The sequence below is a fragment of the Pseudomonas sp. CFBP2511 genome, from assembly GCF_030209255.1.
Taxonomy (GTDB): domain Bacteria; phylum Pseudomonadota; class Gammaproteobacteria; order Pseudomonadales; family Pseudomonadaceae; genus Aquipseudomonas; species Aquipseudomonas avellanae.
Genome location: NZ_JARVSI010000015.1, coordinates 115,344 through 173,014, shown reverse-complemented (window position 1 = coordinate 173,014; position 57,671 = coordinate 115,344). Strand labels below are relative to the sequence as shown.

42 protein-coding genes and 1 pseudogene (2 of these 43 cut by a window edge) are annotated in these 57,671 nt (G+C 59.9%); 21 read left to right on the top strand and 22 right to left on the bottom strand.

The annotated features are described in order from the left end of the window. Together QRN38_RS12705 and QRN38_RS12700 are read right to left on the bottom strand one after the other, a co-directional pair. Positions 1–1,397: the 5' portion of a response regulator gene (locus tag QRN38_RS12705; protein ID WP_057419306.1), read on the bottom strand. It extends 634 nt beyond the left edge of the window; only the first 1,397 of its 2,031 coding nucleotides appear in the window; its start codon is at positions 1,395–1,397; its stop codon lies off the left edge, out of view. Continuing rightward, a complete protein-coding gene (locus QRN38_RS12700; RefSeq protein WP_007244012.1) occupies positions 1,394–2,878 on the bottom strand; it encodes an ATPase domain-containing protein in 1,485 nt (494 codons plus the stop codon). The genes QRN38_RS12705 and QRN38_RS12700 overlap by 4 nt, the downstream gene beginning before the upstream one ends. A gap of 219 nt (positions 2,879–3,097) precedes the next feature. On the opposite strand from QRN38_RS12700, the gene QRN38_RS12695 reads away from it, so the two are divergent. Both QRN38_RS12695 and nudC read left to right on the top strand, forming a co-directional pair. Next, the gene (locus QRN38_RS12695; protein ID WP_044389783.1) at positions 3,098–3,910 is read left to right on the top strand and encodes a crotonase/enoyl-CoA hydratase family protein; all 813 of its coding nucleotides are present in this window, start codon (positions 3,098–3,100) and stop codon (positions 3,908–3,910) included. 52 nt (positions 3,911–3,962) lie between these two features. Further along, positions 3,963–4,799 (top strand): NAD(+) diphosphatase, encoded by an 837-nt coding sequence (gene nudC, locus QRN38_RS12690; RefSeq protein ID WP_005762586.1) that lies wholly within the window; start codon positions 3,963–3,965, stop codon positions 4,797–4,799. On the opposite strand, the gene QRN38_RS12685 is transcribed toward nudC, so the two are convergent. From QRN38_RS12685 to QRN38_RS12660, 6 genes are all read right to left on the bottom strand, one after another. Continuing rightward, positions 4,767–5,546, bottom strand: coding sequence for a TSUP family transporter (locus tag QRN38_RS12685; RefSeq protein WP_024667505.1), 780 nt, complete (start codon positions 5,544–5,546; stop codon positions 4,767–4,769). The genes nudC and QRN38_RS12685 overlap by 33 nt on opposite strands. Positions 5,547–5,651: 105 nt before the next feature. Next, a complete protein-coding gene (locus QRN38_RS12680) occupies positions 5,652–6,800 on the bottom strand; it encodes a Gfo/Idh/MocA family protein (protein WP_285362421.1) in 1,149 nt (382 codons plus the stop codon). A gap of 100 nt (positions 6,801–6,900) precedes the next feature. Further along, a complete protein-coding gene (locus QRN38_RS12675; RefSeq protein WP_057419333.1) occupies positions 6,901–7,668 on the bottom strand; it encodes an SDR family oxidoreductase in 768 nt (255 codons plus the stop codon). Between the two features lie 27 nt (positions 7,669–7,695). Beyond that, entirely contained in the window at positions 7,696–8,763 is a 1,068-nt protein-coding gene (locus QRN38_RS12670) for a phosphotransferase family protein (protein ID WP_044389775.1), read from the bottom strand. A gap of 202 nt (positions 8,764–8,965) precedes the next feature. Further along, positions 8,966–9,283 (bottom strand): SCP2 sterol-binding domain-containing protein, encoded by a 318-nt coding sequence (locus QRN38_RS12665; protein ID WP_003382829.1) that lies wholly within the window; start codon positions 9,281–9,283, stop codon positions 8,966–8,968. A gap of 55 nt (positions 9,284–9,338) precedes the next feature. Beyond that, a complete protein-coding gene (locus tag QRN38_RS12660) occupies positions 9,339–10,049 on the bottom strand; it encodes a histidine phosphatase family protein (RefSeq protein WP_024667502.1) in 711 nt (236 codons plus the stop codon). Between the two features lie 205 nt (positions 10,050–10,254). On the opposite strand from QRN38_RS12660, the gene sohB reads away from it, so the two are divergent. Continuing rightward, on the top strand, positions 10,255–11,277 hold the full coding sequence (gene sohB / locus QRN38_RS12655; RefSeq protein WP_005762574.1) for a protease SohB: 1,023 nt from the start codon (positions 10,255–10,257) through the stop codon (positions 11,275–11,277). Between the two features lie 257 nt (positions 11,278–11,534). On the opposite strand, the gene QRN38_RS12650 is transcribed toward sohB, so the two are convergent. Then, entirely contained in the window at positions 11,535–12,029 is a 495-nt protein-coding gene (locus QRN38_RS12650; protein ID WP_057419334.1) for a DUF934 domain-containing protein, read from the bottom strand. Beyond that, positions 12,013–13,671, bottom strand: a complete 1,659-nt coding sequence (locus tag QRN38_RS12645) for a nitrite/sulfite reductase (RefSeq protein ID WP_004396332.1) — start codon at positions 13,669–13,671, stop codon at positions 12,013–12,015. The genes QRN38_RS12650 and QRN38_RS12645 overlap by 17 nt, the downstream gene beginning before the upstream one ends. Before the next feature lie 549 nt (positions 13,672–14,220). Between QRN38_RS12645 and QRN38_RS12640 the strand changes: the two genes are divergently transcribed. Further along, positions 14,221–15,321, top strand: coding sequence for an ABC transporter substrate-binding protein (locus tag QRN38_RS12640; protein ID WP_057419335.1), 1,101 nt, complete (start codon positions 14,221–14,223; stop codon positions 15,319–15,321). A 9-nt stretch (positions 15,322–15,330) separates the two neighbouring features. Here the strand turns inward: QRN38_RS12640 and metH are convergent, their stop codons facing one another. Further along, the gene (gene metH / locus QRN38_RS12635; RefSeq protein ID WP_054091099.1) at positions 15,331–19,050 is read right to left on the bottom strand and encodes a methionine synthase; all 3,720 of its coding nucleotides are present in this window, start codon (positions 19,048–19,050) and stop codon (positions 15,331–15,333) included. A 337-nt stretch (positions 19,051–19,387) separates the two neighbouring features. On the opposite strand from metH, the pseudogene QRN38_RS12630 reads away from it, so the two are divergent. From QRN38_RS12630 to nfuA, 3 genes and pseudogenes are all read left to right on the top strand, one after another. Then, a pseudogene (locus QRN38_RS12630) lies at positions 19,388–21,522 on the top strand (fatty acid cis/trans isomerase). Positions 21,523–21,595: 73 nt separating this feature from the next. Next, positions 21,596–22,720: an acyltransferase family protein gene (locus tag QRN38_RS12625; RefSeq protein ID WP_057419336.1), complete on the top strand. Its 1,125-nt coding sequence runs from the start codon at positions 21,596–21,598 to the stop codon at positions 22,718–22,720. Between the two features lie 70 nt (positions 22,721–22,790). After that, positions 22,791–23,384, top strand: coding sequence for a Fe-S biogenesis protein NfuA (nfuA, locus tag QRN38_RS12620; RefSeq protein WP_002553665.1), 594 nt, complete (start codon positions 22,791–22,793; stop codon positions 23,382–23,384). 265 nt (positions 23,385–23,649) lie between these two features. Here nfuA and QRN38_RS12615 read toward each other — a convergent pair whose 3' ends face one another. The 4 genes from QRN38_RS12615 to QRN38_RS12600 are packed head-to-tail and all read right to left on the bottom strand — an operon-like array spanning position 23,650 to position 29,243. Further along, the gene (locus QRN38_RS12615) at positions 23,650–25,599 is read right to left on the bottom strand and encodes an acetyl/propionyl/methylcrotonyl-CoA carboxylase subunit alpha (RefSeq protein WP_057419337.1); all 1,950 of its coding nucleotides are present in this window, start codon (positions 25,597–25,599) and stop codon (positions 23,650–23,652) included. After that, entirely contained in the window at positions 25,596–26,444 is an 849-nt protein-coding gene (locus tag QRN38_RS12610) for a gamma-carboxygeranoyl-CoA hydratase (RefSeq protein WP_054091103.1), read from the bottom strand. Before QRN38_RS12610 ends, QRN38_RS12615 begins: the two co-directional genes overlap by 4 nt. A 14-nt stretch (positions 26,445–26,458) precedes the next feature. Beyond that, positions 26,459–28,066 carry a carboxyl transferase domain-containing protein gene (locus QRN38_RS12605; RefSeq protein WP_024666054.1) on the bottom strand — a complete coding sequence of 536 codons (1,608 nt, stop codon included), beginning with the start codon at positions 28,064–28,066 and terminating at the stop codon, positions 26,459–26,461. A gap of 13 nt (positions 28,067–28,079) precedes the next feature. After that, on the bottom strand, positions 28,080–29,243 hold the full coding sequence (locus QRN38_RS12600) for an isovaleryl-CoA dehydrogenase (protein WP_057419338.1): 1,164 nt from the start codon (positions 29,241–29,243) through the stop codon (positions 28,080–28,082). A 183-nt stretch (positions 29,244–29,426) separates the two neighbouring features. Between QRN38_RS12600 and QRN38_RS12595 the strand changes: the two genes are divergently transcribed. Further along, a complete protein-coding gene (locus QRN38_RS12595) occupies positions 29,427–29,696 on the top strand; it encodes a hypothetical protein (protein WP_024666056.1) in 270 nt (89 codons plus the stop codon). Positions 29,697–29,979: 283 nt separating this feature from the next. Here the strand turns inward: QRN38_RS12595 and QRN38_RS12590 are convergent, their stop codons facing one another. From QRN38_RS12590 to QRN38_RS12580, 3 genes are all read right to left on the bottom strand, one after another. Then, positions 29,980–30,879, bottom strand: coding sequence for a hydroxymethylglutaryl-CoA lyase (locus QRN38_RS12590; RefSeq protein WP_011104166.1), 900 nt, complete (start codon positions 30,877–30,879; stop codon positions 29,980–29,982). Between the two features lie 30 nt (positions 30,880–30,909). Further along, a complete protein-coding gene (locus QRN38_RS12585; RefSeq protein WP_004396282.1) occupies positions 30,910–31,302 on the bottom strand; it encodes a MerR family transcriptional regulator in 393 nt (130 codons plus the stop codon). A 167-nt stretch (positions 31,303–31,469) separates the two neighbouring features. Continuing rightward, positions 31,470–32,399, bottom strand: a complete 930-nt coding sequence (locus tag QRN38_RS12580) for a LysR family transcriptional regulator (RefSeq protein ID WP_005762543.1) — start codon at positions 32,397–32,399, stop codon at positions 31,470–31,472. 185 nt (positions 32,400–32,584) lie between these two features. On the opposite strand from QRN38_RS12580, the gene QRN38_RS12575 reads away from it, so the two are divergent. Beyond that, positions 32,585–33,814 carry an acyl-CoA dehydrogenase gene (locus QRN38_RS12575; protein WP_007243994.1) on the top strand — a complete coding sequence of 410 codons (1,230 nt, stop codon included), beginning with the start codon at positions 32,585–32,587 and terminating at the stop codon, positions 33,812–33,814. Between the two features lie 29 nt (positions 33,815–33,843). Here QRN38_RS12575 and QRN38_RS12570 read toward each other — a convergent pair whose 3' ends face one another. Further along, the gene (locus QRN38_RS12570) at positions 33,844–35,187 is read right to left on the bottom strand and encodes a substrate-binding domain-containing protein (RefSeq protein ID WP_057419339.1); all 1,344 of its coding nucleotides are present in this window, start codon (positions 35,185–35,187) and stop codon (positions 33,844–33,846) included. Positions 35,188–35,317: 130 nt separating this feature from the next. Continuing rightward, positions 35,318–36,130: an exodeoxyribonuclease III gene (xthA, locus tag QRN38_RS12565; protein WP_007243992.1), complete on the bottom strand. Its 813-nt coding sequence runs from the start codon at positions 36,128–36,130 to the stop codon at positions 35,318–35,320. Between the two features lie 190 nt (positions 36,131–36,320). Here xthA and QRN38_RS12560 point away from each other — a divergent pair, with 190 nt between their 5' ends. The 11 genes from QRN38_RS12560 to QRN38_RS12510 all read left to right on the top strand — a co-directional run bounded on the left by QRN38_RS12560 (position 36,321) and on the right by QRN38_RS12510 (position 56,347). Beyond that, the gene (locus QRN38_RS12560; RefSeq protein ID WP_007243991.1) at positions 36,321–36,992 is read left to right on the top strand and encodes a GNAT family N-acetyltransferase; all 672 of its coding nucleotides are present in this window, start codon (positions 36,321–36,323) and stop codon (positions 36,990–36,992) included. Between the two features lie 59 nt (positions 36,993–37,051). Further along, a complete protein-coding gene (locus QRN38_RS12555) occupies positions 37,052–38,776 on the top strand; it encodes an autotransporter assembly complex protein TamA (protein ID WP_057419340.1) in 1,725 nt (574 codons plus the stop codon). A 5-nt stretch (positions 38,777–38,781) separates the two neighbouring features. After that, on the top strand, positions 38,782–42,462 hold the full coding sequence (locus QRN38_RS12550; RefSeq protein ID WP_057419341.1) for a translocation/assembly module TamB domain-containing protein: 3,681 nt from the start codon (positions 38,782–38,784) through the stop codon (positions 42,460–42,462). Between the two features lie 105 nt (positions 42,463–42,567). Then, positions 42,568–43,485: a LysR family transcriptional regulator gene (locus QRN38_RS12545; protein ID WP_057419342.1), complete on the top strand. Its 918-nt coding sequence runs from the start codon at positions 42,568–42,570 to the stop codon at positions 43,483–43,485. 90 nt (positions 43,486–43,575) lie between these two features. After that, entirely contained in the window at positions 43,576–44,076 is a 501-nt protein-coding gene (gene tpx / locus QRN38_RS12540) for a thiol peroxidase (protein WP_004396268.1), read from the top strand. Between the two features lie 151 nt (positions 44,077–44,227). After that, positions 44,228–45,529 (top strand): MdtA/MuxA family multidrug efflux RND transporter periplasmic adaptor subunit, encoded by a 1,302-nt coding sequence (locus tag QRN38_RS12535; RefSeq protein ID WP_005762525.1) that lies wholly within the window; start codon positions 44,228–44,230, stop codon positions 45,527–45,529. Beyond that, on the top strand, positions 45,526–48,636 hold the full coding sequence (locus QRN38_RS12530; RefSeq protein ID WP_057416797.1) for an MdtB/MuxB family multidrug efflux RND transporter permease subunit: 3,111 nt from the start codon (positions 45,526–45,528) through the stop codon (positions 48,634–48,636). Before QRN38_RS12535 ends, QRN38_RS12530 begins: the two co-directional genes overlap by 4 nt. Then, positions 48,633–51,740 (top strand): efflux RND transporter permease subunit, encoded by a 3,108-nt coding sequence (locus tag QRN38_RS12525; protein WP_057419343.1) that lies wholly within the window; start codon positions 48,633–48,635, stop codon positions 51,738–51,740. Before QRN38_RS12530 ends, QRN38_RS12525 begins: the two co-directional genes overlap by 4 nt. Next, positions 51,737–53,209, top strand: coding sequence for an efflux transporter outer membrane subunit (locus QRN38_RS12520; RefSeq protein WP_057419344.1), 1,473 nt, complete (start codon positions 51,737–51,739; stop codon positions 53,207–53,209). The genes QRN38_RS12525 and QRN38_RS12520 overlap by 4 nt, the downstream gene beginning before the upstream one ends. Positions 53,210–53,376: 167 nt before the next feature. Continuing rightward, positions 53,377–55,488 carry a putative bifunctional diguanylate cyclase/phosphodiesterase gene (locus tag QRN38_RS12515; RefSeq protein ID WP_057419345.1) on the top strand — a complete coding sequence of 704 codons (2,112 nt, stop codon included), beginning with the start codon at positions 53,377–53,379 and terminating at the stop codon, positions 55,486–55,488. A 112-nt stretch (positions 55,489–55,600) separates the two neighbouring features. Continuing rightward, complete coding sequence (locus QRN38_RS12510; protein WP_024666067.1) at positions 55,601–56,347, top strand: SDR family oxidoreductase; 747 nt, start codon at positions 55,601–55,603, stop codon at positions 56,345–56,347. A gap of 46 nt (positions 56,348–56,393) precedes the next feature. On the opposite strand, the gene QRN38_RS12505 is transcribed toward QRN38_RS12510, so the two are convergent. Further along, the gene (locus tag QRN38_RS12505; protein WP_004396261.1) at positions 56,394–56,549 is read right to left on the bottom strand and encodes a hypothetical protein; all 156 of its coding nucleotides are present in this window, start codon (positions 56,547–56,549) and stop codon (positions 56,394–56,396) included. Between the two features lie 69 nt (positions 56,550–56,618). After that, complete coding sequence (locus QRN38_RS12500) at positions 56,619–56,804, bottom strand: hypothetical protein (protein WP_024676933.1); 186 nt, start codon at positions 56,802–56,804, stop codon at positions 56,619–56,621. A 330-nt stretch (positions 56,805–57,134) separates the two neighbouring features. Here QRN38_RS12500 and QRN38_RS12495 point away from each other — a divergent pair, with 330 nt between their 5' ends. Continuing rightward, on the top strand, positions 57,135–57,671 hold the 5' portion of the coding sequence (locus tag QRN38_RS12495) for an alpha-1,4-glucan--maltose-1-phosphate maltosyltransferase (RefSeq protein WP_007243982.1). The gene runs 1,482 nt beyond the window's last position; only the first 537 of its 2,019 coding nucleotides appear in the window; its start codon is at positions 57,135–57,137; its stop codon lies off the right edge, out of view.

The window sequence follows — 57,671 nt, the reverse complement described above, 5'->3', positions numbered from 1 at the left end:
ACGTAGTCACCCGGCAGCAGGTTTTCGTGGGCGTTGGTGAAGGACGTGTCCAGTTGCTGATTGGAGGTCTCGACCACCAGCGTGCCGCCGTCAGGCATGGCATCGCGGGCGTTGAGCACCAGGTTGAGCAGGGCGTTTTCCAGCTGGTTGGGGTCGGCTTCAGCGGTCCACAGATCACCGGCAAGACGCAGCTGCAAGTGAATGCTCTCGTTGACGCTGCGCTGGAGAAGTTCGTCCATCGCGTCGACCAGGTGGTTTATTTCGACCGGCTTGGAGTCCAGCGACTGGCGCCGTGAAAAAGCCAGCAGGCGATGAGTCAGGGCTGCGGCACGGTTCGCCGATGTCACACCGAGGTCGACCAGGCTGTTCAGGTCTTCGGTATGGCCGCGCGATACGCGTCTTCTGATCAATTCCAGGCTGCCGATGATGCCGGTCAGCATATTGTTGAAGTCATGGGCAATCCCGCCGGTCAACTGGCCGACGGCTTCCATTTTCTGCGACTGGCGGAGAATGTCTTCCTTGTGCCGCAATTGAGCGGTGCGCTCTTCGACCTGATGTTCCAGCGTTTCGTTGAGGCGTCGTAATTGCGATTCAGCCTGCTTGCGCTCGGTGATGTCCGAGGTCACGCCTGCCAGGGAACTGACCGTGCCGTTCTTGCCGCGGATGGCACGAGCGCGCACATCGACCCAACTGAGCGAGCCATCCGGCCAGACGTTGCGGTATTCGATGATGAAATCGACGCCGGTATCCAGGCTGCGCTGGAGCGCAGACTGCATTCGCGGCTGGTCTTCAGAATAAACGGCGGCAAGCCAGTCGCGATAATCAAAACTGTCCCCATCGTCGCGACCGTAGTGAGCTTTGGTGATGGTCGAGGAAGTCAGCCGCAGATGTTCTGCTTCGAGCACCCATGACCCCAGCCTGCCGGCTTTCAGCGCGTTTTGCAGGCGTCCCTCGCTTTCGTGCAGGTCTTCCATGCGTGCGCGGGCTTCGTACTGGCGCCGTCTGCCACGTACCGCTGTGGTCACCAGGCTGACCAGCGTCACCGGATGAAAAGGGCGCTCCAGAAAGGTCACGTTGCCCAGCATGTTGCCCAGCCGCGCAGACGGGTTGTGATCAGGGCCGCCGTGATGGGTCAGCAAGACAATCGGCAGGTCGGACCAGGCGGGCTGCTGGCCGAGCAGCGCCAGCAACGGGCTGATATCGCCGTTGCGCAGCGCTTCGTCGGCAATAATCGCCAAACCGGCCCCGGCGGTCAGCTCTTTGACCAGCTCGAACAGGTCAGCCGCCGCCGTCGCCGGGTAGCCGGCTTCGTTCAAAATGCGCAGGGCAATCTGACTGTCGCGGCCTCTGGGGGCCAGAATGATCGCGCGTTCCGACAGTAATCCGTTAGCGCTCACTGGTCGTCGTCCGCCAACAAGGGTTTCATGTCACCAAGGTACGAAGGAACACCGCGCAAAACGCCCTGGAACGCTTCGAGCGGCTCACCTATTTTCAGTCCGCTGGAATTGATGCGGTATTCGCGAATGGTGGATTCGTGGGTGCCGGTACGCTTCTTGATGATCGAAATGGCACGGCGCACCTGGCCCAGTGCCTCAAAGTAGCGCAACAGAATCACACTGTCAGCAAGGTACGTGATGTCGACCGGCGAGCGCATGTCGCCGACTAGCCCGTGCTGCGCGACAGTCATGAAGGTCGCAGCCCCCTGACGGTTGAGATAGAGCAACAGTTCGTGCATGTGCAGCACCAGTGCGCTCTCCTCGGGCATTGCTGCCTGATAACCGTTGATACTGTCGATGATCACGGTCTTTATCTGCTTACGGTCCACTGCGCTTCGTACCCGGTGCGCGAACTCGCCGGGAGACAGTTCTGCTGCGTCGATCTGCTCGACGACCAGATTGCCGGTTTCTTGCAGCGCGCGCAGGTCAATCCCGAGTTTGAGCATGCGCTCGAACAGCAGTCCCATCTCTTCATCGAATATGAACAACCCGACGCGTTCGCCACGGGCCACTGCCTGCACGGCGAAGACCAGCGAGATGAGCGACTTGCCAGTACCGGCGGGGCCGAGAATCAGGGTGCTGGAGCCGCTTTCAATGCCGCCACCCAACAGGTTGTCCAGTTCTCGAATGCCACTGCTCAACTGGGCGCGTGAATAATTCGAGCGGTGCTCGGCGGCCACAAGGCGCGGGAATACATGGATGCCGTCCTCGGCAATCGTGAAGTCGTGAAAACCACCACGGTACTTCTGGCCACGGTATTTGACGATTTTCAAACGCCTGCGCTCGGCACCGTAAGTGGGCGTCAGTGCCTCAAGGCGAATGACGCCGTGGGCAACACTGTGCACGGTTTTATCGAGCGCTTCGGTGGTCAGGTCGTCCAGCAGCAATACGGTCGCGTTATAACGCGTAAAGTAATGTTTGATCGCCAGAATCTGCCGCCTGTAGCGCAACGAGCTTTGCGCCAGCAGGCGGATTTCCGAAAGACTGTCGATCACCACCCTTGACGGTTTGATGCGTTCGACCACTTCAAATATCTGCCGTGTGGCTTCGCCCAGCTCCAGGTCCGACGAGTAGAGCAGGCTCTGGTGGTGTTCCGCATCGAGCAGGCTTTCAGGCGGCGTCAGCTCGTATATATGGATCTGCGGGTCAAGCTCCCATCCGTGCGACGCAGCCCCGGCGCGCAGTTCGCGCTCGGTCTCGGACAAGGTGATATACAACGAGATTTCTCCCGCCGCTGCACCGGCCTGCAAAAATTGCAAAGCTACGGTTGTCTTACCGGTTCCGGGCTCTCCCTCAAGGAGGAAAACATGACTGCGTGAAAGACCACCCGACAGGATGTCATCCAGACCTTCAATCCCGGTTTCCGCTTTTGACGTATTCAAGTATCACCCTCTAGTAACCATTATCGGTTTTGATATCACTACACCACTGGACCGCTCGATATTCTGACCGTTCACCCTATTTAAGGGTAGCTGGGCCGCTGAACATATTCGTACCGGGGGCGAGGGCACAGTAAATGGCACTTCAGTCCGGTTACGACAGGCAGCCGACTATTGTTATAGTCCGGCGTCTGAACATAAAAAAAGCCTGAGGAAAACGTCGTGTCCGATTATCAGAGTTTCCGGTTCGAGCTGGCTGACAGTATTGCTCACGTACAGATAAACCGGCCTGAAAAGCTCAATGCCATGAATGACGCGTTCTGGACCGAAATCATCGAGATATTCGACTGGATCGAGCGCAACGATGAAGTGCGCGTGGTGGTGCTCAGCGGCGCGGGCAAGCATTTTTCCTCGGGTATCGATCTGGCCTTGCTGGCGTCGGTCGCCAGCCAGATGGGCAAGGACCCCGGACGCGACGCGCGGCTGTTGAGGCGCAAGATTCGTGACATGCAGGCGTCGTTCACTGCCGTGGACACGTGCCGCAAGCCGGTACTCGCCGCCATTCAGGGTTATTGCCTGGGCGGTGCCATCGACCTGATCTCGGCCTGCGACATGCGTTATGCCGCCGCTGATGCACAGTTCGCCATTCGCGAGATCGACATGGGCATGGCTGCCGATGTTGGGACATTGCAACGGTTGCCGAGGATCATCGGCGACGGTGTGCTGCGTGAACTGGCGTACACCGGGCGCACCGTCGGTGCCGAGGAAGCGCAGCGCATTGGCCTGGTCAATCGCACCTTCGATGACACCGAAGGTCTCTTGCAGGGCGTATTTGCGGTGGCGCGGGAGATAGCCGAAAAATCCCCGCTGGCCATCGAAGGCACCAAGCAAATGATCAGCTATATGCGTGACCACAGGGTCGAAGACGGCCTTGAACACGTTGCCATCTGGAACGCAGCCATGCTGCAATCACCTGACCTGAAACTGGCAATGGTTGCGCAGATGAGCAAGCACAAGCCGGTCTTTGATAATTGAAGCTCGACACTATTACGTCCGAGTATTTGAGTGTTGGCAAAGGAGTTTTTTCATGACACGCCCGCAGCGCTGGACAACTGCAGTTCTGGATGTCGAGGCCGACGGTGGTCTGGCCGTGGTTCAGGGGGATCAGGGTTTCTTGCTGGACAGTAACGGGGCACTGTTTCCCCGAAGCTGGTTGCGGGCGCTGGATCTGCCGGTGCAGAGCGAGCACGGTATCGGTTACTTCGACGGTGAGCCGGTCTACCTGCTGGTTTTGCAACACTCGGTGGTTGTCGAGGGGTGTGCCTGGCAGGGTTTGCGTCAGTTCATGCTGGAAGGTGACTTTGCGGTCTTCCAGATGCTCGGTTACGCCGCGCAAGTCGCTACCTGGGCCAGGGAACACCGCTTTTGCGGGGCGTGCGGGCGGGCAACGGTGCAGATTGCGGGCGAGCGGGCGATGTACTGCGAGCACGATAATCTGCGTCTGTACCCGCGTATTTCGCCGAGCATGATTGTGCTGGTCACCCGGGGCGATGAAGTACTGCTTGCCCGTTCACCGCGTTTTGTCAGCGGGATGTACAGCGCGCTGGCCGGGTTTGTAGAGCCGGGCGAGTCTGCCGAAGACTGCGTGCATCGCGAGGTGATGGAAGAGGTTCAGGTGCGCATCAAGAACCTGAAGTACATGGGCAGCCAGTGTTGGCCGTTTCCGCATTCGATGATGCTCGGTTTTCATGCGCAATATGCAGGCGGCGACATCGTACCCCAGGTCGACGAAATCGAAGACGCGCGCTGGTTCCATATCGATGACCTGCCGCCATTACCGGCCAATAGGTCTATTGCTCGTTATCTGATCGAAGCTTATCTGGCCGAGCGCTCAGGCGCCCCCGAACCAGTGCTGCCAGGCTAGGCGCACGGTCAGCCCGAGCACCACGGTGATGAACACCGGGCGGATGAACTTTGCACCGCCCTTGATTGCCGTGCCTGCGCCAAAGTAGGCACCCAGCATTACCGCAAGGCCCATGGTCAGGCCGATGATGTAGTCCACCTGACCGGAAAAGATGAACACCGAAAGCGCCACGATATTGCTGACGAAGTTCATGCTTCGCGCAACGCCGCTGGCCTTGACCAGATCCACCGGGTACATCAGCAGGGTGCTGACCGTCCAGAAAGCGCCGGTACCCGGCCCGGCGACGCCATCGTAGAAGCCCAGGCCCAGCCCTTGCGGCAGTTGCCATTTCTTCTTGATGGGCGCGTCGCTGTCCAGCGGTGCCTTGGGCGTGCCACCGAACAGCAGGTAAAGCCCGCAGCCGAATACGATCACCGGGAGCATCTGGTTCAGCCATTCGGCGGGCAGGTAATGGGCGATGATCGCGCCCAGTGCCGCACCCACGGCTGTACCGACGATCGCGTGTAGCCACTGCCGGGGGTGAAACAGCTTGCGGCGGTAGAAGGTGAAGCTGGCGGTCGCCGAGCCGAAGGTCGAGCTGAGCTTGTTGGTGCCCAGCACCAGATGCGGCGGCAGGCCGGCGGTCATCAATGCAGGGGTGGTGAGCAGTCCGCCGCCACCGGCAATGGCGTCGATAAAGCCCGCCACAAAGGCGACGGCAGCCAGAATGGCGAGGGTGGTCAGGTCTACGCTAAGTTCAAAGGGCATGAGGCGAGAGGCTTATGGCAGAAGGCGGCAAGGGGCAGAATGGCTGCCCGAACGTGGCGCATTCTACCCCTTGGCTCACCGTTGCAGGAAGCCTGTTACAGCACCTCAGATATCGTCGAGCGCGACCCAGCGCTGTTCGTGCGCGGCGAGGCGAATGGCGGTGGCCAGACGCTCGATCTGCCAGGCCTCTTCAAAATCCGGGCCTCGGCTGCCCTGGCCGCAGACCGCGAGAATCAGCGCCTGCACCTCCAGTGCCTTGAGTTCGTTATAACCCAATTGATGCCCCGGCGCGGGGCAGAACGCTGCGTAACCGGGTTGCGCAGGCCCCGCCAACAGTCGCTGAAAGCCATCGCGCCCCGGCGCGCCGGGGCGATAGATACGCAGCTCGTTCAAACGCTCCTGATCGTACGCCAGCGTGCCTTGGGTGCCGCTGATTTCAAAGCTCAGGTGGTTTTTATAGCCGTGCTTGAGCCAACTGCTGCTGAAGGTTCCGCGCGCGCCGTTGGCAAAGCGCAGCAGCGCGTGGGTCTGGTCATCCACGGCAATGGCGCGCATCTCGTTGCTGTCCGGGCTGGCAGGCCGCTGGCGGTGCACGGTATTGGCGTCGGCGCAGACGGCTTCGATGTCGCCCAGCAGGTAACGGGCCATTGCCAGCAGGTGGCTGCCCAGGTCGGCCAGTGCGCCGCCCGCATGGGCCGCTTCACAACGCCATGACCAGGGCGACGTGGCGCTGCCCATGAAGTCCTCGCTGAATTCGCCCTGAAAACTGACGATATCGCCCAGCTCACCTGCTTCGATCATTTCTCTGGCCAGGCCGATCATCGGGTTGTGCTGGTAGTTGTAGCCCACCTGGGTCACCACGCCTGCGGCCTTGGCGCTGCGCCGCATTTCATCCGCCTGGGCCAGGCTGACTGCCAGCGGCTTTTCGCAGTACACCGCTTTGCCAGCCGCGATGGCTGCCATGGCCATTGGAAAGTGCAGGTGGTTGGGCGTGGTGATCGCGACGATCTGCACCCGTGGGTCCTCGATCAGTTGCTGCCAGTCGGCGTGGCTGCGATCAAAGCCCCAGGCCTGGGCACACTGCTCGGCCCTTGCGCTGTCGGCATCCGCCAGAGCGGCCAGATGAATACGTGCCGGCAGCTCCAGGGCGGCATTGGCACTTCCGAACGCCAGCGCATGGGCGCGCCCCATAAAGCCTGTACCGATCAGCCCGATGCCCAGTTGCGGTCGCGATGTAGAAGGGGATTGCTGCATGACACTCTCCAGAGAGGATTGTTGTTATGCAGAAAATATATTCCAATTATGTGGAAATGGAAAATTAATTCACTCTCCAGGCTGATTCGCCGTGGGTTGATCAGGACAGAAAACCGCCGTCCACATTTAGCGCCACGCCGGTGGTGTAGCTGGACGCTTCGCTTGCAAGGTACAGAACCGCACCGGCCATTTCGCTGGGCGCTGCGACGCGTTTCAGCGGAATCTGCGACAGGGCCGTATTGAGAATCGCGTCGTTCTTGACCAGCGCCGATGCAAATTTGGTGTCTGTCAGGCCCGGCAGCAGAGCGTTGCAACGAATACCGAACTCGGCGCATTCCTTGGCGAACACCTTGGTCATGTTGACCACCGCAGCCTTGGTCATCGAATAGACACCTTGATAGGCACCCGGCGATACCGCGTTGATCGACGCAACATTGATGATGCTGCCACCGCCGCCTTCGCGCATCAGCTTGCCGGCCTCCACAGACATGAAGAAGTAACCGCGAATGTTCACGTCAATGGTTTTTTGAAACGCGCTGAGGTCGGTGTCTAGTACATTGCAGAACTGCGGATTGGTCGCGGCGTTGTTGACCAGGATATCCAGCCGGCCAAACTGCTGGCGTATCTGCGCAAAAACATGGGTGATCTGCTCCATCTCGCCAATATGGCAGGCTATCGCTGTGGCCTGACCGCCCTCGGCAATGATGGCATCAGCCACGGCCTGGCAGCCTTCGAGTTTACGGCTCGACACAATAACCTGCGCACCTTGCTGGGCCAGCAGCCGGGCAATCGCTTCGCCAATACCTCGGCTGGCACCTGAAACAAAAGCAACCTTGCCATCAAGGTCGAAAAGCTGGGTTCTGGACATGTGGTTTCCCTGTCTTGGCGGTGGCGGTCAAAGGCTGGATTTGGCGATCACGCCCAGGCTCATTTGCTCCAGCAGCCGGTTCATGTCAATGAACCGGGCGAAACGCTTGTCCTGAGTCTGGCCGTGGAAAAAACGGTAATAGATCTGCTGCACGATACCGGCCAGGCGAAACAGGCCGTAGGTGTAGTAAAAATCGAAATTGTCGATACGAATGCCCGAACGTTCAGCGTAGTAGTCGACGAACGCCTGGCGCGTCAGCATGCCGGGCGCATTACTCGGCTGGCGACGTGTCATCTGTACTGCCAGCGGATCATCCGCCTGCACCCAGTAGGCGAGGGTATTGCCCAGATCCATCAGCGGATCGCCCAATGTGGTCAGTTCCCAGTCCAGAACGCCGATGATGCGCATGGGGTCCGCCGGGTCGAGGATCACGTTGTCGAAGCGATAGTCGTTATGCACGATGCTTGAGGCAGGCGAATCGGCAGGCATTTTGTCCACCAGCCAGGCCTTTACCTGCTGCCATGCCGGCGCGTCCGGGGTCATGGCTTTTTCGTAGCGTTCCGACCAGCCGGCAATCTGCCGTTGCACGTAACCGTGCGGTTTGCCCAGATCACCCAGGCCGCAGGCCTGATAGTCGACCTGGTGCAAGTCCACCAGCTTGTCGATGAAGCTCTTGCACAGGCTTTCGGTGTGCTGCGCGTCCAGTGCCAGCTCGGGCGGCAGGTCAGAGCGCAGAATGATGCCCTTGAGGCGCTGCATCACGTAAAACTCTGAACCGATCAGCGACTCGTCGGTGCAGTGCAGATAGGCCTCGGGGCAATAGGGAAAGGCATCCCTGAGCTGATTGAGGATGCGGTACTCACGCCCCATGTCGTGTGCCGAACGGGCCTTTTGCCCGAAGGGCGGGCGACGCAACACCAGCTCTCTGTTCGCATACTGGATCAGATACGTCAGGTTGGATGCGCCGCCCGGAAACTGACTGATCGTCGGCGTCCCATGAAGCTGCGCAATGTGCGCTTTGAGGTACGGATCTATCAGGGCAACGTCCAGCTCTTCGCCAGCGCGAATGTCGGTGGACTGGTCAGTCAGTGCCATATCTATCCCTTTTGCTTATTATGGTCCGCGCTAATCATTGACTAATCTAATGATCGACGAACTCATGATCAACCTTCCATGAGCCTTATAGGCCAGCGTGTTGCCGAGCGATCAATCGGTTTGATCGCTGCGCAGACGAAAAAAAACCGAAGCCGGCGGGGCTTCGGTTTTTCTTTTTTGCAGTATTCAGCGCGCTCTACGGTTATACCGGGAACAGTTCACTGAGTTTCATGGCCAGCATCATGTCGCCCTCGGCGCGCAGTTTGCCGCCCATGAAGGCTTGCATACCGTCGGTTTCACCGCTGACGATACCTTTGAGCGTTTCGCTGTCCATGACCAGGGTCACGTTGGCGTCAGGGTTTTCACCTTCCTGCAGCTCGCAGGTGCTGTCCTTGACGATCAGGGCGTAGTGCTTGTCTTCATCGGTGATGTTGAAACCGAAGATCAGGTCCAGACCGGCAGCAGCGGCTGGGTTGAATTTTGCTTTCATGCTCTGGACGGCTTCGGCGACTGAGGTCATGTCTTGATCCTTTCAGGGTGAGTGATGGCGTGCGCGTGGACACTATTGTCCGGGTTCAGCGATAAGTGACGAGTTCCGGCATCTTCTGCAGTTGCAAGTGCGTGTAATTGTTGAAAGACGCCAGGGCAACGTCGTTGCCTTTGAATTTAAGCTGATGCAGCGAAGTGTTGACGATGTGCCAGTGCAGGTCGAGCGCCTTCGCTGCGGGTATTTGCATGATCAGATGCAGCAAGGCCGTGATCGTGCCGCCGGAGGTGAACACTGCGATACGCTCATGCGGGCCGGCTGTGTGAAGAATCCGGTCGAGACCTGCCTTGACCCGCGCCACGAACCCCAGCCAGCTTTGCAGCCCCGGCGTGTCGTGGTTGCCTGACAGCCAGCGCTCGGTAATGAGGCTGAACAGGCGCTGAAATCCGGCGGGGTTGGTGGTGGCGTTGCGCAGAATATCCAGCGCTTCGGGTTCGTCCTGAAGCATGGCCGGGATCAGCGCCTTGATGACGGCTTCAGCGTCGAATTCGTCAAAAGCACTGTCGATTTCCAGAGGCGGGGTAGCGATGCCGGCTTCGGCGTACTGGGCCAGCGTGTGCTGCGCGGTGTCCTGCTGACGGCGCAGTTCACCGGAAACGCAACGATCGAAGCTCAGGCCCAGCCCGGCCAGGTGCGCCCCCAGCACCCGTGACTGCCGAATGCCGACGGGCGACAGCACGTCGTAATCGTCTGCACCAAATGAGGCCTGGCCATGTCGTATCAGGTAGATGCTGCCCACGTCCGTCTCGTCTCGGTACGTTGAAGGTCGAGCGAGGTTATGAGGGATGCCGGGGAGCTGTCAATGAAAAAACATACGCTCGTTTGAAATCATCGTTTTAATGGTTTGTAACGGCTCGGCCGCTGGTGCGCTGCACAGGGCGTCGGTATGCTGCATTCATCGCCGCCCTTGATCGGTAAGGGCGTAACGCAAGTGAGGAATATTCGTGGATTTTGTTGTCGATTACGCAAGTTTTCTGGCCAAAACCGTCACGCTGGTGATCGCCATCGTTGTGGTGCTGGTTGCAATTGCGGCCGTGCGTGGCAAGGGGCGTCGCAAATCAGCCGGGCAATTGCAGGTCACCCGGCTCAATGACTTCTATAAAGGACTGCGCGAGCGACTGGAACAATCGCTGCTCGACAAGGACCGCCTCAAGGCTTTGCGCAAGGAGCAGGGCAAGGCACTGAAAAAAGACAAGAAGCTCGCCGAGCCCAAGGCGCGTGTCTACGTGCTGGATTTCGACGGTGACATCAAGGCGTCGGCGACCGAAAGCATGCGTCACGAGATCACGGCGCTACTGACGCTGGCCACTGACAAGGACGAAGTGGTCCTGCGTCTGGAGAGCGGTGGCGGCATGGTGCACAGCTACGGACTGGCGTCCTCGCAACTGGCGCGCATTCGTCAGGCGGGCATTCCGTTGACTGTGTGCATCGACAAGGTCGCGGCCAGCGGCGGTTACATGATGGCCTGCATCGGCAACAAGATCATCAGCGCGCCGTTCGCCATTCTCGGCTCTATCGGCGTCGTGGCGCAGTTGCCCAACGTCAATCGCCTGCTGAAGAAACACGACATCGATTTTGAAGTGCTGACCGCCGGCGAGTACAAACGCACCCTGACCGTATTTGGCGAAAACACTGAAAAGGGCCGCGAGAAATTCCAGCAGGACCTGGACATCACTCACGACCTGTTCAAGAACTTCGTCGCCAGCTACCGTCCGCAACTGTCCATCGACGAAGTTGCTACCGGCGAAGTGTGGCTGGGCATGGCGGCAGTCGACAAACTGCTGGTAGATGAACTGAAAACCAGCGACGAATACCTGGCCGAACGTGCCAGACAGGCCGACGTGTTTCACCTGCACTACGTGCAACGCAAGAGCTTGCAAGAGCGCATGGGCATGGCGGCTGCGAACTCGGCGGATCAACTGGCTACCAAGTGGTGGGGGCGTTTGACCCAGCAGCGATTCTGGTAGGCATTGTTCAGGTGTGACGACTCGTGCCAATGCTCCGGGGCGAGCAATAACCTCAACTGTCGTGCGGCGCTCTGCGTCGCACATCAAGATCGGACGCAGAGCGTCCAGAACTGCATTCCCACGCTGGAGCGTGCGGAACGATAATCTTATGTCGTGCGGCGCTCTGCGTCGCACATCAAGATCGGACGCAGAGCGTCCAGAACTTCGTTCCCACTGAGCGTGGGAACGATAGTCAACGCTGATTTAAGCCAGCGCAATCAGCGCCGGCGGAACAGCGGCAGCGGCTCGTCGGTTGCTGCCTGATACGTTACCGAAAAGTCCTTGAGGCCTTCCAGTGCGTCATACGGGTCTTTGTCGGCACGCACAGCGAAGGCATCGAAGCCGCAGCGGCGCATGTAGAACAACTGGTCGCGCAGCACATCGCCAATGGCGCGTAATTCACCCTTGAAGCCATAGCGATCACGCAACAGGCGCGCATTGGAGAAACTGCGGCCGTCGGTAAATGCCGGGAAATTCAGGGCAATGACCGGAAACTGATCGACATCCTCACCAATCTCTTCAGCTTCTTCATCGCTATCCAGCCATACCCCCAGCCCGCCATCACGCGCCTTGAGTGCATGCGCGTGCTCGCGCCACAGTGCCAGCGGCACGATCAGGTCGTCGCAGTTGGACAGGCTGTCAAAGGTCGTATCCTTGGGCAGCAGGTGCCAGGTTTCATCGATGACTTCGTTGTTCTTAATGATTCGCTGCATAGACACGCTCCTTGAAAGGGTCAATGCCAATCCGCTGGTAAGTGTCGATGAAGCGTTCGTCTTCGTTGCGTTTCTCAACGTACACGTCGATCAGCTTCTCGATCACGTCAGGCATCGCATCCTGGGCAAAGGACGGGCCGAGGATCTTGCCCAGGCTCGCGTCACGGCTGGCGCTGCCGCCGAGTGAAACCTGGTAGAACTCTTCGCCTTTCTTGTCCACGCCCAGTACGCCGATGTGGCCCACGTGGTGGTGGCCGCAGGCGTTCATGCAGCCGGAAATGTTCAGGTCCAGCTCGCCGATATCGAACAGGTAGTCCAGATCGTCGAAACGGCGCTGGATCGATTCGGCAATCGGGATCGACTTGGCGTTGGCCAGCGAGCAGAAATCACCGCCAGGGCAGCAGATGATGTCAGTCAGCAGGCCGATGTTCGGTGTGGCAAAGCCATTGTCACGCAACTCGTTCCACAGCGTGAACAGCTCGGCCTGCTCGACGTCGGCAAGAATGATGTTCTGTTCGTGCGAGGTGCGCAGTTGACCGAAGCTGAAACGGTCAGCCAGGTCGGCGATGGTGTCCAGTTGCTTGTCTGTCACGTCGCCCGGCGCAACGCCGGTCGGCTTGAGCGACAGGGTCACGGCAATGTAACCCGGCTTCTTGTGCGCCAGCACATTGCGTTGACGCCAGCGCGCAAAGCCCGGGTGCTGAGCTTCCAGCGCAGCCAGCTCGGCGTGCTGGTCGTCGAGGGCCTTGTACTGCGGGTCGACAAAGTGCCGCGAAACGCGCTGCACTTCGGCTTCGGTCAGGGTGGTCTGGCCGCCGCGCAGGTGAGCCATTTCGGCATCGACCTTGGCCGCGAAGACCTCAGGGGTCAGCGCCTTGACCAGAATCTTGATGCGCGCCTTGTACTTGTTGTCGCGACGACCATAGCGGTTATAAACCCGCAGAATGGCGTCCAGGTAGCTCAACAGGTCCTGCCACGGCAGAAACTCGTTGATGAAGGCGCCAACCACTGGCGTGCGGCCCAGACCGCCGCCGACCAGCACCCGGAAGCCCAGCTCGCCAGCTTCGTTGCGCAGTGGCTCAAGGCCTATGTCATGCACTTCGATGGCGGCACGGTCGCTGGTCGAACCATTGATGGCAATCTTGAACTTGCGCGGCAGGTAGGCGAATTCCGGGTGGAAGGTGGTCCACTGACGGACGATCTCGCACCACGGGCGCGGGTCTACCAGCTCGTCCGCAGCCACGCCGGCAAACTGGTCGGTGGTCACGTTGCGCAGGCAGTTGCCGCTGGTCTGGATGGCGTGCATCTGCACGGTCGCAAGCTCGGCCAGGATATCGGGCACGTCTTCCAGCGCAGGCCAGTTGAACTGCACGTTCTGACGGGTGCTGATGTGCGCGTAGCCCTTGTCGTAGTCGCGGGCAATCTTCGCCATCATGCGCGCCTGACGCGAAGTCAGTTGGCCGTAGGGCACCGCCACGCGCAACATCGGCGCAAAGCGCTGAACATAGAGCCCGTTTTGCAGGCGCAACGGTCGAAACTCTTCTTCGCTCAGTTCCCCGGCCAGGTAACGGCGGGTCTGATCCCGGAACTGCTTGACGCGGTCCTCGATGATCTTCTGATCGTAATCGTCGTATACGTACATATAGGTCCTGTTCTCAGGCTTCGTCATGAAGCAGGGCGGCTGCGTCAGTACGGGCGTATGGCCCGTCGCTTGCTGCTAGCTGCTTCATCTGGTCAATTCTGCGCGCACGGCCGCGCACTCCCTCGGGAGCGGAGGCGACGATAGCAGTTTGCAGATATCGATAAAAGTGATGTTTATATATATGCAAATCACTAAAAGCGATAAGCAATTTTCCCTTCAATCATATCCCCACTTGCCGTGTGGGCAAGACTCGACTTAACTGAGCGGTACCGCAGCCAAAAGCGCGGCGGATCACATTTTCATGTGCAATCACCCATAAGACCGACAAGAGGCGATGCGATGAGCAAGCACCCCAAAGTAGCCAAGCCAGGCCGATCCGTGGACACCTGGGCCATTCTGTTTATTGTGATTCTGGCCGTGGGCGCGGCGATGTTCTGGGCCAGCAGCCGGTAACGGGCTGAATAAACAGGCAGCCAGTCTCCAGAACCTTGCGCTAGCAGCCGATAAATCGCTTGTAGCGATAAATCCCAGTTGTTTCAAGGTTGGACTATGAAGGCGTTTTTTGCTGGCTGGTTGATGGTGGTTGGCTGTGTGTGGGCCGGATCTGCATTCGCCGCCTCTGTGGTATTTCTCAGCCCCGGTACTGAAACCGACGGCTATTGGCAGAGCCATGCCCGGGTGATGCAGACGGCTGCCAATACCACCGGCATGTCGCTGAAAATACTGTATACGGACCGCGATACCCGCAAGTTGCTCGCCTTGGCGCGCGAAACGTTGCAGGGCTACGTGCGTCCGGATTACCTGATGTTCTCCAATGAGCTGAACGTTGCCCCGGAGATCCTGCGCATGTCGACGGGCAGCGGGGTCAAGCTGTTTGCGGTGAACAACACGCTGACGGCGGATCAGATCCGTATTCTGGGTGATCTGCCAACGCGCTACCCGGATTTCATCGGCAGTCTGGTCGGCAACGATGAGGAGGGCGGCTATCTGACGGCTAAGCGACTTATCAGCCTGGTTCTTCCGGTTGCCGAGGGGCAGGTTGTCGACATGCTGGCGTTCTCCGGCACCAACACCACACCGGTTTCCCTGCAGCGTGAAAAAGGCATGTTGCGTGCGCTGTCCGAACACCCTGAGGTGCACCTGCGGCAGATCGCGCTGGGTGGATGGCGTCGGGATCGAGCGGTCGAGCAGGCCCGCGTGCTGTTCAGGCGCTACCCGCAGACGCGCCTGGTGTGGGCGGCCAACGAGCAAATGGCGTTTGGTGCAATGGATGCCCTGCGGGAAAAAGGCGGCAAACCTGGCGAGGACGTGTTGTTCAGCGCCATCAACGGCACGGCTCTGTCGTTGCAGGCACAACTCCATGGCAGCCTGAGCGCAGTGGCTACCGGGCATTTTACCTTGGGTGGGTGGGCGATCATTCTGTTGCATCGCTACGACACGGCGCAAAAGCAGGCCCGCCAGCAAGTCGGCGCGCGGACCATTGACGTGCTGCACCTGGTCGAGCCACAAGACACACAGCGATTTCTCGACGCGACCCGCGATGAGCGTTACAGGCTTGATACCCAGGCGTTCAACGTGGATGTTTTTGGCGAAGAGTCGCCGTTTTCGTTGAAAAGCATGTTGCCGCCTGTAGGGCCAAGCGGCAAATAGCCGTCTGCTTTACTCGTCGTAGCCAAGGTTGGGTGCCAGCCAGCGTTCGGTGACGCTCAGGTCCTGACCCTTGCGTGCTGTGTAGCTTTCGACCTGATCCTTGTCGACCTTGCCGACTGCAAAGTACTGCGCTTGAGGATGAGCGAAATACCAGCCGCTGACTGCCGCCGCCGGGAACATGGCGTAGTGCTCGGTCAGGAACACTCCGCTTTTACCCGGCGTGTGCTCGGGCGTGCCTTCCGGCAGCGGGTCGAGCAGGGCGAACAGGGTGCCCTTTTCGGTATGGTCAGGGCACGCCGGATAGCCCGGAGCGGGGCGAATGCCCATGTACTGCTCCTTGATCAGCGCCTCGTTGTCCAGCGCTTCGTCTTTCGCGTAACCCCAGTAATCCTTGCGCACCTGTTGGTGCAGCCATTCGGCGCAGGCTTCGGCGAGACGGTCGGCCAAGGCCTTGACCATGATCGAGTTGTAGTCGTCGCCGTTGTCCTGATAAGCCTTGGCCACTTCCTCGGCGCCGATGCCTGCAGTGGTGATGAAACCACCAATGTAGTCGGTCAGGCCGCTGTCCTTGGGCGCAACGAAGTCTGCCAGCGAGAAATTCGGTTTGCCGTCGGGCTTGATGGTCTGCTGGCGCAGGTGATGCAGTTTCGCCAGCGGCTTGCCGTCTTCGCCATAGACCTCCAGATCGTCATCGTTGATCTGGTTGGTCGGCCAGAAGCCGAATACGGCGCGCGCGCTGATCAGTTTTTCATCGATCAGTTTGCGCAACATTTGCCGGGCATCTTCAAACAGTGCAGTGGCAGCTTCGCCAACCACTTCGTCGGTCAGGATGCGCGGGTATTTACCGGCCAGGTCCCAGGAAATGAAGAACGGCGTCCAGTCGATGTAGTCAGCCAGCACGTTCAGGTCGATGTCCTGCAGAACGCGGGTGCCAGTGAAGGTCGGCTTGGCAGGGGTGTAACTTTCCCAGTCGAACTTCGGCTTTTTCGCCACCGCTGCGCCATAGCTCAGGCGCTCGGTGCGTGCACTGCGCGCCGACGTGCGTTCGCGGACTTCGACGTACTCAAGGCGGGTTTTTTCAATGAACGCCGGTTTCAGCTCTTTCGACAGCAACTGGGTCGCGACCCCCACCGCTCGGGAGGCGTCGGTGACGTAGATCACTGCATCGTTGCTGTATTTAGGCTCGATCTTGACCGCCGTGTGCGCCTTGGAGGTGGTCGCGCCGCCGATCATCAGGGGCAGGTGGAAGTCCTGACGCTGCATTTCACGGGCAACGTGCACCATCTCGTCCAGTGACGGGGTGATCAGCCCGGACAGGCCGATGATGTCGCACTTCTCGTCGCGGGCAACCTGCAGGATCTTCTCGGCAGGCACCATCACACCCAGATCGACGATGTCATAGCCGTTACAGCCCAACACCACGCCGACGATGTTCTTGCCGATGTCGTGAACGTCGCCCTTGACCGTGGCCATGAGGATCTTGCCCTTGGCTTCGGGCTTGTCGCCTTTTTCCAGTTCGATGAACGGAATAAGGTGCGCGACCGCCTGTTTCATCACCCGTGCAGACTTCACCACCTGCGGCAGAAACATCTTGCCCGCGCCGAACAGGTCACCGACCACGTTCATGCCGGACATCAGCGGGCCTTCGATCACCTCGATAGGCCGGGTGAAGCCCAGGCGCGACTCTTCGGTGTCCTGCACGATGTGGGTAGTGATGCCCTTGACCAGCGCGTGCTCCAGGCGCTGGTTGACCGGCCAGCTGCGCCATTCTTCGGTTTCAGCTTCCTTGACGCTGCCATCGCCCTTGTACTTGTCGGCAATGGCCAGCAACGCGTCGGTGCCTTCGGGATTACGGTTGAGCACCACGTCTTCGACACAGTCGCGCAGCTCGGCCGGGATCTGGTCGTAGATTTCCAGCTGCCCGGCATTGACAATGCCCATGCTCAGGCCATTGCGGATCGCGTGGAGCAGGAACACCGAGTGAATGGCTTCGCGTACCGGGTTGTTGCCGCGGAACGAGAACGACACGTTGGACACGCCGCCCGAGGTCAGGGCGTGCGGCAGTTCATCGCGGATGTAGGCACAGGCGTTGATGAAGTCCACGGCATAATTGTTGTGCTCTTCGATACCGGTGGCAATGGCGAAGATGTTCGGGTCGAAGATGATGTCTTCCGGCGGGAAGCCCACTTCGTTGACCAGAATGTCGTACGAGCGCTTGCAGATTTCCTTCTTGCGCGCTTCGGTGTCGGCCTGACCCTGTTCGTCGAAGGCCATGACCACGACTGCCGCACCGTAGCGCTTGCACAGGCGAGCGTGATGAATGAACTGCTCGACGCCTTCCTTCATGCTGATCGAGTTGACGATGCCCTTGCCCTGAATGCACTTGAGACCGGCCTCGATCACTTCCCACTTGGAGGAGTCGATCATGATCGGCACGCGAGAGATATCCGGCTCGCCTGCGATCAGGTTGAGGAAGGTGACCATGGCCTTCTTCGAGTCGAGCATCCCCTCGTCCATGTTGATGTCGATCACCTGGGCACCGGCTTCGACCTGTTGCAGGGCGACCTCCAGCGCTTCGGTGTAGTTGTCTTCACGGATCAGGCGGGCAAAGCGGGCGGAGCCGGTGATGTTGGTGCGCTCGCCGACGTTGACGAACAGCGACTGGCGATCGATGGTGAACGGTTCAAGGCCCGACAGGCGACAGGCTTTCGGGATGTCTGGAATTTCACGGGGTGCATAACCAGACACTGCCTCGGCGATCGCCTTGATGTGCTCAGGCGTGGTGCCGCAGCAGCCGCCGACAATGTTCAGGAAACCGCTTTGAGCGAATTCTTCGATGATCTTCGCAGTCTGGCTCGGCAGTTCGTCGTACTCGCCGAACGCGTTGGGCAGACCGGCGTTGGGGTGCGCAGACACATGAGTGTTGGCCTTGTTGGCCAGCTCTTGCAGGTAAGGGCGCAGTTCACTGGCACCCAGGGCGCAGTTCAGGCCGACGGAGACCGGTTTTGCATGGCTGATCGAGTTCCAGAACGCTTCGGTAGTCTGGCCCGACAGGGTGCGGCCGGAGGCGTCGGTGATGGTGCCGGAAATCATGATCGGCAGTTCAAAACCCAACTCTTCGAACACGCCCTGCACGGCGAAAATCGCCGCCTTGGCGTTGAGGGTGTCGAAGATGGTTTCGATCAGAATCAGGTCGGCGCCGCCCTCGATCAGGCCTTTGGTGGCCTCGGTATAGTTCTCCACCAGTTCGTCGAACGTGACGTTGCGATAGCCAGGGTTGTTGACGTCCGGCGACAACGAACAGGTGCGGCTGGTCGGGCCGAGCACGCCAGCAACGAAGCGCGGTTTGTCAGGGGTTTCGAGGGTTTTGGCGTCTGCGACCTTACGGGCCAGACGGGCGCCTTCGACGTTCAGCTCGTAGACGATCGATTCCATGCCGTAGTCGGCCTGGGACACCTGTGTGGCGTTGAAGGTGTTGGTTTCGAGGATGTCGGCACCGGCATCCAGATACGCCTTCTCGATGGCGCCGATCACGTCGGGACGGGTCAGGATCAGCAGGTCGTTGTTGCCCTTGACGTCACTTGGCCAGTCGGCAAAACGTTTGCCTCGATAGTCTTCTTCCTCAAGCCTGTAGCTCTGGATCATGGTGCCCATGCCGCCATCGAGAATCAGGATTCTCTGTTTCAGAGCAGTGATAAAGGCTTGATGGCGGGCGCTGCGGTCAGACATGGGGGCTACCTTGAGAAGGTCGATGCTTTAAAGGTGGCGATGATAGCAAACCGGAACGCTTTTGGTGGTGCTGTGCCTTTTGCATGAAAATCATTCATGTTGAGGTTGGCTGTGCGCTTGTAGAATTATGCCATTTTAATATCAGAGCCTTCGGGATATGCCGCTCCGTTTGTTGGCAAGCGTCGCCTTGCTGTTTATCTGCTGTGCTACCCAGGCCCAGAACCTCACATCGCCCGCTACATCAGCGCCACCGGCTATTTCCTATGTTCAGGACATTCAGCCAATCCTTACCGAGAAGTGCGTTGCCTGCCACGCCTGCAATGACGCGCCGTGCCAACTGAATCTGGGCAGCGGGGAAGGGCTGAGCCGTGGCGCGAGCAAGATTCCTGTTTATCAAGGGGAGCGTAGCGAAGCGGTTGCGCCCACCCGGTTGTTTTACGATGCGCGCAACACTGATGCATGGCGCGGTAAAGGCTTCTATTCGGTACTGGAAGCTCAGGGCGGTCAGGCGGCTTTGATGGCGCGCATGCTCGATCTGGGGCGCAGCGCGCCGTTGCCGGCCAACAGCAAAATCCCCGATGAGATCGCGCTGGGCCTCAATCGCGAGAACGTCTGCCCGATGCCCGGCGAATTCAATGCCTATGCTGCGGCCCACACGCAGCAAGGCATGCCGCTGGCAGTCGCCGGTCTGACCGACGCTGAATACCAGACACTGCAGCGCTGGCTGGCCGCCGGTGCCCCGGTCGAACAGCAGTCGATCACCCCGAGCGTCAGTGAGACCGCGCAAATCAACGCCTGGGAGGCGCAGCTCAACCAGCCGGGTGCCAGGCAGGCGCTGGTTGGCCGCTGGCTGTTCGAGCATTTGTTTCTGGCACACATCTATTTCGAGGGCGGCGAGACGCAACACTTTTTCCAATGGGTACGCTCGCGAACCCCAACTGGCCAGCCGGTGGACCTGATCGCCACCCGGCGCCCCGATGACGACCCAGGCAGCGACTTCTATTACCGCCTGGTGCCTGTGCAAGGCGTGATCGTTCACAAGACCCACATCACCTATGGCATGAACCCGCAGAAACTCGACCGGGTCCGCCACTTGTTCTATGGCACCGACTGGACAGTCAACGCGCTGCCCGGTTACGGTCCGGGCCACCGTGCCAATCCGTTTCTGACCTTTGAAGCGATTCCGGCCGTCGCGCGTTACCAATTCATGCTCGATAACGCCGAGTATTTTGTGCGTACGTTTATCCGCGGGCCGGTCTGTCGCGGGCAGATTGCGACTGATGTGATTCGTGACCAGTTCTGGGTACTGTTTCAGGACCCCGCGCACGATCATTACATCACCGATGCCGCTTATCGGGGGGGCACGCCATGCCTTTGCTGGCCATGCCGGGGCAGAACGACGACGTCGGCAGTGTGCTCGGCCTGTGGTTGTCCTACCGGGACCGGCGCAACCAGTACGAGGACCTGCGCCGCGACAGCTACGCGAAAATGCCTGCGCCGGGCTGGAGTACGCTATGGACGGGTAACGATAATGCCTTGCTGACCGTTTTCCGCCATTTCGACAGTGCTTCGGTGAATAAAGGCCTGATTGGTGATGTGCCGCATTCCATGTGGTTGTTCGACTTTCCCCTGCTTGAGCGCACCTATTATCAGTTGGCGGTGAATTTCGATGTGTACGGCAATGTTTCGCATCAGGCACAGACACGTCTGTATTTCGACCTGATCCGCAACGGCGCGGAGATCAACTTCCTGCGCCTGATGCCTGCCGACCAGCGCGACGGCATGCTCGGCGACCTTTATCAGGATGGCGGCAAATTCAAGATGTGGCTCGATTATCAGAGCATCGACGATGATACGCCGACCGGCATCAAACTCGACGCAAAGGCCCCGCAGCGTGACTTCGCATTCAAGCTGATCGAGCGCGCCGGCAGCCTGAACGCCGCGCCGGACCCGATCAATCGCTGCGCAGGTGCTTATTGCTCGCGGGCCAGTCTGGACAGCACGTTCGCCCTGGCAGAGCAGGCGCTGAGCCGCTTGACGTCGCGTCCGGCGGCGGGCCTGAAAGTCATCGATCAACTGCCGGAAGCGAGCATGCTGCGCATCCAGGGCAGCGACGGCAAGCGGATGATGTACAGCATGCTGCGCAACCGCGCGCACAGTAACGTCGCGTTTCTGCTGGGTGAGTCATACCGCTATATACCGGGGCTGGACACCTTGACCATTTATCCCGGCGTACTGAGCAGCTACCCGAACTTCATCTTCAACATTCCGGCTGCGCAAGTGCCTGCCTTTGTCGACGCCATGCAGCGGAGCAAGGACCAGGCGAGTTTTGAACAGATCGTCCAGCGTTGGGGCATTCGTCGGACCCACCCACTGTTCTGGACCTATTTCCACGACCTGAATCGCTATCTTCAGGAAACCGAACCGCGTGAAGCGGCGGTGCTTGACATGAATCGCTACGAGAACCTCTAAACGGGCGTCGTCGCGCCGTAAGCCATAAGGAACATGGCCTGCGGCCATCGCCAGTTCCTGAACGAAACGCATCTTGCGCGACCTTTTTTTCAAAACAGTGGTCGGAAATGGTGCGCGTCATGGGCCGGTTGCAGACCGGCGCGTGATTGAAAGTCAGGCGGTAGAGGTTTTTGTGATGTTGATTTCAGTTCAGGCGCTACGGGCATTCGCGGCGTGGGTCGTGGTATGCCATCACTTCATGCAGATTTTTTTCGACTTCAAGGCCGGTGGACCAATTGGCGAGTTTTTTGTGTCCAAGGGGGCGGTCGGCGTCGATATCTTCTTCGTCATCAGCGGTCTGGTGATTTTCCTTTCCACCCAGAACAGCGACATTCCACCCCGGCGTTTCATCCTGCATCGTCTGATTCGCATCGTTCCAGCCTACTGGCTGTATACCGCCGCCATGGCCTTGCTGTTGCTGATCGCCGCGCCCATGCTGCCGCATCAGGTGATTGGCTGGCAGAATTTCCTTTTGTCGCTGGTTTTCATCCCTTCGGAAAACCCCGGCGGCTATGGCCTGTACCCTACGCTGAACGTCGGCTGGACGCTCAACTACGAAATGTTTTTCTACCTGCTGTTCTCCATGGTCTTTTTGTTTGAACAGCGTCATCGACCGCTGATCATTTCCGCGGCGCTGTTTGCGGTCAGTGAAGTGCTGGCCAAAGCAGGGCTGATCAGCCGGTTCTACGGCAATGACATTGTTTACGAGTTTCTGCTGGGCATCGGTATCGGCATCCTCTATCGCCGTGGCTGGATCAGGCAGGCAGTGTGGCTGCCGCTGGCAGGCATCGCGGTGGGGCTGTATGCCATTAATCACCTGACCAATGAGCAGCGTCTGCTGAATTGGGGCCTGCCGAGCGCCTTGATTGTGCTGTCGTGTATTTCTCTGGAACCGTTTTTCAAAAGCAGCCGTCTGCTCAAAGTGCTGGGTGACTGCTCGTATTCGGTGTACCTGCTGCATGTGCTGGTGCTGTACGGCGGATTGTTGATGGCGCAACGCTATGGCTTGAGCCCTTACGTGGTATTCGCGTTCTGCGTGCCGATCATCGCCATAGGTGCATGGGTGAGTTACGAGTGGATCGAGAAGGGCCTGTACCGGCGCATGAAGGGCTGGCTGGACGGTCGCCGGGCAGTCAGTCAGGCGCAGGCATTAACCTGACAAAAACACTAGGACTTTGTATGGCGCGGCTGATTGGCGTAAACTGCCCGCACGTCTGCGAGGAATTTTCATGACCGCTATCACTATTACCGATGCCGCCCACGATTATCTGGCCGATCTGCTGGAAAAGCAGAATACCCCAGGCATCGGCATCCGCGTGTTTATCACCCAGCCCGGCACCCAGTACGCTGAAACCTGCATTGCCTACTGCAAGCCGGGCGAAGAAAAGCCGGAAGACAAGGCCATCGGCCTGAAGAGCTTCACCGCCTGGATCGATGGTTTCAGCGAAGCCTTTCTGGATGATGCCGTTGTCGATTACGCCACCGACCGTATGGGCGGCCAGTTGACCATCAAGGCCCCGAACGCCAAGGTGCCAATGGTCAATGCCGACAGCCCGATCAACGAGCGCATCAATTATTACCTGCAAACCGAGATCAACCCTGGGCTCGCCAGCCACGGCGGCCAGGTCACACTGATCGACGTGGTCGAGGAAGAGGCGAAAAACATCGCTGTCCTGCAATTCGGTGGCGGTTGCCAGGGTTGCGGCCAGGCGGATGTCACGCTGAAGGAAGGCATTGAGCGCACGCTGCTCGAGCGTATTCCAGAGCTGTCGGGCGTTCGCGATGTGACCGACCACACGCAGAAAGAAAACGCTTACTACTAAACTAATAAGCGTCGATGCTACCGAGCTAAGCGTCATATACCCGTCTGCTTCTGATTCTGGCCAAAGGCCGTGGGAGCTGACCGGGCGACGCTTCGCCTGTCCGCGATCTCTTGACTTTCGTAGGAGCGGACTTGTCCGCGAACTGCCGGGAACCGGCAGCAAAACCGGTGCGCACGGTACACCAGGTGCAACCGAGGTAGCAGGATTCCAAGGCGTTTCGCAGCCAAACATCCAGCCAGGGCGCTAATCTGCGCAGACAGATTACTCAACCCATCTCCACCAGCACGGCCCCCTCATTGACCATCTCGCCCTCACGGCAATAAAGCGCGTTGATGACCCCGGCATTGGCTGCACGGATGCTGTGTTCCATTTTCATCGCTTCCAGCACCACCAGTTGCGCCCCGGCCTCGACCGTCTGGCCCACCTCGACCAGCACACGCACGATGCTGCCGTTCATGGGCGCAGTCAGGCCGCCGTGCTGGCCTTGAGCAGCGTCGGTGTGGCTGAGCGGATCGACTTTACTGACGGTGTAAAGGACGCCCTGCCATTTGAGATACAGCGTATCGCCACGACGGACTGCCAGGTTTTTCTGGCGCACGCCGTCGTGCTCGCTGTGCAGATGCTCGCCATCCAGTCGCAATAGCCGGGCATCGTTATCCAGCAAGCGAACCGCCCGGCTTTGGCCGTCGCAGCTCAGTTGCAGGTCCGTTTCGGCAGGCATGCCGGCGCGAAAGCCGCTCATCGCGGCCCACGGCGAGTACGGGGCTGCCTGATCAAGACGTGCCGGCTCGCTCTGCCTGAACGCTTCGCCAGCGGCTTGCCAGAACGTCTCGTCGGGTTCAGGGATTTGCGGCAGCAACTGATCCTGATGGCGGGGGATAAAGCCGGTATCCAGTTGCGCAGCGGCAAACGCCGGATGGGCGATGATGCGGCGCAGAAACGCCAGGTTGGTTTTGACACCGCCCACGGCGAACTCGTCGAGCATGCCGAGCAGGCGCAGGCGTGCTTCTTCACGGTTTTCGCCCCAGGCAATCAGCTTGCCGAGCATGGGGTCGTAAAATGGCGAAATGCTGTCGCCTTCGGCCACGCCGCTGTCCACGCGCCTGCCAAGGCCGCTGGCAGGTTCTCTATAGAGCTGCAGCGTGCCGGTTGCGGGCAGAAAATCGTTGGCCGGGTCTTCGGCATACAGCCTGACTTCCATCGCATGGCCGATCAGCGGGACCTGCTCCTGGATGATAGGCAGCGATTCGCCTCGGGCCACACGGATCTGCCATTCCACCAGATCAAGCCCTGTGATGCATTCGGTCACCGGGTGTTCGACTTGCAGGCGGGTGTTCATCTCCATGAAGAAGAACTCGCTGCGTGCGTCCAGCAAAAACTCCACCGTACCCGCGCCCACGTAGCCAATGGCCTGCGCGGCTTTGACCGCCGCTTCACCCATCGCTTTGCGCAACTCAGGCGTCAGGCCCGGCGCTGGCGCTTCCTCGACGACTTTCTGGTGGCGGCGCTGAATGGAACAGTCGCGCTCATTGAGGTACAGGCAATGACCCTGCTGATCAGCAAACACCTGAATCTCGACGTGACGCGGGCTGAGGACGTACTTCTCCACCAGCATCCGCGCATCGCCAAACGAGGAAAGCGCCTCACGTTGAGCCGAGGCCAGCGCTTCGGCCATTTCGCTGGCCTGCTCGACCACTTTCATGCCTTTGCCGCCGCCGCCCGCCGTGGCTTTCAACAGCACGGGGTAGCCGATGCGCTCGGCAGCCGCATGGAATGTGTCGATGTCCTGCGCAGCACCGTGATAGCCCGGTACCAACGGCACGCCAGCCTGTTCCATCAGCGATTTGGCAGCGGACTTACTGCCCATTGCGTCGATGGCCGAGGCGGGCGGGCCGAGGAAAACCAGCCCGGCAGCTTCGATAGCGCGGGCAAAATCAGCGTTTTCAGACAAAAAACCGTAACCGGGATGGATCGCCTGTGCGCCGCTGGCCTTGGCTGCTTTGATGAGCTTGTCGATCACCAGGTAGCTTTCAGCCGCCTTGCTCCCGCCAAGGTCGACGCAGATATCGGCCTCGCGACTGTGGCGCGCGTCGCGGTCAATAGCGCTGTGTACGGCAACCGTGGTCAGGCCCATCTTTTTTGCGGTGCGCATAATGCGGCAGGCAATTTCCCCGCGGTTGGCGATCAGCAGTGTGGTCAGTTCAGGCGTGTTCATCGTTGCGAGTCCTTTTGTCGGTCTTCCAGAGCCGCAGGCTCGTCATCGCGTTGCTGCCAGCGGGGTGCACGTTTTTGCAGAAAGGCGCGCAAACCTTCCTGCCCCTCGGCACTGGTGCGGATGCGCGCAATGGCGCTTTCACAGTAGCGACGCAGTGCAGGCGTGAGTTCGCCACTGCCGACTTCGCGCAGCAGTTCCTTGCTGATACGCATGGCCTGAGGGCTGTTGAGCAGCAGGTTGTCTATCCAGCCAAGCGTTTGATGTTCAAGGTCGGCGACGGGGTAATATTCGGCGATCAGGCCGATATGTCGGGCTTGCCGCCCATCGAAGCGCTCGGCGGTCAGGGCGTAACGGCGCGTCGCACGTTCGCCGATGGCCTGCACCACGAACGGGCTGATAACCGCCGGTGCCAGACCAATGCGCACCTCCGACAGGCAGAACTGCGCGTCTTCGGCGGCGATGGCCATGTCGCAGCAACTGATCAGCCCCAGTGCACCGCCGAACGCCGCACCTTGCACCACCGCCAGGGTCGGAATTTTCAGTCTGGCAAGGTTGTACATCAGCTCGGCCAGCTCGCGTGCATCGTCCAGGTTGGTGTTGTAGTCCAGGTCCGCCGCCTGCTGCATCCAGGCAAGATCGGCACCGGCACTGAAATGCCGGCCACGGCCGCGGATCAGCAAGAAGCGCAGGCCTGCATTGCCTTGCACCTGATCCAGCGCCAGGATCAGCTCGCGGATCATCTGCGCGTTGAAGGCGTTGTTCTTGTCCGCGCGATTCAGCCACAACGTGGCGAAACCGCGTGGGTCGTGAAGCAGTTCTATGGTCGCGAATGAAGTCGAAGTCATGGTCGTTTCCCGGCTCACATTCGGAACAGCCCGAAGGTGGTAGGTTCGATGGGCGCATTGAGCGAGGCGCAGAGGGCCAGGGCGAGAATCTCTCGGGTCTGTGCCGGGTCGATGACCCCGTCGTCCCACAGGCGCGCACTGGAATAGTAAGGGTGGCCCTGATGCTCATACTGATCGAGGATCGGTTGTTTCAGCTCCGCCTGCTGCTGCGCGCTGAACGCCTGACCGGCACGTTCGGCCTGCTCGCATTTGACCTGCACCAGCACACCGGCGGCCTGTTCGCCGCCCATTACGCCAATCCGGGCATTGGGCCACATCCACAGAAAGCGCGGATCGTAAGCGCGACCGCACATGCCGTAGTTACCGGCTCCGAAACTGCCGCCGATGATCACCGTGAATTTCGGCACCTTCGCGCAGGCCACGGCGGTGACCAGTTTGGCGCCGTGTTTGGCGATACCGCCAGCTTCGTACTTCTGGCCGACCATGAAACCGGTGATGTTCTGCAGAAACAGCAGGGGAATGCCCCGTTGGCAGGCCAGCTCGATGAAGTGCGCGCCTTTTTGCGCAGCCTCGGCGAACAGAATGCCGTTGTTGGCCAGAATCGCGATCGGGTAGCCATGCAGGCGCGCGAAACCACAGACCAGTGTGGTGCCGAACAGCGCCTTGAACTCATCGAGCGTCGAGCCATCCACCAGCCGGGCGATCACTTCCCGCACATCGAATGGCTGCTTGGTATCCGCCGGGATAATGCCGTACAGCTCTTCGCCGGCGTACAGCGGCGCAATGGGCGCGATTGCGTTCAGTTGGCCCTGCTTGCGCCAGTTCAGGTTGGCGATACTGCGCCTGGCCAGCCCCAGCGCATGTTCATCGCTGTCGGCGTAATGATCGGCCACCCCGGATGTTCTGCAATGCACATCGGCACCGCCCAAGTCTTCAGCGCTGACCACTTCACCGGTGGCTGCCTTGACCAGCGGCGGGCCAGCGAGAAAAATCGTGGCTTGCTGGCGCACCATGATTGCTTCGTCGGCCATTGCTGGTACGTAAGCTCCGCCTGCGGTGCACGAGCCCATTACCACGGCAATCTGTGGAATGCCCTGGGCACTCATGTTCGCCTGATTGAAGAAAATCCGCCCGAAGTGTTCGCGGTCAGGAAACACCTCGTCCTGACGGGGCAGGTTGGCACCGCCGGAATCCACCAGATAGATGCACGGCAGGCGGTTCTGCTGGGCGATGGCCTGCGCCCGCAGGTGCTTTTTCACCGTCAACGGGTAGTACGAGCCGCCTTTGACCGTCGCGTCATTGGCAATGATCATGCATTCGACGCCTTCGACACGACCAATGCCGGCGATCACTCCGGCAGCCGGAACGTCTTCGCCATACACCTCGTGGGCAGCCAGTTGGCCGATCTCCAGAAATGGCGAGCCGCTGTCGAGCAAGCGGTTGATACGCTCGCGCGGCAGCAGTTTGCCGCGTGAGGTGTGACGTTCCTGAGCCTTGGCTCCGCCGCCCTGGCGGACTTTACCCAGCAGGCTGCGCAGTTCCTCGACTTGCTTGAGAAGTGCGTCGTGATTAAGGGCAAACTCCGTAGAGCGGACGTTGATTCGGGTGTGCAGAATGGCCATGGGAGCTCCGTAATCAACGGGTTTCGTTGAACAGTTCACGACCGATGAGCATGCGTCGGATCTCGCTGGTGCCGGCGCCGATCTCGTAGAGCTTGGCATCGCGCAGCAGTCGCCCGGCCGGAAACTCGTTGATGTAGCCGTTGCCGCCGAGAATCTGGATGGCGTCCAGCGCCATCTGGGTGGCGCGCTCTGCGCTGTAGAGAATCACCCCGGCGGCGTCCTTGCGCGTGGTCTCGCCACGATCACAGGCTTGGGCCACGGCATACAAGTAAGCCCGGCTGGCGTTGAGCTGGGTGTACATGTCGGCAATCTTGCCCTGAATCAGCTGGAATTCGCCGATGCTCTGGCCGAATTGCTTGCGGTCGTGAATGTAGGGGACCACCACGTCCATGCAGGCCTGCATGATCCCGGTCGGCCCGCCAGAAAGCACGACGCGTTCGTAATCAAGGCCGCTCATCAGCACTCTGACGCCGCCGTCGAGTGCGCCCAGCAGGTTTTCCTCAGGCACTTGGACGTCGTCGAAAAACAGCTCGCAGGTGTTGGAGCCGCGCATGCCGAGCTTGTCGAACTTGCTGCCGCGAGAAAAGCCTTTCCAGTCGCGCTCGACGATGAACGCGCTGATGCCATGTGCGGCCTTTTCCAGATCAGTCTTGGCGTAGATCACGTAGGTGTCGGCATCCGGCCCGTTGGTGATCCAGGTCTTGCTGCCATTGAGCACATAGTGATCGCCACGCTTGTCGGCGCGCAGCTTCATCGACACCACGTCCGAGCCAGCATTGGGTTCGCTCATGGCCAGTGCGCCGACGTGCTCGCCGCTGATCAGTTTCGGTAAATAGCGGGCTTTCTGCGCCGGATTGCCATTGCGGTTGATCTGGTTGACGCAGAGGTTAGAGTGCGCGCCATAGGACAATGCCACCGAGGCCGAGCCACGGCTGATTTCTTCCATGGCTACAACATGCGCCAAATACCCCAGGCCCGCGCCGCCGTACTCTTCGCTGACGGTAATGCCCAGCAAGCCCATCTCGCCGAACTTGCGCCACATGTCGGCAGGAAACAGGTTGTCCTTGTCGATCTGGGCGGCGCGCGGGGAAATTTCTGCGGCAACAAAAGACTGCAACTGGTCGCGCAGCATGTCGATGGTTTCGCCCAGGGCGAAGTTCAGGCTGGGGTAACTCATGGGTAGCGTTCCTGTTTTATTCTTGGAGATGGTTCTGTGCGGATTGGCTATGACCTTTACGTTAACGTAAACCTGCGCGTGTGTGCTGTCAATCAGGCGCGTTTGCGCAGGGGCGGGGGAAGTTGAGCAGGCAAAAGCAAACGTCGGAAAGCACGAAGGGGAGCCTGGGCTCCCCTTCAAGGTATGTCTCTATGCTCTTTTTTGTTTTTCGGGAGGCCTGTTGTTGTTTTTGGCGACCTGACCCTTCACATCTTTTTTGAGCGGTCCAGAGGGTGGACCAAGAGCAAACGTATTTTTTTGAGCGCTGATGTCACTTTCATCGTGCTTTCTATCGCAACGATTCAACCAGTTCCGGAGCTGCCTCGGGGCAGTTTTATTGTTCTCTGTCTGGCTGCAAACGACTTGCAGGGCAAGTGGTTCAGAAAAGCTATCCACTTCAAAAAAATCTGTTAGCTACGTCTCTGTCCGTGTTGTTCTTGTTATGTCAGAGCCGGTACGTATTGTTTTTATTGGTGTGCTGCGTGCTTTTATTCTTGTTGTGCAAGAGATATAGCAGGACCCGTGCCAGTTTTTCAGAACGCCTGCAAACACGAGGTTTTCCGGGTTTTTTCTGGCACCGAACCGTCTGGTTTCGGCGTCGATTGTTTCCGTGTTACCCGCTTGCCTCAACAACCTGCGGGGGAGAGTAACACTCTGTGACAAGTTGTCGCACCCTGTTACCGACCGGTGACGTTTGTCACGCTGACAGCCGAGCCTTGGCCACTCGCGACCCGTTGCTGCGTTGTAATACGTTACAGATGCGCTGACCGGCCTTGATGACCTGATCCAGGTCCACGCCTGTGTCGATGCCCAGGCCTTGCAGCATGTACAGCACATCTTCGGTGGCGACATTGCCACTGGCTCCCTTGGCATAAGGGCAGCCGCCGAGGCCCGCAACAGAGCTGTCGAAGACCTGCACGCCTTCTTCAAGGCTGGCATAGATGTTCACCAGCGCCTGGCCATAGGTGTCGTGAAAATGCCCAGCCAGTTTGCCTCGCGGGACCTGCGCGGCCACGGCGTTGATCAGCGCCCGGGTGGCCCCCGGTGTGCCGGTGCCGATGGTGTCGCCCAGCGAAATTTCATAGCAGCCCATTGCGTAGAGTTCATTGGCAACGGCGGCCACCTGCTCAGGTGCAACAGTGCCTTCGTAAGGGCAGCCCAGTACGCAGGACACGTAGCCCCTGACCCGCACACCATGCAGGCGCGCCGCTGCCATGATCGGCGCGAAGCGCTCCAGACTTTCGCTGATCGAACAATTGAGGTTGCGCTGCGAGAACCCTTCGGTTGCTGCTGCAAACACCGCAACTTCTCTGACGCCAGCCGCCAGCGCGTCTTCAAAGCCACGCAGATTGGGAGCCAGGGCCGAGTAGATGACACCCTCGCGGCGCTGGATCTGCTCGAACACCTGGGCGGATCCTGCCATCTGCGGAACCCATTTGGGCGAGACAAAACTGCCGACCTCAATGTGCATGAGGCCCGCAGCCGTCAGCTCATCCACCAATCGCACCTTGTCTTCGATGCTGATGGGCTGCGGCTCATTCTGCAGGCCGTCACGCGGGCCGACTTCGACGATATTCACCTGTTGCGCAAGGGGCATGGCAGGGGCCTTGTAGTCAGTGATAATGGATCAGTGTGAGGTGGCAGCGGTCTTGTCGAGCTCAGCCCGGCAGCGCTCTTCAGCGGTGTCCAGTTCCAGTTGCATCTGCTGGATGTCGAGCAACTGCTGCTCCAGTTGTCCGCGGCGCTCGGCGATCTTGCCGAGCATGGTCTGCAGCTGCTTTTGATTGCCGCCGCTGGGGTCGTACAGTGAAATAAGCTCTTTGCACTCGGCCAGCGAGAAGCCGATACGCTTGCCGCGCAGGATCAGTTTCAGGGTCACTTTGTCGCGGGCCAGGTAGATACGTTCCAGCCCCTTGCGTTCAGGGCTGAGCATGCCTTGCTCTTCGTAAAAGCGAATGGCGCGAGTGGTGATGTCCAGCTCGCGGGCAAGCTCGGAAATGCTGTAAGTCTGACTGCTCATGGCGCGGCTCGGCGACTGGGTATAAGCCGCTAAGCTAAAGCTTGCTTTACGTAAGCGTCAAGCAATCCGGATCATGTCGACACTCTGGCAGCCGTGTTTTCAAGGCTAGAAGCAAATTTAAGTTTGTTAATTAAATTTATTTATATCAATGGCTTAATGCTTGAAAGTCATGCTGTTTCTACACTGTTTTCCCGAGCAATCACCCGCTGGGACAGCTCGATGATCTGCTCGCGCATCCAGCGGTTGGCTGGGTCCTGGTCAGTGCTTTCGTGCCAGTAAAGATGAGTCTCCACTGAAGGCACATCGTTGATCGGCAGGTAGACATAATGCAGGTCATTGCGCCGGGCGAAGCGTTCCGGGATGGTCATGACCATATCGGTCTGTTGCAGCACCTGCGTTGCCATCAGGTAATGCTGCGAGCGCAGGGCGATGCGGCGCTGGATGCCCATCTTGCCCAGCGACAGGTCGACCAGGCCCAGCCCACTGCGACGGCTGGAAATATGAATATGGGCCTGCGCCAGATAATCATCCAGGGTCAGCGCCTGTTTGTTGGCCAGAGGATGGCCCTTGCGCATGGCACACACGTAGAGGTCTTCCAGCAGCTTGACGTGCCGCACTTGCGGGTCGGTGTTGAGCGGCGCATCCACGGCGAAGTCGAGGCGGCCGGCAGCCAGCTCCTTGGTGGTTTCACGGCGTTTGGACAGGAAGCTCTCGATGGTTACCGCTGGCGCAAGACGTCGCAGGCGCTGGAAGAGTACCGGCAGGATGACTGCCTCGGTCAGGTCGGTCATGCTGATGCGGTAATTCTTGTTGGCCTGCAGCGGGTTGAAAATCCGGCTTTCCTGCACCGACACCCTGAGCAGCGACAGGGCGTTGCGCACCGGGCCGATGATATTCTGCGCCATCGGTGTCGGGACCATGCCCTGTGCGGTTCGCACAAACAGGGGGTCATTGAAGGTTTCGCGCAAGCGCGCCAGTGCGTTGGACACGGCGGGCTGGGTAATGCCGACGATCTGCCCGGCGCGGGTCAGGTTGGCTTCGGTGTAGATGGCGTCGAAGACAATGAAAAGGTTGAGATCGACCTTGCTCAGGTTCATCGATGGAGCGCCTCGTGCTGTTGTTGTGATGGGCTTTTCGGCGGGCTTGAGAATACCGCCGCGTGGGTGAATCATATATCGGTTATGAATGTTTATACACGCCGAAAATAGATTAGATAAATGGCTTGAGGTTCATTAGCATCCCTTTCATGACTACGACAACCTGATCGAGAAGGTAGCGGCCCATGGATTTCGCGTATTCCCCGAAGGTGCAGGCACTGCGTGAGCGCGTCACCGCTTTCATGGACGCATACGTTTATCCGGCCGAAGCGGTTTTCGAGCAGCAAGTGGCCGAAGGTGATCGCTGGCAGCCCACGGCCGTCATGGAAGAACTCAAGACTCGGGCCAGGGCCGAGGGGCTGTGGAACCTGTTTTTGCCCGAGTCCGAACGCGGTGCCGGGCTGACCAACCTGGAATACGCGCCGCTGGCGGAGATCATGGGCCGTTCGCTGCTCGGGCCGGAACCGTTCAATTGCTCGGCGCCCGACACCGGCAACATGGAGGTATTGGTCCGTTACGCCAACGAGGAGCAGAAAACCCGCTGGCTGGAACCGCTGCTACGCGGCGACATCCGCTCTGCATTTGCCATGACCGAACCTGACGTGGCGTCATCGGACGCCACCAACATGGCGGCTCGCGCCGAACGTGAGGGCGACGAATGGGTGATCAACGGCCGCAAGTGGTGGACCTCCGGTGCGTGCGATCCGCGCTGCAAGATCCTGATTTTCATGGGCCTGACCAACCCCGACGGGCCGCGCCATCAGCAGCACTCGATGATTCTGGTGCCGGCCGACACGCCGGGTGTGAAAATCGTCCGGCCACTGCCGGTGTTCGGCTACGACGACGCGCCGCACGGCCACGCCGAAGTGTTGTTCGACAACGTTCGTGTACCGTTCGAGAACGTGCTGCTGGGTGAAGGCAGAGGTTTTGAAATTGCGCAGGGCCGCCTGGGCCCGGGGCGCATCCATCACTGCATGCGCTCGGTCGGCATGGCCGAGCGGGCGCTGGAGCTGATGTGCAAGCGTTCCATCGACCGCATTGCGTTCGGTAAACCGCTGGCGAGTCTGGGCGGCAATATCGACAAAATCGCGGACTCGCGCATGGAAATCGACATGGCCCGATTGTTGACGTTGAAAGCGGCCTACATGATGGACACCGTCGGTAACAAAGTCGCTAAAAGCGAAATCGCACAGATCAAGGTGGTAGCGCCCAACGTCGCCCTGAAGGTCATCGACCGGGCGATCCAGATGCATGGCGGGGCCGGGGTTTCCAATGACTTCCCGCTGGCTTACATGTATGCCATGCAGCGTACCCTGCGTCTGGCGGACGGCCCGGATGAGGTGCATCGCGCCGCCATCGGCAAGTTTGAACTGGGCAAGTACCTGCCCTCAGACATGCTTCGCAGCCGGTCCTGAGCACGGCGGTTACTGCCTCCAGACCTCGACTACTGCACCCAGACCTCGACGCGGCGGTTCTTGATCCGGCCGTCGTCGATGTCGTTGGTTGCGACGGGCATTTCGTCGCCCAGGCCAAGGATGTCGCGAAAGGTCACGCCGCTTTTTATCAGCTCGCGGCGCACGGCCATGGCGCGCAGCCGGGACAGCAGGGCCGCGCGTGCCGGATCGCTCTTGGCGTCACCGAAGCCTACCAGCGTCACTTGCTGGTTCAGCTTGCCGCCGGCTTTAAGGTACTCGGCGACGCGCTTGAGGTCCTGTTGCGCCTTGTTGTCCAGTCTGGCGCTGCCCTGTGCGAAACGAAAATTGACCGAGAGGCGCTCGGCCTTGCGCGCCAGCGCCTGATAATCCGCAGGCATCTGTGCCGTCGGCGGCACCTTGAGCGCCTGCACGGTCTGCGAGACAAACCCGCTCTTCGCCACAATGGCCTGACCCTCGGCACTCTGCGTGAAGCGCACCAGCGCTTGCGCCCAGCGCTGGTGAATCGACGGCGGCACATACAGGTACAGACGGCGTGACAGCGGATAATCCTCGGTGGCAATCAGGCTGATGGTCGGCAGCATGGGCCGCGAGTCACCGTCGGCTATCGCCACCGCCTTGGCGCGCCTGACCGATGGCAGGCCACTGAAACCGATACCATTGAGGTCTTTGCTGACCTCGTCGGAAAGTTGCTCGCCGGACTCGAAACGCAGCGCTGTGGCGGAGAGGTTCTTGCCGTATTTGGCAAGCACCAGTTCCTTGAAGGTTTCGTAGGTGCCGGACTTTTCATCGCGCGCATAAATATGAATCGCCCCCGGATTGCCGCCCAGTTCGCTCCAGTCCTTGATTTCGCCGCTGAAAATGCGCGCCAGTTGCAGCGTGTCCAATTGCCGCAGCGGGTTGCCCGGATGCAGGATCACGGCAACGCCATCGATAGCAATGACTTGCTCGCCAACAGCGCTTTTCAGGTCGCCGAAACTGCTTAGTTCCCTGGCTTCCTGGTCCTTGATCGGTCGGGAGGAGGCGGCAATGTCCGCGTTACCGGCTTTAAGGGCCGCGAAACCGGTGCCTGAGCCATGGGCGGCGACCTCGACGCTGACCAACTGGCCTGTCGCGCTGGTGCCGACGACGCGTTGTTCATTGGTCACGTTGCCGGCAACGGTCTGCACCGCTTGCAAGCCTTGCTGGCGCATCAGCCCTTCAACCAGCGCCGGCCCCAACTGAGCATTGATGGTATTGGAGCCCTGAATGCGCAAGGCAGGCCCATCGCCAGCAGGCGTTGGCAGGGCCGCCAGAACGGCGAGGGGCAGGGTGGCGCTCGACAGGATCAGCGCCGTTAGCAGAGCGCGCAGCATCAGCGTCACCATGAATCACGGAAGGGTGACGGGAGAATAAGTCAGAAAGATTGCCGGAATATGACGGTTGCTCGACCGTTGCGCGCGTCTTTGCACGCAATGCAAACGAGGCGCGCAACGGTAGCTCGGGTCAGCTCAGTTCAAGCCAGATCGGCGCATGGTCCGAGGGTTTTTCCATGCCGCGCAAATCGTAGTCTACGCCGGCGGCCTTGATTCGCGGCTGCAGACCGGTGGAGGTCATGATCAGGTCGATGCGCAGGCCGCGCTTGGGTTCATCCTCAAAGCCGCGGCTGCGATAGTCGAACCAGCTAAAGCGGTCGCTGACCTCTGGATACAGATAACGGAAGCTGTCCACCAGCCCCCAGTTCTTCAGACGTTCCATCCACTCGCGCTCTTCGGGCAGGAAGCTGCATTTGCCGGTTTTCAGCCACCGCTTGGCATTGTCGGCACCAATACCGATATCGCAATCCTGGGGGGAGATGTTCACGTCGCCCATGACAATCAGCGGCTGCTCATTACTGAATTGGCCTTCCAACAGCGCCTGGAGGTTCTCATAGAAACGTTGTTTGGCCGGAAACTTGGTCGGATGGTCGCGGCTTTCGCCCTGCGGAAAATAGCCGTTCATGATGGTCACCGGCTGGCCATTGCTGTCAGCGTAGGTGCCCCAGATGAAGCGCTTCTGGGATTCCTCGTCGTCACTCTCAAAACCCTTGTGCAGGGCCAGTGGTGGATTGCGCGACAGCAGAGCGACGCCGTAATGGCCTTTCTGACCGTGAAAGTGCACGTGATAGCCTAGCGCTTCGACGTCCGCGAGAGGGAATTGCTCGTCCGAGACCTTGGTTTCCTGCAGGCCGATCACGTCAGGCTGGTGTTTGTCGATCAGCGCCGCCAACTGATGCGGTCGAGCGCGCAGACCATTGATGTTGAACGAGACGATTTTCATAAAACAGCAGTCCTGAGCAAAAACAAACGGCGATGCTAGCCGACCTGCCGGTTGAGGACCAGCCTTGCGTCAGGTGCGTGCCAAACGGATGGTCGGACAATTTATTGGAACTGTTATCAATGGCCATCACTCGAAAGCCTGCTTGCAAAAACCGCTGCGCCAGACGCATTCCGTTAACACGAGGCCCTTTATGTCCCTACCTGCTGCAATCGCGGGTGAAATCCGCCAACTCGACAGTGGTTACTCCCGTGAGACCCGTGCCTTGCTGTTCAGGGCCTATCGGCACGACCCGACGTTCGCGTATCTGTTCAATGCCGAACGAGAAGGATACGAGCAACGTGTACTGGCGACCATTCGCCAACTGGTCAAACAACACTTTCTGCAGAGCCAGCCTGCCCTGGGCCTGTTTCTGGAAGATCGTCTGGTGGGTGTCGCGCTGATCGCGCCGCCACTGCGTCGTCTTGGCGTCACCGAGAGCTGGGCCTGGCGCCTGCGCATGGTGATGGACACCGGCCTGGGCTGCACTCAGCGGTATCTGGCCTATTACAACGCAGTGCTGGCATGCCTGCCTTCCGAAACCGTCCATGTGCTGCCGCTCATCGGGCTGGATCCGGAGTTTCAGGGCCAGAAGATGGGTCAGGACCTGAGCGAGCAATTGCTTGCAGCGCTGCACGACTGGTGCGCCGTGGACGAAAACTCGCAGGGTATCGTCGTTGACACCGGGAATCCTCGTTATCTCGAGTTCTATAAACGACAGGGCTATGAGGAAATCGGGGAGATAGCAGTAGGACCCGTCCGAGAGCACGTATTTTTTCACCCAAACCCTCAGGTTTCACTGCCGGTACCTGACGTAACGGTTTGAATCTCCGACCATTCGTGGGCTTCCAGTGCGGCCCGTCGATCGTGTTAGCATCTACGCCCATGAAGCTTTTCAGACTATTCAGCAGCCTGTTTCTGATGACCGTCAGTGCCGCAGCGCTTGCCCAGGCCCGCCTTGACGTCAGGATCAAGCCCGCCAACCCGGACCTCAAGACCAACGTCGAAGGGTATGTGGGCGATCTCGGCGATCGTGATGCCAAGGCGCTGCGCAATTTCAGTCTGGGTGCTGAGCAGCAGGCCGAGAAAGCCGCTCAGGCGCTTGGCTACTATCAGGCGCAGATCGATAGCGAGATCAAGGACGGTGAAGACCCGCGCCTGATCATCAATATTCAGCCGGGTGAGCCCATTCACCTGCGCAATGTGCTGATCCGCGTCGATGGCCCGGCGGCGGCGCTCCAGGCGTTCAAGGTGCCGAAAAGTGATGCGCTGAAGACCGGTGCGGTGCTCAACCATGGCAACTACGAGGACGCCAAGCGCCTGATCCAGAATCAGGCGTCTCGCTATGGCTTTTTCAGCGGTCGTTTCACCCGCCAGCGTCTGGCTATCGACCCGCGAGCCGGGGTTGCCGACATCGAGCTGGTGTATGACAGCGGTCCGCGCTATTCACTGGGCAAAGTCATGTTCAGCGGTAATACACCGTTCGATGAAGACCTGCTCAAGCGCATGGTGCCGTTCAAGGAAAATACCCCTTACGACTCACAGATGATCGCCGAACTGACTCAGGCCATGCAGGCCAGCGGCTATTTTGAAGGCGTGCGGGTGGACGCTGCACCGACTGCCGCCGAGAATCAGGTCATTCCGGTGACGGTCCAGCTGGAAACCCGCAAGCCCCGCACCATGGGGCTCGGCCTTGGGTATTCCACCGACGTCGGGCCGCGCGGCAAGGCCAACTGGACCCGGCACTGGGCCAATCCGCAAGGCCACAGCTATGGCTTCGAATCGGAGATTTCCGCGCCACGGCAAAACGTCGGGTTGTGGTACGACGTGCCGCTCGATCCTCCGTTGACCGATAAGCTGCGTTACGCAGGCGGTTATCAATATGAAGAGATTGCCGGCACCGACAGCCTCAGCAAACTGCTCACCGCAGGCCCCGAATGGCACAGCAAGCTGCCCAGCGGCTGGGAACGGGTCATTTCCCTGAAATGGCAGCGTGAAGAGTACCGCCTGGGTGACGACGAGGGCCTGAGCACGTTATTGATGCCGGGCATCAGCTACTCATACCTGCGCAGTGACAATCGTATCGACCCGCATCAGGGCTACCGTCTGCAATTTGACACGCAAGTAGCCAAAGAGGGCATGTTGTCGGACGCCAACCTGGTGCATGCCAATGTGTTGCTCAAAGGCTTGACGACCGTCGCCCAGAACCACCGCTTTCTTGGCCGTGTGCAGTTCGGCGGCAACCTCACAGACGGTTACACTTCGATTCCACCGTCATTGCGATTTTTTGCCGGTGGCGATCAGAGCGTGCGCGGTTATGACTACCAGAAGCTTTCACCGACCAATTCCGATGGCGACCGCATTGGCGGGCGTTACATGTTTGCCGGGAGCGTCGAGTACCAGTATTCGATTGCCGAAAAGTGGCGACTGGCGACGTTTGTCGATCAAGGCAACTCGTTCAACACTCTGGACAAACCGGACCTTAAGACAGGGGTCGGTTTCGGCGTGCGCTGGGTATCACCGGTAGGCCCGCTGCGTCTCGATCTGGCCCATGCGCTGGACGATGATGGCGGCATTCGCCTGCACTTCTCGATGGGGCCGGAACTGTGAACAGGATGAACATCAAGCGCACCGCGAAAATTGCCGGGGTGAGCCTGATCGCATTACTGCTGCTGGTGATCGTCAGTGCTTCACTGCTGCTCGGCACTCAGGCCGGCAGCCGCTGGGCGCTGGCGAGTGTGCCCGGCCTGCAACTGGAAAACTTCCATGGCCGACTGGGCGGGCAGTGGAGCGCTGAGCGGTTGGTGTGGCAGCAGGGCCAAGACCGTGTCGAGGTGCAAGCTGTCGACTTTGCCTGGACGCCAGCCTGCCTGCTGAAAATGACCCTGTGCATCGACCGCTTGCACGCCGGACAGGTGCTGTTACGCTTCCCTCCAAGCGGTGCGCCGAGCGACGAAGGCCCTGTCAATTTGCCCGCGCTCAGGCTGCCGCTCGCGCTGCAACTGGACGATGTACAGCTGGGCAGCCTGCAACTTGATGGTGCCGAGCAATTGCGCGACCTCAAGCTGGCGGCGCACTGGACTGCCCAAGGTTTGCAGATCGACAGCGCGCATCTGCAACGCGATGCGCTGATTCTGGACCTCAATGGCCTGCTGAAGCCCGAGGGTGACTGGCCACTGACCGCAAAAGGGCAAGTGCAGCTTCCGCCGCAGGACGGCCAGCCGTGGACGCTGGCCCTGGATATTCAGGGCGACGTGCTCAAGACCCTGCAACTGAAGGCTGACAGCAGCGGTTACCTGCCTGGTGTATTGAGCGGCGAGCTGCAACCGCTGACGGAGCACCTTCCAGCCCGATTGAAGCTGACGGCCGAGCACTTCAAACCCAGCGCCGCCTTGCCCGACACCCTGCAACTGGACCAGTTGCTGCTGACCGCCGAGGGCAATCTCGACTCGGGCTACCTGATAAACGGCTCGGCCAGCCTGCCCGCAGAAAAAAGCCCTGTAGCCCTTGCGTTGCAGGGGCGCGTAGATGCCAACGGGGCAAGCATTGCTGCGCTGGACCTCGCCGCCGACGACCAACAGCGTTTAACCATCAATGGCACATTGAACTGGCAGAACGGTTTTTCCGCCGATGCGAACATCGACTGGCTGGACTTCCCCTGGCAGCGTCTGTACCCCGTGGCGTCCGAACCTCAAGTAGCGTTGCACGCCTTCAAGGGCGAGGTTTCCTACACTGACGGCAATTATCTGGGCAACTTCAACGCCAGCCTCAAAGGGCCTGCCGGCGCGTTCACAGTGGTCAGCCCGTTCAGTGGCAACCTGCAAGAGATCCATCTGCCGCAGCTGGAAGTGGTTGCGGGGCAGGGCAAGGCCAGCGGCCACCTGGACCTGCAATTCGCTGACGGTATTGGCTGGGACACGGCGCTGGACCTGAGCGCGCTTGACCCCTCGTTCTGGGTTGCCGAGCTGCCCGGCACACTGGCAGGTCCGTTGCGCAGCAAGGGCCAGTTCAGAAACGAGCAGCTTGAACTCAACGCAGACCTGGATTTGAAAGGGCGTTTGCGGGGTCAGCCAGCCGTGTTGCAAGCCAAGGCCGACGGTCGCGATCAGCAGTGGACTGTCAGCAGCCTGAATATTCGCCTGGGTGATAACCGTATCCAGGGCACCGGCAGCCTGCAGCAGCGCTTGAACGGTCAGCTTGACCTCGATCTGCCGCGGCTTGGCCAGTTGTGGCCCCGTTTGCAGGGGCAGGTCAAAGGCCGGCTGGATCTGGCCGGAACACTACAAACGCCGCAGGGCCAACTGGCCTTGCAGGGCAGCCAGCTCGCGTTACAGGACAATCGCCTGCAAAGCCTTGCGCTCACTGCCCGGCTGGATCAGGCGCAACGTGCGGCCCTCAATGTGAAAGGCGTCGGCATTCAGGCTGGCGACACTGCGCTGGGCACCTTGCTGGTTGATGGTCAGGGCACGCTCAAGGCGCAGCAGGTGAAGCTGGACCTGCAAGGCCCGCTGCTCAAGCTGGCCATCGCTCTGGACGGCGGGCTGGACAAAGGCAACTGGCGTGGCCGACTGGCCAGCGGTACGGTGCAGAGCGGCGGGCAGAACTGGCGCTTGCAACAGCCGGCAAAAATCGAGCGGCTGGCCGACGGCAGGCTGAATTTCGGCGCGCACTGCTGGCTGTCCGGGGCGGCCAGCCTGTGCGGTGGCGATCAGCGTCTGATGCCTGACCCGCGCCTGCGCTATCAATTGAAGAACTTCCCGCTCGACAGTCTGGCGCAGTGGATGCCGAAGGATTTCGCCTGGAAGGGCACATTGAATGCCAACGTTCAGCTCGACATACCGGCGGCAGGCCCCAGCGGCCAGATCAGCATCGACGCAGGAGGCGGCATATTACGGGTTCGCAACAACGACCAGTGGCTGGATTTTCCCTACCAGACCTTGAAGCTCGCCAGTACCCTGACCCCCAAGCGCATCGACTCGCGCCTGGATTTTGAAGGCGGCAAACTGGGCCGCCTGCTGTTGAACGCGCAGATCGACCCGCTGGCCAAGAACAAGACGCTGGCGGGCGACTTCAATCTGTCCGGTCTGGACATCTCTGTTGCACGGCCGTTTGCGCCAATGGTGCAAAAGCTAAGCGGGCGCTTGAACGGCAATGGTCGGCTGTCGGGCAGTTTGCTGGCACCGCTGGTCAATGGCAGCGTGACCCTGGAGGGCGGTGAAGTGGCGGGTGCCGAATTGCCGATGGAGCTGCACGACCTCAAGGTCCAGGCATTGATTGCTGGCGAAAGCGTGCAGATCAACGGCGGCTGGAAAAGCGGCAGTACCGGACAGGGCAGCATCGGCGGTCAGGTTGCCTGGGGTCAGAGCCTGCTGGTCGATGTGAGCCTCAAGGGTTCACGCCTGCCGATCAATGTCGAACCCTACGCGGCGGTAGAGGCAGCGCCTGACCTGAAGATTTCCATGCAGGGCGAGCGGCTGGCCATCTCCGGCAAGGTGCTGGTGCCCAAGGGCGCGATCACCGTGCGTGAGCTGCCGCCATCGACGGTCAAACTGTCGGGCGACACGGTGATTGTCGGGCAGCAGACCGAGGAGGGGGCGCCACCGCTGGCCGTGGCCATGGACATCAACGTGGAAGTTGGCCAGGAAAAACTCAGCTTCAGCGGCTTCGGGCTGACCGCCAATCTGGTTGGCCGCGTGCACATTGGCGACAATCTGGATACCCGTGGCGAACTGAACCTCAATGACGGCCGTTACCGTGCCTACGGGCAACGGCTGACGATTCGCAAGGCGCGCCTGCTGTTCGCCGGCCCCGTGGACCAGCCTTATCTGGACATCGAGGCCATCCGCCAGACCGACGACGTGATTGCCGGTATCCGACTGACCGGCAGTGCCGAGCAGCCCACCACCGAAGTGTTTTCCGAGCCGGCCATGAGCCAGGAGCAGGCACTGTCCTATCTGGTCATGGGCAGGCCGTTGAGCACTTCCGGTGAAGACAACAACATGGTCGCCCAGGCTGCGCTGGCGCTGGGTGTGGCAGGAAGTTCATCGACCACCGGCAAGTTGGCCGATAACCTCGGCATCAAGGACTTCGAGCTGGACACCTCGGGAACCGGCGACAAGACCAATGTGGTGGCCAGCGGCAAAATTACCGAAAAACTCAGCCTGCGCTATGGGGTGGGTGTGTTCGAGCCGGCCAATACCATCGCGCTGCGTTACCTGCTGAGCAAACGCGTATACCTTGAGGCGGCCAGCGGGGTTGCCAGTTCGCTGGATATTTTCTATAAAAGAGACTTCTGAACACGGGCCAGCTGCTGTGATGGCACCGGCCTGTTTTCAACCGGTTTAACCTGTTAAAACAGTGTGACTTCTCACACGCTCTCTCTATTCAGGCTGCCGGTAATCATGGATCGATTCAACGCCATGCGCGTGTTCACCCGTATCGTCGAGCTGGGCGGCTTTGCCAAGGCTGCCGACAGCCTGCATATGCCGCGTGCCTCAGTGACCATTCTGATCAAGCAGCTCGAAGCTCATCTGGGCGTCCAGCTTTTGCAGCGCACCACGCGTCAGGTCAGCACCACACCCGACGGCAAGGCGTATTACTTGCGTTGCGTGAGCCTGCTGGCTGATCTGGATGACGCCGAGGCTGCATTTTCATCGACCGGTGCCGAGCCCAAGGGTTTGCTGCGCGTCGACCTGCCTGTCAGTCTGGGGCGCATGGTGGTCATTCCGGCGTTGCCTGAGTTTGCCCGGCGTTACCCGCAGGTGCGGCTGGAAATCGGCATGAGTGACAGGCCGGTCGATCTGATCCGCGAGGGCGTGGACTGCGTGCTGCGCGCGGGTGCTGCACTGGACGAGGCGCTGGTCGCCAGACCGTTGGGCAGCCTGACCCAGATCACCTGCGCCAGTCGCGAGTACCTGCAACAGCACGGTACGCCGCTGCAACTGGAGGATCTTGCGCACCATCAGGTCATCGAATATTTTTCGGCCAGTACCAGCAAACGCTATGGTCTGGAGTTTGTGGGTGAAGGCGGGGCGCCTGATCACGGCCTGGCCTGTTCGATCTCGGTCAACAGCGCCGATGGCTATGTGGCTGCCTGCGAGGCCGGCTTCGGCCTGATACAAGTGCCGCGCTACCACATTGCCGGGCAATTGCGCAGCGGCACGCTGGTCGAGGTGCTGCGCAGGCACCGCCCACCGCCGTTGGCGCTGAAGGCGCTTTATCCGCCGCACAGGCAGTTGTCACGACGGGTCAGGGTGTTCGTCGATTGGCTGGTGGAATTGTGTGACCACCCGGATATCCGGGACAGACTGGTTTCCTGAACAAATTCGGAATTATCCGATATAGGCCGCGGCACGCTTTCGTGGTTAACTTCCGGCTCTTTATATTCATTTCAAGAAGGAACGTGTTTCATGGCTCAAGTGACCCTTAAAGGCGGCCCCGTTCAAGTCAATGGCACCCTGCCTGAAGTCGGCAGCAAGGCAGCGGCCTTCACGCTGGTGGGCGAAGGTCTTGCTGACAAGACCCTGGCTGACTTCGCTGGCAAGCGCAAGGTGCTGAACATCTTCCCGAGCGTCGATACTCCGACCTGCGCAACATCGGTACGTAAGTTCAACGCCCAGGCCAACGAGCTGAACAACGCCGTTGTGCTGTGCATCTCCGCCGACCTGCCGTTCGCCCAGGCACGCTTCTGCGGCTCCGAAGGTCTGGAAAACGTCAAGAACCTGTCTTCGTTCCGCAGTGCTGATTTCAGCGAGCATTACGGCGTTGCCATTGCCGACGGTCCGTTGAAGGGCCTGACCGCTCGCGCAGTGGTTGTGCTGGACGAAAACGACACTGTGCTGCACAGCGAACTGGTATCGGAAATTGCCGAAGAGCCAAATTACGACGCTGCACTGGCTGTACTGAAGTAACGTTCTGCACTACTTCGACGGTCTGAATCTGTTCAGGCCGTTTTTTATTTGTGCTTCATACGGTTATCGAAAGTAAGCGCTTGGTAAAGGCGCTTTGCTTGTCACACATCTGTGCTTATTGTTCAGCCTTCTTAATGAAGCCCCACCTGTAATGGTTGATTTATTCATGCAATCGTCTGGCTCCCGTAAATCCCGTCGCTGGTTGATCAGTGTGTTGATCCTGTTGGTCATTGTCGCCCTGTGTTGGTGGTTATGGCCTGCGTCCACGCTCGACAAAGGGGCCGAGAGCAAGCGGGCGGGCGCCAGTGGCATGGGCCGGCCGGGCTTTGGTGCGTCGGCTATCGCCGTTCCGGTGCGTGTTGCCCCGGCCACAGAAGGCGAATTTCCTATTTTTTACAAGGCGCTCGGCACGGTCACGGCGACCAATACCATCAATGTGCGCAGCCGGGTGGCGGGTGAGCTGGTCAAGCTTTACTTCCAGGAAGGCCAGAAGGTCAAGGCCGGTGATCTGTTGGCGGAAATCGATCCGCGCAGCTATCAGGTCGCCTTGCAGCAGGCCGAGGGCACGCTGGCAACCAATCAGGCGCTGCTCAAGAATGCCCAGCTCGATGTGCAGCGTTATCGCGGTCTGTTTGCTGAAGACAGTATCGCCAAACAGACGCTGGACACCGCCGAGTCGCTGGTGAGCCAGTATCAGGGCACCATCAAGACCAATCAGGCCGCCGTGGCTGACGCGAAACTGAGCCTGGACTTCACGCGGATCCGAGCGCCTATTGCCGGTCGCGTGGGCCTCAAGCAACTGGACGTCGGTAATCTGGTTGCCGCCAATGACACCACTGCGCTGGTGGTGATTACTCAGACCCAACCAATCTCGGTTGCTTTCACGCTGCCGGAAAAAGACCTGTCGGCGGTTATTTCCCGCTATCGCACCGGTGACAAGCTACCCGTCGAAGCCTGGGACCGTGGCGACACGAAAATGCAGGCGACCGGCGTTCTTGCCAGCCTAGACAACCAGATCGACGTGGCCACCGGCACACTGAAATTCAAGGCCCGTTTCGAGAACAACGACGAAATTCTGTTCCCCAACCAGTTCGTCAATGTGCGTCTGCGCGCCGATACCCTGAAACAGGCGATTCTGGTCCCGACTGCCGCTGTGCAGTTCGGCACTGACGGCACCTTTGTCTATGTGCTGGACGGCGACAAGAAGGTCAAACTCAAACTGCTGAAAACAGGCCCGAGCGACGAGACGTCTACGGTGATCACCGAAGGCCTGGCTGCCGGTGAGCGGGTCGTGCTTGAGGGCACTGATCGTCTTCGTGATGGTGCCGAAGTCGAGGTCGTCAACGACAGCAAGGACGTACCGGCAGGTCCGGGGCAGAAGTTGCAGGGCAAACCTGACAGCAAGTCAGAAAAGTCGGCCGTACTTGGCAAGGTGGAAAAACCAAACGTATGAACATGTCGCGCCTGTTCATCCTGCGTCCGGTCGCCACCACGCTGAGCATGCTGGCGATCGTGCTGGCGGGGCTGATCGCATACACCCTGCTGCCGGTGTCGGCCCTGCCTCAGGTCGATTACCCGACCATCCGCGTGATGACGCTGTACCCTGGCGCCAGCCCGCAAGTGATGACCAGCTCGGTGACTGCGCCGCTTGAGCGCCAGTTCGGGCAGATGCCCGGGCTGACCCAGATGGCCTCCACCAGCTCCGGCGGCGCGTCGGTCATTACCCTGCGTTTCAGCCTCGAAATCAATATGGACGTCGCCGAGCAGCAAGTGCAGGCGGCGATCAACGCCGCCAACAACCTGCTGCCGACCGACCTCCCTGCGCCGCCGGTGTACAACAAGGTCAACCCGGCCGACACGCCGGTGCTGACGCTCGCCATTACCTCGAAAACCATGTTGCTGCCCAGGCTCAATGATCTGGTCGATACGCGCATGGCGCAGAAGATCTCGCAAATCAGCGGCGTCGGCATGGTCAGTATTGCGGGCGGACAGCGTCAGGCGGTGAGGATCAAGGTCAATCCAGAGGCGCTGGCTGCCAACAGCCTCAACCTGGCGGATGTGCGCACCCTTATCAGCGCCTCCAACGTCAATCAGCCCAAGGGCAATTTTGACGGCCCGACCCGTGTTTCGATGCTGGATGCCAACGATCAGCTGCGCTCTCCAGAGGAATACGCCAACCTGATTCTGGCCTACAAGGATGGCGCGCCGTTGCGCCTGAAAGACGTGGCCGAAATCGTTGACGGTGCCGAAAACGAGCGTCTGGCAGCCTGGGCCAATCGCAATCAGGCGGTGTTGCTGAACATTCAGCGTCAGCCGGGTGCCAATGTGATTGACGTGGTCGACCGCATCAAGGCCTTGTTGCCGGGTATCACCGACAACCTCCCGGCCGGGCTCGATGTGGTGGTGCTGACTGACCGCACGCAGACCATTCGGGCGTCTGTCACCGATGTTCAGCACGAACTGCTGATTGCCATCGTGCTGGTGGTACTGGTCACGTTCCTGTTTCTGCGGCGGTTCAGCGCCACAATCATCCCCTCGATCGCGGTACCGCTGTCACTGGTGGGCACGTTCGGGGTCATGTACCTGGCCGGTTTCTCGATCAACAACCTGACCTTGATGGCATTGACCATCGCCACCGGTTTCGTTGTCGACGACGCCATCGTGATGCTGGAAAACATCTCCCGGCATATCGAAGAGGGCGAAACCCCCATGCAGGCCGCGCTCAAGGGCGCAAAACAGATCGGTTTCACGCTGATCTCCCTGACCCTGTCGCTGATTGCGGTGCTGATCCCGCTGCTGTTCATGGCCGACGTGGTGGGGCGTCTGTTCCGCGAGTTCGCGATCACCCTGGCGGTCGCCATCCTTATCTCGCTGGTGGTATCGCTGACCCTGACCCCGATGATGTGCGCGCGCCTGCTCAAACGAGAGCCGAAAGAGGAAGACCAGAGCCGTTTCTACCGGGCCAGTGGTGCGTGGATCGACTGGCTGATCGATATTTATGCGGGCCGGTTGCGCTGGGTACTCAAGCATCAGCCTTTGACCCTGCTGGTCGCGCTGGCGACGCTGGCGTTGACCGTGCTGCTGTATATCGCGGTGCCCAAGGGCTTCTTTCCGGTGCAGGACACGGGAGTGATTCAGGGTATTTCCGAAGCACCGCAGTCGGTTTCGTTCGCCGCCATGAGCCAGCGTCAACAGGCACTCGCCGACATTATTCTCAAGGACCCGGCGGTGGTCAGCCTGTCGTCCTATATTGGTGTCGATGGCGACAACGCAACGCTCAACAGTGGTCGCCTGCTGATCAATCTCAAACCGCACCGTGAACGCGACCTGACCGCGACCGAAGTCATCCAGCGCCTGCAACCGGAGGTCGACAGGCTTTCGGACATCCGCCTGTTCATGCAGCCGGTGCAGGACCTGACCATCGAAGACCGGGTCAGCCGTACCCAGTACCAGTTCAGCATGTCATCGCCCGACGCCGAGCTGTTGACGCTTTGGAGCGAAAAACTGGTAGACGCGCTCGGCAAGCGGGCTGAACTGACCGATGTGGCCAGCGACCTGCAGGACAAGGGGCTGCAGGTGTACCTGAACATCGATCGCGATGCGGCCAGTCGGGTCGGCGTCACGGTGGCCAATATCACCGATGCTCTGTATGACGCCTTCGGGCAGCGGCAGATTTCCACCATCTACACCCAGGCCAGCCAGTACCGGGTGGTGTTGCAGGCTGCGTCCGGCAGCGACCTGGGCCCGGCGGCGCTGGAGCAGATCCACGTCAAGACCACCGATGGCGCGCAGGTGAAACTGTCAAGTCTGGCGCGCATCGAGCAGCGTCAGGCACAGTTGGCCATTACTCACCTGGGGCAGTTTCCGGCGGTCATGATGTCGTTCAACCTGGCGCCCGGTGTCGCTTTGGGCAAGGCCGTGCAGGTGATCGAGCAGGTCCAGCAGGAGATTGGCATGCCGATTGGCGTGCAGACGCAATTTCAGGGCGCTGCCGAAGCGTTTCAGGCGTCGTTGTCCAGCACGCTGCTGCTGATTCTGGCGGCAGTGGTGACCATGTACATCGTGCTGGGCGTGCTCTATGAGAGTTACATTCACCCGATCACCATCCTCTCGACACTGCCGTCGGCGGCTGTCGGTGCCTTGCTGGCGTTGCTGATCAGCGGCAACGATCTGGGCATGATCGCGATCATCGGCATCATTCTGCTGATCGGCATCGTCAAGAAAAACGCCATCATGATGATCGACTTCGCCCTGGACGCCGAACGAAACCGCGGCGTCGCGCCGGAAACGGCCATCTATGAAGCGGCGCTGCTGCGCTTCCGGCCGATCCTGATGACCACACTGGCCGCGTTGTTCGGTGCTTTTCCGCTGATGCTGGCGAGCGGCTCCGGTGCCGAATTGCGTCAGCCGTTGGGACTGGTGATGGTCGGCGGTCTGTTGCTGAGCCAAGTGCTGACGCTGTTTACCACGCCGGTCATTTACCTGTACTTCGATCGTCTGGGCAGGCGCTGGAGCCGCAAGCCGGCTGCCCCGGATCGCATCGAACGGGTTGACGCATGAACCTCTCTGCGCCCTTTATCCGTCGTCCGGTCGCCACCGTCCTGCTGAGCCTGGCGATCATGCTGCTGGGCGCGGTCAGCTTTCGCTTGCTGCCTGTCGCGCCTCTGCCGAACATGGATTTCCCGGTCATCGTGGTGTCGGCAAGCCTGGCCGGGGCCAGCCCGGAGGTTATGGCGTCTACCGTGGCGACGCCGCTGGAACGTTCGTTGGGCAGCATTGCCGGGGTCAACACCATGACCAGCAATTCGAGCCAGGGCAGCACGCGGATCATTCTGCAGTTCGATCTGAACCGCGACATCAATGGCGCGGCACGGGAAGTGCAGGCGGCCATCAATGCGTCACGCAACCTGCTGCCCAGCGGCATGCGCAGCATGCCGACCTATAAGAAGGTCAACCCGTCCCAGGCACCGATCATGGTCCTGTCGATGACGTCGACCGTGCTTGAAAAGGGCCAGCTTTACGATTTGGCCTCCACCATTCTGTCGCAGAGCCTGTCACAGGTTTCCGGGGTCGGCGAAGTGCAGATCGGCGGCAGCTCGCTGCCCGCGGTGCGTATCGAACTCGAGCCACAGATGCTGTCCCAGTACGGCGTGTCGCTTGACGACGTACGTACCGCGATCACCAATGCCAACGTGCGACGGCCCAAGGGCTTCGTCGAGGACGACCAGCATAACTGGCAGGTTCAGGCCAACGATCAGTTGGAAAGCGCCAAGGATTACGCGCCGTTGATTATCCGCTATCAGGACGGCGCAACGTTGCGTCTCAAGGATGTCGCCAAGGTCAGCGATGCGGTGGAAGACCGCTACAACAGCGGTTTTTACAACAATGACCGCGCGGTGCTGCTGGTCGTCAACCGTCAGGCCGGTGCCAACATCATCGAAACCGTGGCGCAGATCAAGGCGCAGTTGCCGGCGCTGCGTGCAGTGCTGCCGGCCAGCGTGAGTCTGAATATTGCGATGGATCGTTCGCCGGTGATCAAGGCGACCCTGCACGAAGCCGAAATGACCCTGTTGATTGCCGTGGTTCTGGTGGTGATGGTGGTGTTCCTGTTTCTCGGCAGCTTCCGTGCCTCGCTGATCCCCACCCTGGCGGTGCCGGTATCGCTGGTCGGCACGTTTGCGATCATGCACCTGTTCGGTTTTTCCCTAAACAACCTGTCGCTGATGGCACTGATCCTCGCCACCGGGCTGGTGGTGGACGACGCCATCGTAGTGCTGGAAAATATCTCCCGGCACATCCACAACGGCCTCGACCCCATGAAGGCGGCGTTTCTGGGCGCCAAAGAGGTAGGCTTTACCTTGCTGTCGATGAACGTCTCGCTGGTGGCGGTGTTCATTTCCATCCTGTTCATGGGCGGTCTGGTAGAAAGTCTGTTTCGCGAGTTTTCCATCACCTTGTCGGTGTCTATTGTTGTCTCGCTGATCGTCTCCCTGACCCTCACTCCGATGTTGTGCGCGCGCTGGCTCAAGCCCCACGATGCCGAGAAGGACAATGCCTTTCAGCGCTGGAGCGAGCGGGTCAACGACCGTATGGTTGCCGCCTATGATCGTTCGCTGGGCTGGGTCCTGCGGCACCGGCGGTTGACGGTGCTGAGCCTGCTGGTGACTGTCATCGTCAATGTCGCGCTGTACGTGGTGGTGCCCAAGACTTTTCTGCCGCAGCAGGACACCGGGCAACTGATGGGTTTTGTGCGCGGTGACGACGGCCTGTCGTTCTCGGTGATGCAGCCGAAAATGGAGATCTTTCGCCGTTCGGTGCTGGCAGACCCCGCCGTGGAAAGCGTCGCAGGCTTTATCGGCGGCAGCGGTGGCACCAACAACGCCTTCATGATCGTGCGCCTCAAGCCGATTGCCGAGCGCAAGCTGTCCGCGGAAAAAGTGGTCGAGCGCCTGCGCAAGAACATGCCGCAAGTGCCGGGAGGCAGGCTGTTTCTTGCCCCGGATCAGGACCTGCAACTGGGCGGAGGCCGCGAGCAGACCAGCTCGCAGTATCAGTACATCGTGCAGAGCGCTGACCTGACCAGCCTGCGCTTGTGGTATCCGAAGATTGTCGCGGCGCTCAAGTCGATCCCGGAACTGACCGCCATTGATGCGCGGGAAGGGCGCGGCGCGCAGCAAGTGACACTGGTGGTCAACCGCGACACGGCCAAGCGCCTGGGCATCGATATGAACATGGTCACGGCGGTGCTCAACAATGCCTATAGCCAGCGTCAGGTTTCGACCATCTACGACAGCCTGAACCAGTACAAGGTGGTGATGGAGGTCAACCCGAAATATGCTCAGGACCCGGTCACGCTGGAGCAGGTCCAGGTGATTACCGCCGACGGCCAGCGTGTACCGCTGTCGAGCATCGCGCATTATGAGCGCAGTCTGGCGAACGACCGGGTGTCGCATGACGGCCAGTTCGCGGCTGAAAACATCTCGTTCGATCTGGCCGAGGGTGCCAGCCTCGACAAGGCAACGGTCGCCATCGAACGTGCGATTGCCGCCATCGGCCTGCCATCCGACATCATTTCCAAGATGGCCGGGACGGCCAATGCTTTCGCATCGACCCAAAAAGGCCAGCCGTGGATGATTCTCGGCTCGCTGCTGGCGGTTTATCTGGTGCTGGGGATTCTCTATGAGAGTTACATTCACCCGCTGACGATTCTGTCGACCTTGCCCTCGGCAGGTGTCGGGGCATTGCTGACGATCTATGTGCTGGGCAGCGAATTCAGCCTGATTTCCCTGTTGGGGCTGTTCCTGCTGATCGGGGTGGTGAAGAAGAACGCGATCATGATGATCGACCTGGCTCTGCACCTGGAGCGCGAGCAGGGCATGACGCCCGAGGAGTCGATCCGCAGCGCGTGCCTGCAACGCCTGCGGCCTATTCTGATGACCACCATGGCGGCGATCCTCGGCGCCTTGCCGCTGCTGCTAAGCACTGCCGAAGGTGCCGAGATGCGCAAGCCATTGGGCCTGACCATCATCGGCGGCCTGATTTTCAGCCAGGTCCTGACCCTTTACACCACCCCGGTGGTCTACCTTTATCTCGACCGCCTGCGCCATCGTTTCAACAAATGGCGCGGCGTGCGTACCGATGCTGCTCTGGAAACTTCGTTATGACCCGACGCCTGGCCTTCACATCCCGCCCGCTGGAGCTGCTTCGTCCGCTCGGGCTGGGGCTCTGTATCGCTCTGCTCAGTGCTTGTGCGGTCGGGCCGGATTACCAGAAGCCCTCATCGGCCGCGCCTGCACAGTTCAAGGCCGCTGCGGGCTGGCGCGCAGCGACGCCGAGCGACGCGATGGCCAAGGGCGCATGGTGGGAGGTGTATGGCGACGCCCAGTTGAATACGCTGGTCGCACGGCTCAATACCTCCAACCAGACGGTCGCTCAATACGACGCGCAGTACCGACAGGCCCAGGCACTGGTGCGCAGCTCCCGAGGCGCATTCTTTCCGACACTGGACCTGACCACCGGCAAGACCCGGTCAGGACAGGGCGCTGGCACCTCCAGTAGCGGTACGTCCAACACCAGCGCATCGGGTATTCGCAACAGTTACAACGCGCAACTGGGCGTCAGTTGGGAGGCCGATGTCTGGGGCAAGCTGCGTCGCGGTCTGGAGGCCGACACGGCCAATGCTCAGGCAAGCCTGGCGGATCTGGCGGCGATGCGCTTGAGCCTGCAATCGGAACTGGTGCAGAACTACATGCAGTTGCGAGTGATCGACGAGCAGAAGCGCCTGCTGGAATCCACCGTGGACGCCTACCAGCGCTCGCTGACCCTGACGCGCAATCAATACCGCGCCGGTATTGCCGGAACTGATGCGGTGGCCCAGGCGCAGACACAGCTGAAAAGCACCCAGGCCGACCTGATCGATCTGGTCTGGCAACGTGCGCAATTCGAGAATGCCATTGCCGTACTGATGGGCGTGGCACCCGCTGACTTCAATCTGCCGCCCACCACCACGATCCCGCAACTGCCGCAGATTCCGCCCGGGGTGCCTTCGCAATTGCTGGAGCGTCGGCCTGACATCGCCGCTGCAGAGCGCTCGGTCATGGGCGCCAATGCCAATATCGGCGTTGCCAAGGCGGCGTACTACCCGGACTTCACGTTGAGCATGAGCGGCGGCTACAACAGCAGCACCTTCGCCAACTGGATCAGTCTGCCCAACCGTTTCTGGTCGGTAGGCCCGCAACTGGCATTGACCCTGTTCGACGGCGGCAGGCGTTCGGCCGAGGTCGATCGTACCGAGGCGCTGTACGACCAGACAGTCGCGCAGTACCGGCAGACCGTGCTCAATGGTTTCCAGGAAGTCGAGAATTACCTCATTCAGCTCAAGGTCTACGAAGAGGAGGCCGCTGTGCGTCAGGAAGCGCTGGTTGCGGCGCGTGACTCGCTACGCCTGACCAACAATCAGTACAAGGCCGGGTTGATCGGCTATCTGGACGTGGTCAACGTGCAGGCCACCGCGCTGAGCAACGAGCGCACGGTCCTGAATGTGCTGCAAAGCCGTTTGATCGCCAGCGTTCAACTGATTGCCGCACTGGGCGGAGGCTGGAATGCCGAGACGGGTCTGATGCTCAGGGAGTAAATATTTCAGGGGTTCCAATACACTCCTTGCTGAAGTCCCCCTGATAAACCCAGTATTGATGGCTGGTTGCCAGCTTTCCGATCAAGCGCCGCGACATTTTGTGGCTATTGCGTACAATCACTTGCAGAAGATCGGCATGGACGCGCTCATTGGCTCCAGGTGCGTTTATGTTGATTGGCAGTTATACCCCCTCGCTTGTCATGATCTCCGTTCTCGTCGCGATTATTGCTTCGTACACTGCTCTGGATCTGACCGGCCGTATTATTTCGGCCAAGGGCCGTGCGGTTTATGTATGGATCGCCGGCGGTGCGTTGGCGCTGGGTGTGGGTGGCTGGTCGACGCATTTCATTGGCATGCTGGCGTTTGTGCTGCCTATCGACGTCGCCTACGACGTGCCCCTTACGCTTTTATCGCTATTGATTGCAGTATTGTCCTTAGGGTTTGCCCTGTGGCTGGTCACCCAGCCGCGTCTGCCCGCCTTGCAACTGGGCCTGGGCGCGTCATTGCTGGGGCTCGGCATCAGCGCCATGCATTACACCGGAATGGCGGCCATGCGCATGCAACCCGGTATCGAATACGCGCCCTGGCGGGTTGTTCTTTCCCTGCTGATTGCCATTGCAGCCGCTGCGGCGGCGATATGGATAGCGTTTCATCTTCGCCAGCAACGGCCCAAGGTGTATCTGGCACGCGCGTGTGCGGCAGGGTTGCTGGGTATGGCCATCGTCGGCATGCACTACACCGGTATGGCGGCGGCAAGCTTTGCCGAGGGTAGTTACTGCGGTGCGCTGGCGGGCGGGCTGAGCAGCAACGGTCTGGACCGAATCGTGCTGGTGGCCAGCCTGTCGGTGCTGAGTATCACGCTGTTCTGCTGCATTCTCGATTCCCACCTCGAAACGCGTACGGCGGTGCTCGCCAATTCGCTGGTGGAAGCCAATCATGAGCTTACCCATCGCGCGCTGCACGATAGCCTGACTGGTCTGCCGAACCGCACGTTGCTGACCGATCGCATCGAGCAGACCATGAACAAGGTCCGCGAGAACGGCGGCTGCTTCGCGTTGATGTTCATGGACCTTGATGGCTTCAAACCGGTGAACGATGCATTCGGTCATCACACCGGGGACCTGTTATTGCGTCAGGTCGCCTTGCGTCTTCGTCAGAACCTGCACCTGCATGACACACTGGCGCGAGTCGGCGGCGACGAGTTCGTTCTGCTGGTCGAGCTTCAGGACCAGCAGGATGCACTGGCTGTCGCAACGCGGCAGGTCAACGAGATCGGCAATCCCTTCACCATCGGCGAGCATCAGTTGCAGATATCGCTGAGCATCGGCATCTGCATGTATCCGGGCAACGGCACCACGCAACACGAACTGCTGGTCAACGCCGACGCAGCGATGTACCACACCAAGGCAGCCGGCAAGAACGGCTACAGCTTTTTTGACGTGTCGATGAACAGCAACGCACGCAATCAGTTGCAGCTGTCGCAAGACCTGCGTTCGGCCATCAAACACAAGCACTTCTGTCTGTACTATCAGCCCAAATTCGACGCCCTGACCGGGCTGCCGGTCGGTGCGGAGGCGCTGTTGCGCTGGAATCACCCGACGCAGGGCCTTCTGGGGCCTGACCTGTTCATTGCCCTGGCCGAGAAAACCGGGCTGATCATTCAAATCGGCGAGTGGGTGTTGAACGAAGCCTGCCGGCAAATGCGCGAGTGGTACACCCAGGGCTATCCGCACTGGCGCATTGCGGTCAACCTGTCGGCGTTGCAGTTCTGCCACAGCGGGCTGGTCACCGCGGTCGCCGATACATTGGCCCGGCACCAACTCCCGGCCAACTGCCTGACCCTGGAGATCACCGAAACCACCGCCATGCACGACGCGGATGCGAGCCTGGCGGTGTTGCGAAGGCTTTCGGAGATGGGCGTGGACCTGTCGATTGACGACTTTGGCACCGGTTATTCCAGCCTGATGTACCTAAAGCGTCTGCCTGCCAATGAAATCAAGATCGATCGCGGTTTTGTCCGTGATCTGGAGCACGATACCGACGATGCCGCCATCGTCTCGGCTATCGTTGCCGTGGGCCAGGCATTGAACCTGCGAATCGTTGCTGAAGGGGTGGAAACTGCTGTTCAACAGCGCTTTCTGACCCATCTGGGGTGCCACTCCCTGCAAGGCTTTCTGCTGGGGCATCCGCTGCCTGCGCAACAGTTTCTAGAGAATATCCGCGCGGCGGAAGTCAAAGCTGTGCTGGACGCGTCAGTCACTGGTCAACTGGCGATCTGAAACGCTTCGATGGCGCTGGATCACAAAGGCTGGCACGATCAGAGACGTCTGGTTACGCTGCGGGTATGACCTGCACCTTGATGTCGTTTTTTGGATAAATACGAGACAGCCCATGGATAAAGTCCTCATCATCACCGGCGGTTCACGCGGGATTGGCGCAGCCACTGCGCGTCTGGCTGCTTCCCAGGGCTATAAAATCTGCATCAATTACCTGTCTGATCATGCCGCCGCGGAAAAAACCGCCGGGCAGGTCAGGGCGTTGGGTGCCCAGGCAATCACCCTGCAGGCGGACGTCAGCAACGAGGACGAGATCATGCGCCTGTTCGCCAGGGTCGATTCCGATCTGGGGCGAGTCACCCACCTGGTCAACAATGCCGGCACCTTGTCTCAGGCTTCACGCGTCGAGGACATGTCGGAATTTCGCATGCTGAAAATGATGATGACCAACGTCGTCGGCCCCATGCTGTGCAGCAAACACGCCTTGTTACGCATGTTGCCGCGTCATGGCGGGCACGGGGGCAGCATTGTTAACGTGTCGTCACTGGCGGCGCGGCTGGGTTCGGCAGGCGAGTACGTGGATTACGCCGCGTCAAAAGGCGCGCTGGACACCTTCACAATCGGGCTTTCCAGGGAAGTCGCTGGCGAGAACATTCGCGTCAATGCAGTCAGGCCGGGATTTATCTTCACGGACATTCATGCCCTGAGCGGCGACCCGTTCCGCGTCAGCAAGCTGGAAGGCGCACTGCCCATGGGTCGTGGCGGCACACCCGAAGAGGTGGCCGAAGCCATTCTCTGGCTGCTGTCAGACAACGCATCGTATGCCACGGGCACATTCATTGACCTGGCGGGCGGGCGCTGAAGACGTCCAGCCGCTCAGGACGTCTTCAATTGCCGGGTAGCGTGCGTCACACCGTGACAGGCGGCGCATTGGCAGGCGGATCACCTACCGGCGTTTCATTGGGTGGCGGCGTCGATGGCGGATCCTGCTCGGGTATCGGCTCGGGCAGGGCAGGTTCATCAATGTTCGGATCGGGCACTTCGATGGGATTGGGTAGCGTCATGGTTGCAGCCTCCTTATTGACCCCTGTCTTGCCGGGCATTGTTTAGGACTGCCCGCTGTGATTGATGATTCAATCAATTGGCTTCTTTGGGCGGTAGTGTTCAGATAGCTCGTCAGTCAACTGCTCAGACGGTTCCTCAGACGGCCCTTCAAGTACTTCTGGCGACACCAGATCGCTGCCGAAGTCAGAATGACTTTGTTTTCTGTCGCACACCTCGAAATTCATGAGTTGGTAATTGCAGGGCTTCAGCATCATGGTGCGTTCCTTCAGGATGCGCCAACACTGAATCAGTGTGCTGCAATGCGTTGAAGACCGCGTGATAGGAGCTTGTCATGGGATGATTCCTACAAGCACTTGGGAATTCGATTACACGCTCACCTCAACTATTTTCCGCTGGGCTATGCTCTGACGCGCCCACCACACAACCTCAAAACCTTTGAACTTTACCTTCAATGACCGCTCGGAACCTAGGCAGCTGAATTCGACGAGTCTTCTGCATTTTGCGATCGTCCGCTGCCATACCGTCTATTTTTCCATTGCATGGAATGCACAGGAGCGTCCCTGGGGCGTGAGGAGTGATGCTCGATGAATGAACAGCCATACGGTCCGGATTCCCTGGCCACCGATGTACCGCACCCAACCCAACCCTTGTCACTCACCCAGGCGCTGCAATTGCCCCGCATCGTGATCGAAGACACGTTGCCGGTGATTGACGGTGGGTTGTTTGCGGCCAAGGCGATCATCGGGCAACCGGTCACCGTGACCAGCAAGGTCTACGCCGATGGGCATGACAAGATGGCGGTGAACATTCGCTGGCGCGCTGCCGACGAAGAAAACTGGCACAGCGCGCCGATGCACGAGCTGGGCAATGACAGCTGGATCGGTGAATTCACCCCGACAGCTGTCAGCCGTTACGTATTTCGCCTGGAAGCCTGGATTGACCAGTTCGGCAGCTACCGTTATGAGCTGGAAAAGAAGTTCGGTGCGGGTGTGCCAATCGATCTGGAGCTGGAAGAAGGGCGCATTCATCTGGTGCATGCCGCAGAGCGCAGCCAGGGTGACCAGCGTAAACAGCTTGAAGGTCTGGCGGCTCAGCTTGCCAAGGGCGACAACGACGAGAAA

What these genes read in the sequence shown, in the direction of transcription:
- QRN38_RS12525 (WP_057419343.1), top strand. Translation starts at nt 48,633, where the DNA reads ATGAACCTCTCTGCGCCCTTTATCCGTCGTCCGGTCGCCACCGTCCTG.
- QRN38_RS12665 (WP_003382829.1), bottom strand. Translation starts at nt 9,283, where the DNA reads ATGACCTCAGTCGCCGAAGCCGTCCAGAGCATGAAAGCAAAATTCAAC.
- QRN38_RS12640 (WP_057419335.1), top strand. Translation starts at nt 14,221, where the DNA reads ATGAAGGCGTTTTTTGCTGGCTGGTTGATGGTGGTTGGCTGTGTGTGG.
- QRN38_RS12575 (WP_007243994.1), top strand. Translation starts at nt 32,585, where the DNA reads ATGGATTTCGCGTATTCCCCGAAGGTGCAGGCACTGCGTGAGCGCGTC.
- QRN38_RS12535 (WP_005762525.1), top strand. Translation starts at nt 44,228, where the DNA reads ATGGTTGATTTATTCATGCAATCGTCTGGCTCCCGTAAATCCCGTCGC.
- QRN38_RS12685 (WP_024667505.1), bottom strand. Translation starts at nt 5,546, where the DNA reads ATGCCCTTTGAACTTAGCGTAGACCTGACCACCCTCGCCATTCTGGCT.
- metH (WP_054091099.1), bottom strand. Translation starts at nt 19,050, where the DNA reads ATGTCTGACCGCAGCGCCCGCCATCAAGCCTTTATCACTGCTCTGAAA.
- QRN38_RS12610 (WP_054091103.1), bottom strand. Translation starts at nt 26,444, where the DNA reads ATGACTTCGACTTCATTCGCGACCATAGAACTGCTTCACGACCCACGC.
- QRN38_RS12545 (WP_057419342.1), top strand. Translation starts at nt 42,568, where the DNA reads ATGGATCGATTCAACGCCATGCGCGTGTTCACCCGTATCGTCGAGCTG.
- QRN38_RS12680 (WP_285362421.1), bottom strand. Translation starts at nt 6,800, where the DNA reads ATGCAGCAATCCCCTTCTACATCGCGACCGCAACTGGGCATCGGGCTG.
- QRN38_RS12600 (WP_057419338.1), bottom strand. Translation starts at nt 29,243, where the DNA reads ATGAGTTACCCCAGCCTGAACTTCGCCCTGGGCGAAACCATCGACATG.
- QRN38_RS12550 (WP_057419341.1), top strand. Translation starts at nt 38,782, where the DNA reads ATGAACATCAAGCGCACCGCGAAAATTGCCGGGGTGAGCCTGATCGCA.
- QRN38_RS12530 (WP_057416797.1), top strand. Translation starts at nt 45,526, where the DNA reads ATGAACATGTCGCGCCTGTTCATCCTGCGTCCGGTCGCCACCACGCTG.
- QRN38_RS12590 (WP_011104166.1), bottom strand. Translation starts at nt 30,879, where the DNA reads ATGCCCCTTGCGCAACAGGTGAATATCGTCGAAGTCGGCCCGCGTGAC.
- QRN38_RS12675 (WP_057419333.1), bottom strand. Translation starts at nt 7,668, where the DNA reads ATGTCCAGAACCCAGCTTTTCGACCTTGATGGCAAGGTTGCTTTTGTT.
- QRN38_RS12515 (WP_057419345.1), top strand. Translation starts at nt 53,377, where the DNA reads ATGTTGATTGGCAGTTATACCCCCTCGCTTGTCATGATCTCCGTTCTC.
- nfuA (WP_002553665.1), top strand. Translation starts at nt 22,791, where the DNA reads ATGACCGCTATCACTATTACCGATGCCGCCCACGATTATCTGGCCGAT.
- QRN38_RS12605 (WP_024666054.1), bottom strand. Translation starts at nt 28,066, where the DNA reads ATGGCCATTCTGCACACCCGAATCAACGTCCGCTCTACGGAGTTTGCC.
- QRN38_RS12670 (WP_044389775.1), bottom strand. Translation starts at nt 8,763, where the DNA reads ATGGCACTGACTGACCAGTCCACCGACATTCGCGCTGGCGAAGAGCTG.
- QRN38_RS12585 (WP_004396282.1), bottom strand. Translation starts at nt 31,302, where the DNA reads ATGAGCAGTCAGACTTACAGCATTTCCGAGCTTGCCCGCGAGCTGGAC.
- QRN38_RS12500 (WP_024676933.1), bottom strand. Translation starts at nt 56,804, where the DNA reads ATGATGCTGAAGCCCTGCAATTACCAACTCATGAATTTCGAGGTGTGC.
- QRN38_RS12570 (WP_057419339.1), bottom strand. Translation starts at nt 35,187, where the DNA reads ATGCTGCGCGCTCTGCTAACGGCGCTGATCCTGTCGAGCGCCACCCTG.
- QRN38_RS12555 (WP_057419340.1), top strand. Translation starts at nt 37,052, where the DNA reads ATGAAGCTTTTCAGACTATTCAGCAGCCTGTTTCTGATGACCGTCAGT.
- QRN38_RS12505 (WP_004396261.1), bottom strand. Translation starts at nt 56,549, where the DNA reads ATGACGCTACCCAATCCCATCGAAGTGCCCGATCCGAACATTGATGAA.
- QRN38_RS12595 (WP_024666056.1), top strand. Translation starts at nt 29,427, where the DNA reads ATGTCTCTATGCTCTTTTTTGTTTTTCGGGAGGCCTGTTGTTGTTTTT.
- QRN38_RS12615 (WP_057419337.1), bottom strand. Translation starts at nt 25,599, where the DNA reads ATGAACACGCCTGAACTGACCACACTGCTGATCGCCAACCGCGGGGAA.
- QRN38_RS12510 (WP_024666067.1), top strand. Translation starts at nt 55,601, where the DNA reads ATGGATAAAGTCCTCATCATCACCGGCGGTTCACGCGGGATTGGCGCA.
- QRN38_RS12520 (WP_057419344.1), top strand. Translation starts at nt 51,737, where the DNA reads ATGACCCGACGCCTGGCCTTCACATCCCGCCCGCTGGAGCTGCTTCGT.
- tpx (WP_004396268.1), top strand. Translation starts at nt 43,576, where the DNA reads ATGGCTCAAGTGACCCTTAAAGGCGGCCCCGTTCAAGTCAATGGCACC.
- QRN38_RS12580 (WP_005762543.1), bottom strand. Translation starts at nt 32,399, where the DNA reads ATGAACCTGAGCAAGGTCGATCTCAACCTTTTCATTGTCTTCGACGCC.
- xthA (WP_007243992.1), bottom strand. Translation starts at nt 36,130, where the DNA reads ATGAAAATCGTCTCGTTCAACATCAATGGTCTGCGCGCTCGACCGCAT.
- nudC (WP_005762586.1), top strand. Translation starts at nt 3,963, where the DNA reads ATGACACGCCCGCAGCGCTGGACAACTGCAGTTCTGGATGTCGAGGCC.
- QRN38_RS12645 (WP_004396332.1), bottom strand. Translation starts at nt 13,671, where the DNA reads ATGTACGTATACGACGATTACGATCAGAAGATCATCGAGGACCGCGTC.
- QRN38_RS12560 (WP_007243991.1), top strand. Translation starts at nt 36,321, where the DNA reads ATGTCCCTACCTGCTGCAATCGCGGGTGAAATCCGCCAACTCGACAGT.
- QRN38_RS12650 (WP_057419334.1), bottom strand. Translation starts at nt 12,029, where the DNA reads ATGCAGCGAATCATTAAGAACAACGAAGTCATCGATGAAACCTGGCAC.